Raw genomic sequence first — 54,751 nt, forward strand, 5'->3', positions numbered from 1 at the left:
GTCGTCCGTGGCATTCCGCCAGGCCTGCCTGAGCGCAGCGTCCCACGGTACGAGAAGCTCGCCCGCAAGCCAATCTGCTTCCTCTTCCTGCTCAGCGCCAGCTCCGCACGTTCGGTCGAAGGTCACCACAGCGGGATGCTCGTGCTCGAGGATGATGTGGCTCATCTCGTGGCTGACCGTGGATCGACGCCTTGGAAGGCCGTGGAAGTCGTTCTCCACGATTAGCTGCTTGTGCTCGATCTCAGTGACTAGCCCGGAGAAGGACGCACGCGGTCGACGCGCCCGTTCCAGGTCCTTCTCGTCAAGCGCCAGCTCACTCACACCGCAGACCTCGATCCCCCATTGATCTGCCAGCCCCCATGGGTTTAGCACCATGAACGCGTCGAGCCCTAGCTCACGCCTGATCTCGAGAGCGAGCCCCTTCGCCTCAGTCTTGAACCCCCGCCGCATCGCTACTTGGACGCTTTCGCCCTCGTCACAGCGGCATTGATCACGTTGGTGATGAACTGCACGTCCTCGTCCTGCAGATCCTTGTCAGCCCTCAGAAGCGGAGCCACCTTCGCCATGAGCTCGACTTCGCCCGGACGGAGCGGCACGCCAGCATCCTCCGCGACGAAAAACTGCTCAGCGTCGACCCCAAGCCACGACACTACGGTCGCGAACCCGTTCGCGTCCGGCCGCTGGCCCTGCCGAAGTCTTGAGAGCAGAGAAGGGCTGACGCCCATCTCCAGGGCGACACCGCGCCAAGACATGCCCTTGGCGCTGCGCGCAGCATCGAGCGCTTCGTAGAGCGCAACGGGATCGACGGTTGTCCTCGGCACGTGACCAGTATGCCTCGTTGCGGCTCTCCATGAACGAAACTCGCCACAGCGCTCGACATCCGATGCGCAGGTGATCTAATATCGACCCACCGAACGAACACCGAACCAAGGAGGTGAACACATGACAGGAAAGCGAGGACGCAGCGCCATCACCGGCCGCTTCGTGAAGCAGTCCACGGTTCGTCGTCACCCGAACACGACGACCAACGAATCGACGTCCAAGTCCAAGAAGTCCAAGTAGCACCCTCGTCAGCGACACCGAACAGGAGCATCGATGAGCACGTACACCGTGACCCGAGTTCGCAAGGAACTCTCCGCAGATGGCGCCCACCGACACCTCGAGGGAGTCATCACCAACACGAACACCCACTGGACCCGAGGTCAGGTGGTCGCAAGCATCAACGCCGGTAACACCTGGCGCACCAGCGCCGGCGGCCACTCCGCAACCATCACCACCGTCCACTACTGCCCGCGAGGAACCTGCCTCGCGAGCCCCTACATCAAGACGAACCCCAACAGCTCCCAACTCGACAACCTCGAGAACCTCCCCGAGGGCTGACCGCATGAGGACCGATCGCCCGGGCGGTCGGTCCTCATGCGGGCCCTCTACAGAAAGGCAGCATGGAACCCACCGATATCGTCTCCGCCTTCCTCGCGGGCTTCACGGCCGGCGTTGTCGCGCTTGTGAACGCACTCGCCCTGACCGCGCAGTCACACCCGGTTGCGGCGCTCGCCATCGCTTGCGTTGGCACCCTCAGCATCGCCACCCGGCGCATTCATCGACGGCGTCGTTAACTCCGTACATCGAGCTCACGGCGTGAGGTCCAGGGGGTCGAGTCCGAATCACTCGAAGTCACTGAGGAGGCTGAGACGGGAACAAGCCGCCGGTCTGCAGACAGGCCCAGTTGCCACGCGACGCTTAGCTCAGTTGATCGTCAGGCGCGTCGCTTCAGATGCTACGACGACGTGGTAAGCGCCGATAACGCTCATTGCGTCCGTTGCGTTAGACCGTTGTCAGGCGTGGAAGGTCAGCCCGGCGGCAGCGAAGTCGGGGCGGACGCCGGCTTGGTGGAAGATGTGCAGCGCGCGGTCGTTAAGCGTTCTGCTGCCGGCTCGGTCAAATCGTGCACATCGGTCCATCGCTGCCATCATCGCCGCGCCGTCCCTCTCGAGGTAGCGGATGAAGCCTCTGTAGGCGGGCGCTGTTGCTGAGTCGGCAGCTCGTGCCTGGCCGCCGTTCTCGTGCTCGTCGATCGCCGCGAGCCAGAACGCCAGCCCGTCGGGATGCGTGCCGAGCTTCCCGAGCGCGGCCTCGGGCGCTTCTCGCATGGGTCGTTCGTGCCGTACCCACGCCTGCGCTGCGCTGCGAGCGGCGTCGCCGAGCGGGGTGTGCGCGTGCCACTCACCCGATCGGTCCAGCGTGTGATGGGTCCAGGCAGATCCGTCGAAGTATCGCCGCCCGGAAGCGTTGAGCGGGTCGGTCCGCCAGCCAGGGGCACCGGTCGGTCCTTCGGGTACCGGCGTGAGTGGCTCGGCAGTGGGAGCGGGTGAGACAGGCGTCGCTGTCGGTGCCCAGCGCGCTGGCCGTCGGGCTAGCCGGAGTGCGAGCGTGTCCCAGTCGCCGAGCGTTCGCGGTGTGATTTCGAAGATGTCGAGACCTGCTCGTTTGGCTGCCCTGCGTTTCGCGGCGAAGCGAGCGTCGTAGTCGGGGTCGCCGTGTAGCCCCAGATACTCGATGATGAGGTCGCCGACGAGGAAGTCACCGCGGTAGTTCGTGCCGGGGTAGGAGGGTTCGCGGGTGTGGGCGATGCCTTGTTTGTGGAGCCAGTCGTCGATTGTTCGTTCCCCGTAGGACAGGCAGAGATGTCCGTCGTTGGCGATGGATCGCACGCCGCGGCTCATGCGTTCTGTGCCGTCGCCGAGTACGCCAGATGCTGCGAGCGCTCCATGCCAGCTGCCGAACACCTCGTTGACTGTCGAGCGATCTGGCCAGTCCCAGATGAGGCGAAGGAAGGCAAGGAGCTCCTCCGGCGATGCGCTTCTCGGGTACTTATCAAGGAACGCGTAGCCCGAGCCCCCCTGCCGAGGGATGGCGCCGGTGACCGCGTGGTATTGCTTCATGCTCGCGACGATCTGGTCTGGCGTCAGTTCGACGCCTCTGGGTCGTTCGCCGGGGCCGATTTCGATGAAGCACTCTGGGCAGATCATTCGGGCGGCGGTCTTGTTCCGAGTTGCGTTCACTCTTCGTGCTGTCGTCTGATCCATCGGATTGAGGCACAGCGGGCAGGTGGAGACGGCCCCCGGACTGTCCGCCGTCGTGCCGCCCGAACGGCGCCCGCCCGTTATTGGCCACCAAACGGATGGCGGCAGCGAGTAGTCCCCTACGGGCGCAGGGTAGCGACGCATGTCATGACCTGCACGAGGGCCGGCGGCGATCGATACTGGCGCCGGCAAGGGAACGAACGTTGACGGATCGGCGGTTCGGAGGAGCTTCTTGAGTGCGCGAGGTGCCGGTGCCTCGACTCGAAGCTCGAGCCCGTCCTCCGTTTGCACCGCGTTGACCAGGAGATTGCAACCGACATGCGTGAGCGCCGCCGTGTACCGCTCTGCATCGTCTCCATAGATGTAGGCAACTTGTTCGTCGTCGAGCCATACCCCTACTGCCGTCGCGTCTGCAGGGTTGCCTTCTTCGGGTACCAGACGGAATTGCCCGTCCGCAAACCCCTGTTGGCGTCGCCGCCAGCTCGTGAACCAGCTCTCCCCTGTGGTCCGCAGCTTCTTGGTTGCGAGGCCCTGCACGAGGAGATCTGCTCTGAAGCGTGGTGTCCCTCCCCGCGAGTTCCGACCAGAATCCGGAGAAGGGGCCCGGTCGACATGATCCCGGCAGCTGATCACGGGCACGTCGTCGGTCACGATGAGATTTTCCTTCTCGTTATGGGGCGAGTCTTCCTCACCTGGCCATCGCATGAGGTTAGCGTCCGCGTGTGACAACGACTCGTCGAGATGACCCGACACATCTGTCGACCAGTGTCGTAGCCCGGCTGCTCGGCGTGAAACCAGACGGAGTGCGAGCCATGATCGCTGCCGGCACACTCCCGGAGCCGCAGTGGCTCAACCTCGGGCGTCGTGACGAGCGCATTTACTCGTTGGAGTGGCTTGCTTTGGCGAACGAGCACCTCAACGTGCGTCGACTCGATGGACTCGAGATCGATCACTGGCTTCGACCCGTAGATGGCTTGCAGATCGCCGTTCGCATCGATCGCCCAGAGTGGACCGCGCGGGATGCGGGGCTGACCATCCTCGCTCTCTCGAGCCTCTGGGACGCCTGCATCCGAGCCGTCGAGCCAGGCTCAAACGATGACCTGCCTGGTCTTGCGGTGCGCCGGATGTCCGCCGGCTCCCCGTTGGACCTGCTCGCATGGGTGCACGTCGGCGCAGGCGTGGCCAGCGCTGGCGGTGCGGCCTCGCTGTTCATGTATGTCCTCAAGCATCCCGAGCGCGTGAGCAGCGCGATCCCGCGGCTCGTCGCGGGGTGGCGACAGGGATGGGCGGAGGCGAGCGACGCCAAGCTTCGACTGCTGCAAAGCCGCCAGAACGTCAACCGATTCACCGAGGAAGCGCAGCACGCACTCACGGAATTGGGTTCTCACCCGCGGCAGATCACCATCGACGGTGAGGCCACCGGCAACCTCGAGATACTGGGCGCCGAGTCCGAGGCGCCACACGACTCCGACAGCGAGACCAGCGAAGAGGGCTGATGATGCCATCCTTCCGCGCGTGCCCTCCTAAGTGTGCGACGCGGACATAGCCGGGCCCGAAGTTTGAATCGCCGACCCAGTACGGGGGGCATCGGGCGAGTCGGCTTTCGATCAGCAACGCGGGTTCGGAAGAGTCGCTGCATGCGAAACGAACGACCCCGGAATCGCGATGAAATCCCCCGAGAGGATTGGGACGGCCCTGAGGAGTTCGGACACACCTGGTTCGAGCATGCGGAGGAAGTCCGCGACTACGTCGAGAAGAAGAAGCTTCTCCCACCGCATACCACCGTCTCGCGGGGGTTGAAGATCGGCGCGTGGCTCGACAAGCAGCGGCGGCTCGGCAAGGCCAGGACCGGCGAAACCTTGCATCCAGCTCGGCAGTACTACCTCGAGACATGGGTGCCCGAGTGGGAACTGTCCCCGAGCGAGCAGCTGTGGAATCGACAGGCCGAAACGCTACAGAAGTTCGTTCGCACGAACGACCGTTTTCCGCATACCCGTGAGGTAGTGGACGGATATTCCCTCGGCACGTGGCTCGTCTTCCAACGGGAGATTGATCAGAAGCGGGGCGAAGGAGCCATGCAGGTGAAGCGGGGCCAATGGCTCGACGAGCACGTGCCCGGATGGAACGTCGCGGCAACGAGAGCTACATGGTCTGAGATCGCTGACGCAGTCGCGACCTGGATGGACAGGCATGACGGACGCCGCCCGGATCGCACCGTCGTTATCTGCGGCGTCAACGCACTGCAGTGGCTGCGGTTCCAAAAGGACCGACCACGAACCACCGACCAAAGGCGATGGCTTGACGCCAACATCCCCGGCTGGAACGACAGCCACCGACGCTCCAAGAGCGTCTCTGACGGCGATCGCTGACGCGAGCGCCTCGCCCGCTGCCTTCTGAAGCGCCTCCGATACGACGAAAGCGCCGCCCACCTGTGGTGGACGGCGCTTTCGATGACCTGATGAAGCGTGCTGCTTGTTGGCGTTCCCTTCTTCCGGCGGTGACTCGCGTTCGGGAAAAGCGATTCAGCGGACAGAGCCGAGGAAACTCGACTCGGAGGTGTGGCGGGTCATGACGGCGTACTCGACCTCCCACGCGGACTGCCGACGGACCGGCGACGGGGTCTTCTCGTCCCAGCCAGCGTCGTCGTTCGACTGCTGCGGGCTGTACCGGGCTGCGGTGAGGCGGATGTTCGTCGCGTCGAAGGCCACTCGCTGGCCGGCGCGTCGCGGAACCGTCTGCACGGTGGGAGCGAAGGCTGCGTCGAACCACCGCTCGGCGGCGCGCTGGAGGGCGGTGGCGCGGTCGGAACGGTGCTTGTCGTACCCCTGGTAGTCGTACTGGCGGGTCGGTGGGAGCTGGGTGGCGTCGAGGCGGTGCGCGTATCCGCCGCAGATGGGGTCGTTCGGTGCGGGCGCCGGTGCCGGGATCGGCGCTTCGCCGTCGAGGTCGGTCTCCCCGCAGGTGCGGATGGTCACCACAGGCCACTCGGTGCAGTGCCAGCGGAGGAGCACGCTGCTGACCTGCACGTCGGCCTCCACCCGTCGACTGACGCGCAGGTCGGCCTCGCTCGTGCGCGACACCTCGACCGGTTCCGGCTCGGTCCGCACCTCGTACATGTCCTCGAACTCGCCTCGCCACTGACGGATCATCGGGCAGGTGATCTTCTGCTGGCCGCGCTGGCCGGCCCGGTGCCGTGCGATGCGGAGCTGCTGCAGCTCCAGCATGCTATGGCGGTGCGGGGTCGTGCGCGTGCAGAAGGCGATCGAGGTGACGGTGTTGTACTTGTTGGAGTTCATGGCTGGGGTCTTCCGAGTTGGGGCGGAGTGGTTCTCCGCCGATGTCAGCCCTATGCCAGAGCGCGTCCGGGAGCGGGGCTGAAATCCTGTTCGCGAGCACCAGCAGAGCCGAAAATCGGCGAAAGACCCTCGTTCGCGGGACAAAATGGCGCCGACGGGACCCGTCATGCCCCGCGAAGTGGGGTCAACGCGGCTCGCCACCGACGACGCGCCAGAAGCCATGGCGCAGCACCGCGACTCCCGCTGAAGCTCGTCAGCTTTCCTGCTGCCGGACTCAGAGCGGCCGAAACGGCTGCGAAGAACGGAGCGCTCTCGTAGCGTCCTCGACATGCTTCACGTCGCACCCCCCACCGTCTGCGTCCTGACGACGCTCCGGTACCGTCGCCGCCCGGCTGCCACCGCTGGCAAGAGCGCCGGCCGATGAGCGGAAACTCCCCCGACATGGGCTCGGGTCCCGGGAAGCGGCCAGGCCGTGCAGCCGTTCGCACCGTAGCGCGTATCCCGCTGTCGAGCATGCGCGACCAAAGTCCCCCGAACCTGCAGGAGCTCTACGCCGACGTCCGCGACGACCAAGCCCTCGTCCCTGGACTCGAGATGGGCATCGGTGCCCTCATCGTGCAGCGTTGGGACCCGACTTACGCCGCCGCGGGGTGGACGTTGTACGGAGCGGACCTCACCCTCGACATGGGCCACCCGTTCGGGTCCATGTTCTACCGCAGCGACGCCGACGGCCGCGTGCTCCGCGTCGGCGTGAAGTGGCACCCACCGGTACAGCAGCTCGAGTTCCCAGCCCTGCACCCGTCGAAGCCGGAATTCACCTCCGACTGCAGCGACGAGGAAGTTGCCGCAGTGGTGCTGGATGCCCGGAGCCGTATCGAGGTTCTTGTCGCCGCTAACGCGCAGATCGGGTCCTTCGTCGCGACGGAAGAGTCTGAGGACGCGATTCTCGAAGCGTCTGGGCTTGGCTTGGAACGGCTGGCGGAGGACGATCCGCGGCTGGCCCGCGATGTCTGACCGTCGAGCACCGCAGCCGGCGCCCTTGCGGCAGCTGCTGCTTCCGCGCAGACGCCACTTATGACCTCCGCTGGTTGCACGTCCAATGACCGACGAAGCAAACGAGAGCCGTCCGTGAGGTTGCAGTTGGTGTCTCTGACGTTGGCGTTCGACGACGTCCGGTTTTTCGGCGCCGCCATCTTCACTGACTCGAACGATCCGGATGGGCCGTGGGCGACGGTTCTGGTCGACCACTCGGACGAGGAGCCCTGGTTCCGCCTCACCACCACCGACCCGACCGGGAGCGACGTGTCGGTCGCGGCGATGGCGGAAACGGAGCGCCTGATGCGGTTCATCCTCACCGAGCAGCCGGAACGCATCGGCCGAACCCGACCCAACCCACCGGCCAGCTGACCTGCCCCGGTCCCGCTCGCCTGTTGACGATTTCTTGGAGGTACTGCTGATGATGCGTCTGGTTTCCCTACACCTCTCGAACGACCGGATCCTCTGGGGGCATGTCCTCCTCGAGGACACCGACGACCCGGCAGCGTCGATGGCGCGGATCATGATTGAACACAGCGACAAAGAGCCCGGTTACGAGCTCGTTGACCGGAACCGGCGGCATCTCACCGACCTGACCATCCCCGCAACACGCGAAGCGAACCGCATCGTCCAAACCCTGCTCATCCCCGCCTCCGAGATCGCGAAGCGGGAAAAAGCGGTCCGGGAAGTCATCCACTCCGGCTACCTCGAAGGGTTCCCGGACGACATGCCCTGGCAAGGCCAGTTGTGGATGTACGCCCGCGGTGAGATCAGCATCGACCAGCTCCAGGCCTACACCGACCAAGGCCGACAGATCGCAGGCGCACCCGGTGCCGCTCCTGCTGATGGTGCTGACGTGCCCGAGGAGTGGTGGCGGGCGACGCAGGCGCGCATCCGTCGGCACCTGCTGGAAGCGACTCTCACGGAAGCGGAAGCCGCCGCCGCGCTGCAGATCAGCGTTGATGAGGTCGGTGAATTGTTCGGGTCGAACCTGCTGACCAGCTTCGACCTCGACGGCGAAGAACGAATCCCCACCTGGCAGATCGTCCAACCCGCCCTCCCCGAGTTCGGCGACCCGGCCAGTCTCCTGCCGGGGCTTGACGTCCTCTTCGCGGCAGCGCCGCAGCGGCTACTCGACGCGGCCGCGATGACCGAGTTCATGACCACACCCCGGCAGTTCCTCAGCGTCGACGACGTGCCCCTGACACCGTTGGCCTGGATGCAGCAAGGACGGCCCGTCGCCACCGTCATCGCCTTGTTCCGCGGACGGCGGTGGCGGTGGTGACCACCCGACCGGAGCTGTTCCTGCTCACCGTCGCGTTCGACATGGCCGGCACCCACGGACACATGTACTTCCGGGACCCACCGGACTCCGAGCTCCGGCAGGTCCTCGTCAGTAGCACCGACAGCGACGGCGGCTACCGCTGTGAACCCGCACACGGTGACACCCGCGACGGGTGGGAGCCGTTCCTCACCGAAGCCCGCTGGCTCATCGCCCTCATCCGACCCGACACCCCAGAAGAGCGCCGCTGATGGGCCCAGCACTGCAATGGGTCGCCGACGCCTGGGCCGGACGACCGCAGATCACCCTCCCGTACGGGCTCGGCGAGACCGCGGACCTCACCGACGCCCTCGGAGTCCTCGCCCTCGCCCGCCTGCACGCGGTCGTGGAGTCGTACGACATGCTCCGCCTCGCCGACGGACGCCGAGCGCGCCTTCACACCGCCACTAAGAACCCCCGCACCGAACAGCACGACGACTCTGAACTGATCCTGCTGGTGCCGCGGGTGCTGTCACCGTCGCTGATCGCGCTCGCGGAACAGAACGCGAACGTCCTCCTCGTTGACGTCGAGCGACGGCGCGTTTGGGCAGACGGGAAGCAGCGGTTGGGTAGCAGGGATCGGTGGAAGGACGCCGCCCCGATCTACATCACGTTCGCTGTGGCACGGATGCTCGCCGTGAACGGGGCCACCTTCGACGAACTTGTCGAACGTGGAGGATTCATGCCGGGGCAGGTGGATGACGCACTCGCACGACTTGGCAAACGCGTGCACAGGACCAGCATCGGATGGGAATCCCGTCAGGTCGGCGGCCTCGTGGACTTTTCGATCGCGTGCTATCCCGGGGTGGGTGGAATCCGCGCGAGGTGGCGGTCAGCGTTGCCGATTCAGCATCAAGCAGAAGTTCTGATCGGTGCGGGCTGCCTGATGTCGGGCAGGTGGGCGACCGAACGCGACGCATCCCGGTTCCGGCCCGACCACGTTCCGCCGCCGTTCCGCCTCGTCGCCTACGCCCCGGCCGAGATCGACATGCCCGGACTCGGCTTCGAACCCGAAGACCACGACTACGCCGGCACCGAACTCATCATCCCCGCCGACCCCACCATCTTCCCCACCGCGAAAGCAGCCGGGTACAGCAACCACACGGACGACTTCATCACCGCCAACACACTCCTCCGCGCCGACACCCGCAACGACGACGACAACAAAGCCCTCCACGACATCCGCAACCGGCTCCAGTTCCTCGCCGACACTGTCTACGACCTCCGCTGGAATCTTCCATCGTGACCAACACCAAACCGAGATGAGGATCGACAACACGCTGGCAGCGTCAGGAGCCCTCGAGCTCCTGCCCTCCCTACTGCTGGCCCCGGACGCGGAGGCCGAGGAGGAGTTCTGGTACCGCGACAACGACACCCGCACAGCATGGGAGCCGCTCAACAACCTGCAGCAGGCGAAGGACATCGTCCGTGCACGCACCCCGCAGAACCCGTGGGCGGCGATCATGCGCACCTTCGACCTCGACGACGCCGGCACGTTCGGCAGCGTCAACACCTTCGAAGTCCTCGGCTGGGCCGACCGCGTGTACGTCTGCGGCGATGTCTCCAGAGTCGGTTACCAGTGGCGGTGGTCGTGCTGGCCCGTCACCGCACGACCAGACGGTGGCGCCCGGACCCGAGTCGGGCCGCGCTGGTACCAGGCCGACGTATACGAGGCGCAGGTCGTCACGGTCAACGACGCCATCACTCAGCTCGTTCCAGCACTGCATGCGGTCCCCGAGGCCCCGAATCAGGCGCCCGGGTTCCTGTGGCTGCCGCGAGAACTGGACGCGGCGTTGAATCAACACTTGCGGACACCGATCGACGGGTAGCCGATTGGGGCAACCGGGGAGACGTGCCCTCGAGTGGGGCATTGCAGCCGAGTCGAAAGCGTCCGTACGCTTCGATCGTGGCTGCCTTGCTCGTCGTCCTATGCGCATTGGTGATCGCGTACTTCGCCGTCCGCGCGCTCCGGCACCAATCGAAACGGGCTCCGCTTTCATCCACCCCGCCGGACACGACCTCGCAGCCAGCGAAGCCGAAGGTAGCGACCGGGGCGCCCGCTGCAACGCTGCAAGCGGCAGCACAAGAACGTCGGGAGCGTCACCCCGACTTCAGCGACGCCGAGGACCTCACGTCGCTGGCCGCTTCCCGGTTCCGAGTCAAGGGCACCTTCGCCTACGTGCCGGACCGGCACCGCCACTCCGTCGGCGGGCACGAGTACTGGCTCGTGCGCGAACCACGGAACCGACATGACAACAACGCCGTCGCCGTCTGGGACGCCACACGAAAAGTCGGCCACATCTCCGCAGCCAAGGCACGCCTGTTCGCACCAGAGCTTGACCGCATCGGCGCGGCAGCGTTCCGCGTTCGCGGCGAACCACCAACCGACCGGATCTCGCTCTTCGTTCACCTGCCGAACATCGCCGGCGTCCGCGGCCACCCACCCGTCAAACGGGAATCCCCCTGACCAGGGGCGCCCTGCGAACGCGATCCGCCACACTCCGTAAGGGGCCGCTTGACGGGCATCGGACTTCGCCGCATAGCTCCCCATGTGACTGACAACTCGCTTGAGAACTCGCGCTTCAACGCGGAGACCGCAGCCAAGCCCCTCACGCTGACCGGCGCCGCAGAACTCCTCGCACAGATGACCGTCGGTAGCGTCCTCGTGGTCAGCGAGACTCGCGACAACGCTCGCTTCGTCCTCCTCCGCACGGAGCACCATGGACGTCCGCACTGGTGGAGTGCCTTTCTAAACCGCCCCCTTCGTCAGCGACGCACTGTTCGACATCGCCGATCTCCTCGGACGCTCCGCCGCCCACGCGGTGCTCGTGGGGACAGGCTCTGACCGCTTGTTCGATCTACCCGACAACGCACCCGACGGTCCATACAGCTACACCGCCCGAGTACCCACCTGGCGCGGTGAGCTGCTTCTCGATCTCGGCCGCACAGCGCCAGATAGAACGGTCCTCGCCATCTACGCCGACGCGCAACCCTTCGCCGTCGTTGAACCGGGGCGAAACACGTGGAGCGTCGCCTCGGAGGGTTCGACCTCCCTGCTCACCGACGAGGCGCGGCAAGTACTTGTGGGACGTCGCTGCACGCTATTCAGCGTTTGACAGTGCGGATCAGCTCGACCGCTCCTCGGCTCGATGCCGCACCGCACTCCGCAACACCCATGCCGTCAGCTTCGTCTCGCCGCGACCCGCTTCCACCCAGACCGCATCACGAGTCATGCTTCGAGCGACCGCATCATCTCGGCGAATAAGCCTGTCCGGCAGCTGGAACCAGGCGTACACCGGCATCGGCTGCTCAAGCTCCCGCACGTCCTCGCCTCGCGCCTCTTCCTCAAGCGAGAACGGCTGCGGCGGCACCCAACGATTCGAACGACGACGACCCACGACACGGATCGTACGAACAGGCACCGACGCTTGGAATGCGACCGTATGACGCGCCCTTACTGAGATTCGTTCCGGACCACCTATGTGCGACGGAGCTGCCCGGCGCCACGTAGGACGGAACGGCTCACCGCCCCGAGTCAGCGAAGTGCCCAGCCAACGACCGGCTGTCGGGACGGAGTGAACGTCACCGCACCTCGTCAGTCTGCAAACGTGGATGACCTATGGTGTGAGCAGCTTTGCTCCGTGTCGTGAGTCGGACTTCGCTCCGTGTCGGGTTGGCCGGTTGCTACGGCTGCAGGAGCTCTCGCTCGATGCGTTCCGCGACGGCGTCCCGCATCGGTCGCACGTCGTCTGGCGACCAGGAGGTCGGGTCAGGGAACGACCACTCCAGGACCGTGCCGCGTGGTTCTGCAGGCAGCTCAAGGCCGGGCTTCATAAGGACGACGATGTCCGCCTGTTCGAGTAGGTCGGGCGTCACGCGCCGGGATATGCGTCCGGTGATGTCGAGGCCGAGCTCGTCCACGGTCGCGGCGATCGAGGGGTTCAACTCGTCGGCTGGGCTGATGCCGGCGGAGGTGGCCGTGTACCGGTCGGGTGCGGCGAGTTCGAGGAGTGCTGCGCCGAGCTGGGAGCGGCCGGCGTTGTGCTTGCAGATGAACAGGACAGTGGGCTTCGTGGTCATGGACGCAGGTTCGGTCAGTTGGTGCAGCACGAGGTGTTGCCGGTAGCCGAGTCAGGCGGAGTGCAGCAGGCAGCGTCCTCAGCTGCGGGAGTGGCAGTGGCGGCCGGGGTGGTGCAGCAGGAGCTTCCACCGATGTCGGTGGAGCAGACACCCGTTTCGGGGAGGACGAGTTCGAGCTGTCGGGCTCCGGTGTGGTCTCCGGCGAGTTCGGCGGCGATGGAGCGGACCTGCTCGTAGCCGGTGAGGAGCAGGAACGTGGGTGCGCGGCCGTAGGACTTCATGCCGGCGATGAAGAAGTTCGGCTCAGGGTGCGCAAGCTCCGCGACACCGTGCGGGGGAACAGAGCCGCAGGAGTGCAGGTTCGGGTCGATCAGTGGTGCGAGGGCTCGTGGTGCTTCGACGATGTCGTCGAGGCCGAGGCGGATCTCGCGGAGCATGTCGAGGTCGGGTCGGAACCCGGTCGCGTTCACGATCACGTCGACCCTCACCTCGAACGGCTCTCCGGCACGTCGGCCGGTGACGGTGACCTGGTCGCCATCGGGTCGGACGTCGTCGATCTCGAACGACGCGATCTGCTGCACCTGACCGGACTCGACGAGCCCGTGGACGGTGGAGCCGAGCTGCCCGCGGGCAGCGAGCCCGTCGGCGGCGTCCGCTCCGAGCCGGGCGGTGCCCGGGTTACGAATCGCCCAGAGCACGTCGGTACCCGGCGCGGTCTTGGCGAGGCTGGCGAGCTTGATGAGTGTGTTTGCCGCGGAGTGGCCGGCACCGACGACGAGGACCCGACGACCGGCGAACCGGTCCCGGTCTGCGCCGAGGACGTCAGGCAGCGCGTGGACGACCCGGTCGCCGAGGTCCGCGGCAGGTGCAAGCCCAGCGGCGGTGAGGGGGTTCGGGGACGTGTAGGTGCCGGAGGTGTCGACGACCGCACGCGCGGTGACGTCGTGTGTCCCGTGGGCGGTGTGGAGGCGGAGCAGGAATGGGGTGTCGGCGCGGCCGGTGGAGCGGGTTCGGTCCATGCCGTGCCGTGACACGGCTTCCACGCGGGTGCCGTACTGGATCACCGGTGCGAGCTGCGGGGTCGCAGCTAGGGGTGCCAGGTACGTGTCGACAAGGTCGTGACCTGTGGGCAGCGATGACGCCCGGGGCGTTTCCCAGCCGGTGGCTTCCAGGAGACGCTGAGCGGCAGGGTCGATGACGTATTGCCACGGGGAGAACAGGCGAGTGTGCCCCCAGGCGCGGACGCTGGTCCCAACCGTCGGGCCAGCTTCGTAGACGACGACGTCGAGCCCCTGCTCGAGGAGGTGCGCGGCGGCAGCGAGGCCGACGGGGCCGGCACCGATGACGGCAACGGGGAGCCCGGCGAGGCGGTCCGCGTCGGTGCGGAGTGGGACGGTGAGGGTGAGCGTCATGGTCTGCGGCTTCCTTGTCGGTTACGCGGTTGCTTCGGTGGGCAGCAGCTCGGCGAGGAGCGTCTGGACGCGGTGCTTGATGTCGTCGCGGATGGGTCGGACGTCGTCGATGCCGCGGCCGGCGGGGTCGGTGAGGTCCCAGTCCTCGTACCGCTTTCCGGGGAAGATCGGGCACGCGTCGCCGCAGCCCATCGTGATGACGGCGTCGGAGTCGCGGACGGCGTCGGTGGTGAGGATCTTCGGCTGGTTGCCGGCGATGTCGATGCCGTCTTCGGCCATCGCTTGGATCGCGATCGGGTTGATCTGGTCCTTCGGCTCACTGCCTGCGGAGAGGACCTCGACGCGGTCGCCGCCGAGGGCCTGGGCGTAGCCGGCGGCCATCTGGGAGCGGCCGGCGTTGTGGACGCAGACGAACAGGATCGTGGGCTTGTCACTCATGGGTGTGTGTCTTTCCGGGTTCAGTGGATGAGGGTGAGCCAGCCGGCGAGGGCGGCGAGGGTGATGGCGAGGACGGGGATGGTGAGGACGATGCCGGTGCGGAAGTACTGCCCCCACCCGATGTGGATGCCCTTCTTCTCCAGCACGTGCAGCCACAGCAGCGTTGCGAGGGAGCCGATGGGGGTGATCTTCGGGCCGAGGTCGGAGCCGATCACGTTGGCGTAGACCATCACGTCGTGCGTCAGCCCGGTCGCTCCGGCACCGCTGATGGCGAGAGCGGCGATGAGGACGGTGGGCATGTTGTTCATCAGGGACGCGAGGATCGCGATGGTGAACCCGACGCCGAGCGCGGTGACGAGGACCCCGTGGTCACCGAACACGTCGAACAGCGTCGCGAGGTGGTCGGTGAGGCCCTGGTTCTGGAGGCCGTAGACGACGAGGTACATGCCGATGGAGAACAGCACGATCTGCCACGGCGCCTCCCGGATCGTCTTCCACACCGGAATCACCCGCCCCGACGGCGCCCCTGCTCCGCCACCAGCGGCACGGACGGTGGCGGTGCCGCCGGTGGTAACGAGGACCGGTGCAGACGCAGTGCGGGCGAAGAGGAATGCAGGCTGCCGGGCGGCAACGAGCACGATCACGACGGCACCGACACCGGCGACGGCTGCGAGGGGGACGCCGAGTGGGTCGGCGGCGAAGTAGCCGACGAGCAGCAGTGCCAGGACGACCCAGCCGGCGCGGAACGTCGCTCGGTCCTTCACCGCGGCGGCGGGGTTAGTGAGGGCGAGGACGTCATACCGCTTCGGGATGCTCCTGCCGAAGTAGGCCAGCAGCATGCCGAGGGACGCCAGGACCGAGACGATGCCGACGGGGATCATGACGGCGGCGTACTCGGCGAAGCCGAGGTGGAAGTAGTCGGCGGAGACGATGTTGACCAGGTTCGACACCACAAACGGCAGACTGCCGGTGTCGGCGATGAACCCGGTGGCGAGGATGAACCCCAGCGCTGCCTTCTGCGGCATGTTCAGGGCTCGGAGCATCCCGACGACGATCGGGGTGAGGATCAACGCGGCACCGTCGTTGGCGAACACCGCGGCGATGACGGCGCCGAGGCCCACGATGAGGACGAACAGCAGCCGTCCGTTGCCGCGGCCCCAACGGGCGACGTGGAGGGCCGCCCACTCGAAGAACCCGGCCTCGTCGAGGATCAACGAGATCAGCACCACCGCGACGAACGTCAGCGTCGCGTTCCACACGATCCCGACCACTGTCGGGACGTCGGAGAGGCCAACGACAGTGGTGGCGAGGGCGACGACGGCGCCGATGAGCGCGGTGTAGCCGATCGGGAAGCCCTTGGGCTGCCAGATCACCACCACGAGCGTCGCGACGAAGATCGCCGCCGCGACCACAGCCATCACCATCAGGCGGTCACCCCGGCCTGGTTCGCCGCTGCGGCGGCGCGTTCCCAGCCCTGCGCGGCGACCTGCACGGCGTCCCACGGGGATCCGAGCGGCGGCGTGTAGGAGAGGTCGAGATCGATGACGTCGTCCACGGTGAGCTCCGCGTAAAGGGCAGTGGCGAACGTGTCGATCCGCTTGCTGATCTCCGCAGTCCGCTGACCGACGATCTGCGCACCGAGGAGCCGGCCCGTGGACTGGTCGCCGGTGACGCTGATCGTCAGCGGCACCGCACCCGGGTAGTACCGCTTGTGGTCATCCGCCACCGTCACCCGCGTCAGCGGCGACACGTCCAGTGGGCCGGTCTCGTGCTGGCGGAGGCCGGTGCGGGCGGCGACGAGGTCGAACACCTTCACCACCTGCGTCCCCACGGAACCTGCGAAGACCTTGCTACCACCGAGCATGTTCTCCCCGGCGACGCGACCCTGCTTGTGCGCCGTCGTACCGAGCGGCAACCAGGTCGTGCCGAGGAGGCGGTGGTGCGTCACGACGCAGTCACCCGCAGCCCACACATGCGGCACCCCAGTCCGCATGGACGCGTCGACGACGATCGCGCCGGCCTGACCCAGCTGCACGCCGGCAGCGACAGCGAGGTCCGTGACCGGGCGGACACCGACACAGACCACGACGAGCGCAAACGTGCCCTCCGCATCACCGGACGTCGAGCTGGTGGCGACGCGCCACTCACCGCCGGCGGTTGGTGTGATCCCGGTGACGGTGGAACCAGTCAGGACGGTCGCGCCGTGGCGGCGGACCTCGGCGGTGACAAGGGAGCCGAGTTCTGGGTCGAGGGTGGAGAGCACTTCCGGGCCGCGCTGGATCAGCGTGGTGTCGAACCCACGGGCGACGAGCCCTTCGGTCATCTCCAGGCCGATGTAGCCGGCACCGACGACCGCGACCCGGCTCCCCGCCGGCAGCAGCTCGAGGGCAGCGACGACCTGCTCGGCATCAGTCATGGAGTGCAGCAGGTGAATGCCCGGCTCCCCGAACGGGACCCCAGCCGGACGCACCGGCTCGGCGCCGGTGCCGATCAGCAGCTCGTCGTAGGAGATCTCATCCTCGCCGGCGGGACCGATGACGGTCAGCAAGCGACGGTCGACGTCGACGGCGGAAGCCCACGTGGAGGAGCGGACGGTCATACCGGCGGCCTCGAGGTCGGCGCGGGAGCGGTGCGCGAGCGACGCTTCCGTGGCGACATCCCCGGACACCCAGTACGGGATACCGCAGATCGAGAAGTTCGGGAACTCATCCGCGAGCACCACCGTCACATCCGTCGACGGGTCGAGTTCACGGGCGCGGAGCGCCGCGGCAATGCCGGCGTCACTGCCACCGACGGCGAGGAGGTGAGTCATCAGGCTGGTCCTTCAAGGATCGAGCGGGAGCCGAAAGACGGCGCGTACATCGAAGCACGTCGATATCGATGAACGCAAATATAGACGCGTGTCGAAGTCCGTGGGAGGATGAGCCCATGACGATCGAGCTGCTTCCCATCCAGGACGTCACCGCGTGCTGCTCGCCAGTCACCACCGAGCCGATGGACCAGGCGTCCGCTGAGGTCCTGGCGAAGTCGCTCAAGGCGATCGCCGACCCGGCGCGGCTCCGGCTGATCTCGATGGTCGCCGCGCACGACGGCGCCGAGGCGTGCGTGTGCGACCTGCAGGAACCGCTCGGCCTGTCCCAGCCGACCGTGTCACACCATCTCAAGGTCCTCGTCGACGCCGGGATCCTCCACCGCGAGAAGCGCGGCACCTGGGCGTACTTCTCCCTAGTCCCCGGCGCCTTGGACACCCTCGCCGGGCTGATCACCGCCCCGACGAAGTAGCCCGACATGGCATCGCCACGGGTGCCGTCAGTGGTGCCCGTGAATGACGGCGCGGTCGACGCCGGCGCGTAGGACTGGAACCCCCCGTGCTCCCAGACGACGAAGAGTGGTGGACCAAGGAACGCGCTTGCCGCCACATCGGCATCACCGCGCGCACGTTCAACCGCTACATCGACGCAGGGGTGCTCGCCGTCAAGGTGAACGGAACCGTGTACGTGCAGAGAGGCCCGTTCCTGGCCGAGTACCGACGACGACTTGTCGCCCGCCGAGACTCGCGCTTCAAGAGCCAGCCGCCCGAAGAGCCCGACGATAGCCAGCCGCTCGGATCCGCGTAGTTGCAGGCCTGTCCGTTTCGGCAGTACGCTGAACCCGCGTCGAGCGTGTGCGCCCAAAAGCCGATCCCCACTGGGTCGGCTTTCTTCATGCCAGCTTCTGGCCGTACCATCGAGACGCTCGGGTGAAGTGCATCTCCTTCCGGAGTTGCGGTCACCCGCGACGCGCGCTACCACGCAGCAGAACTGCCTCATCAGCCGGACCCACTTGGGGCCGGCTTTTTTCATGCCCAGAATGAGGGTGAATCGCCCCTCGGTCTGGCGCAGCTTCTCCGCTCCTACGCACGGATGCCGTGAGCCGCCAAGTCCACCAGCGGCATTAGCGGCGCTGTCGGTCCTCATCGGCACCTCGAACCCCGCGCACCTCGCGCGGGCCTGGCGGACTTGGCCACGCCCTCAGGGAGGAAAGCCTGTGGCCGGTTTGTTCTGTGTCGTAGCTCTAGCTGTCAGATTCGTCGCGTAGCTCGCGACGTCGACGGGACTTACCGTTCGGTGCGCACGATTGCGGGCGGGGTCCAGCGCCCGTCGAGGACCTCGTCACCTGGCTCGTACATGCGCAGGACCGGACGGAATCGTCCCGCGGGGCTCGGCAACCAGTTCGCATCGGGCGACTCGGGCTGCTGGTGCGCGATGGTGACCGTGAGTGCACCGTCGGCGTCTTGGGCGACGTCCGGCGTGCGGTCGCCGATCGAGTAGCGGTTGATGGGGTTCGCGACGAGGAAGAAGTCCGGCACTCCGTACATCGTGAGTGACCAGAACGCACCCACCGGCGGCGGTGGTGCGAGGCGGAAGGTGTACTCGTGCGTGCCGTCGAGCTGGTCGCCGTGATCGTCGACGAACGTCATCACGTAGGCCGCTTCGTAGGCGTGGTTACCCCACAACCCGCCGAGCGCCGCACCGGCACGCTCGGCGTAGCGAACGGTCGGATCCTCGATGCGGAACCGCTCGTCGTCGAGCGCGCCGACCTCGAAGAAGTCGAGGTTGTAGTCGAACACGTGCAGCGTCATCTTCCAGCCGTTCACCTGCGGGCTGGAGCCGGACTCGAGGATCTGCCGCAGTCGGGCTGAGGCCCCCTCGAGTGCGGACGTCAGGGCCGCCACGGCGTCGTCGGGCAAACCAACGTACGGCGACGCCGGCGAATTCACGCCGAGCCCCGCGAAGGACCGTTGCACTGCGGCGTCACGCGGCGCCGGCGGGAACTGCTGCGACCAGACGCGGAAGCGCTCGAGGAACGCCAGCGCGTCCGGCACTTCCGGGTCGGGAACGGCCAGCCCGTGTGGTGCAGCATCAGGCGTGCGGGGAGTCAACGTCGTCGCGTCTTGGAGCGCGTGCACCGTCGGGAGGTCGGTGTCGCCGTCGACTGCCCACCGTCCGACGATGGAGGCAACCGTGGTCGGGAACCTGATGACCGTGTCGTCATCGTCAGGTTCGCCGTCCCAGTCCGGTGGCACGAGCAGGTAGTCGCCTGCGGCGGTGCCGGTGGCGCGGTGTCCGACGTAGGCGAAGTTGTTCGTCCAGGCATCGACGAACTGCAGCACGTAGTACCGCCCTGCCGTGTCGGGCACGTGCAACGTCACCGGCCCGCTGCTGAGGTCGACTTGAGCCATCGAGTAGAGCGTGTCGTTGTTGATCGTCACGAAGGTGTCATCGGGGCCGGCAAGGGTGCGTCCGTGACTGAAGGTGTTGAACGCAGCGGCCGGTACTGCGCCGATGCCGTCCGTCGTGAACCGCAGCACCTGGAGCAGGTTGAACACCAAGGGGAACCCGTAGATGTACGCGTTCGTGACGAGCTGCACGTCGATGTCGCCTGTCAGGGGATCGTTCGATTCGGCCATGCCGCTGAGTCCATCCGCCGAGCCCGCCGAGGTCGCCACCCGAAACAGGTGGTCTTCCGTGCGGCGGCCGCCCAGCTGGTCGCAGGGAGTGCGGTGCAGATCACCACTCTCCTGGGGCGCCGGCCAGCGCAGAAGGCGGGGGCGAAGCTCGCCTTTAGAAGCCCCCCCCCCCTCGGCGCGGCACCTGACCGCCACCGTGACAGCGACAGTAGGCGGAGACCGCGGTAAGCGCGGCGACTGTCCACGAAGTTCTTGCCGAATGCCCGTCAGATGTGTCAGCATCGTCGTGCGTTCATAGTGCGCGCCCACAGCCGGTCCTCTGGATCGGCTTTTTTCATGCCCGGCCGCTCCGCTACTGTGAGACCCGCTCGGCACGCGTCTGCCCGGAATCTCCCGGGTGTCGCATCCGCTCTGTACGCTGACACTGAAGACAGCACGACCCTGCCTCTGGCCGGCCCTCTCGGGACCGGCTTTTTTCATGCCCTGATCTGAGTAGGGCATCCGTGGGAAGCGCTCGACGCTCCTGCTATCCGCCGCCGCACCTCGCTGCGCGTCGGCGCCCTCATGCCCCCACCCGAAGCCGGGTGGGTTCTGGCCACATCTGGCCAACCCCGAAGGAGGCATCATGCCCATCACCGACACGGTGGACATGCTGACGGCCTCCGGTGGTACCGCTGCCCTGACCGGCGTCATCGCCGTCGTCGGTGGCGTGCTCAGTGTCGTCCTGCCCAAGCAGGTCGTCGCACTGATCCAGCACGTCATCGATGTCATCGACGACCGCACGCTGGCCAAGGATCCCGAGCGCGCTCGCATCGTCGCAGACCTGCGTCGAGCACGCCGAGGGCAGAAGTAACCGCCGGCTCAAAAAGCCGTCCCTCATTCGGTCAGGAGAGCTCTGTCTGCCGGACGTATCAAAAACCTCCGATTCCGCTACAGCGGGCCGAGGTCGCGGTGAGACATCGGCGACAGCGGCGTGTCTTGTAGCGAAACCCAGTCCCGGAATCTACGTCCCGCTACTACCCCGTCCAACGAGTTTCGCTACGTTCTCTTCATGGGTCCTCGTTGTGAGCGGCAGCGCCTCATGGCCCGGTTCGGGCATCGTTCTTTGGCTTGTTAGCTGACGCCAATGACAAGAGTGCTGCGGGCGGCTTCGATGACGTCGTTGGTGATGACGTCGAGTTCGTTGATGCGGAGCACGCGTTGGATCTGCGGGAGGAGTCGTTCAAGGAGGCGGAAGTTACCGCGGGTGATCCGTTCGATGGCGGCGACGGCTTGGGCGTCGGTGAAGTCGTCAGGGTCGAGGGTGTGGCCGAGCTTTCGCCACTGGCGTTCGAGGACGAACAGCAGCTCGTCGTGGCCGAGTGGGCGGTACTGGTGTGCGAAGCCGAGACGGCTGTAGAGCTGCGGGTAGTGCGCGAATTGCTTCTCGATGCCGGGCATCCCGATCAAGATCAGCGCTGTGCCTGTGCGGTCGTACTGATCGCGGAGCCACTCGATCGCGGTGGCGGTAAGCCGTTCCGCTTCGTCGACGATGACGAGCTCGAGCTGGGACGGTGGTTGACCGTGGCGGTAGCTGACGGTGTGACCGATGAGTCGGAGGTGTTCCTCGACGAGGATGTTCGTGTGGCGTAGGTCGTAGTCGAGCTGGTCGCGAAGGGACCGCAGGGAAGCAGCGACCTGCGGCGTGTAGAAGACGGTGCGCGCTCGGTGGGCAGCGGCGTAGACCTTGAGGTCGCTTTCGGATCGAGGACCCCATTGCTTGATGAAGGGTCCGATGAGGTCCCAGTGTGCGTAGCGGCGGGCCGAGAGCGTCTTGCCGACGCCGGCGGCGCCGAAACAGATTCCGATGGTCTGTTGCTTGCGAACGGCGTCGGCGAACTCCGTGAATCGACGGTGTTCCTTGGTGACGACGAACTGGTTGGGCATCACTGGTCCTCCTCGTAGGTACGGAGCCTCCGTCGGCGCTGCTGAGATACGGGCTCGGACGGTGGCTCCTGCGCTGGCGGATGTTCGACGACAGCGATGCGTTCTTGGATCTGTCCGCGGAGCGCTCGGCGGTGCGCGTTTCTCGCGGCCTGGATCTGTTTGAGGGAGACGGTTTCGCTCTGGTGTTCCGGGTTGACTGCGGTGCAGAGGTAGATGTTGCGGTGGAACACGCGGATCTCGGTGATGTCTCGTGGGTCGTAGCGGATCGTCACTGTCGCCCCGACGAACGGTGCCAGTGTTGGTGACGTGGAGCGAAGGCCCTGGAAGCGGATGCCGTCGCGTTGCACGATCCGGGACGCCGGCACGGTCAGGAGAAATCCGTCGAGCTGTTCGAGGGAGTCGGGCATGCGGGCCAGCCAGCCGCCAGCGATCCATGCGTCCACCGGGGACTGTTTCGTTTCCCGGTGAATGCGAGTGTTGTAGCGGCCGATGAACGCCACGACAGCCGCATCGAGGCCAGCGAGGTCGAGGACTGGTGACGGAGCGGGCGTCTTCGTCGTCAGGTGGCCGGGCAGGCCGGTGAGCAGTTCCGTGTTGACGGTGCCAAAGAACCGCTCAATCTTTCCGCGGCCTTGCGGTCGACCGACTGCGGAGTGCACGATCCGAAGGTGCAGTGATCCGGCGGTTGCACTGAGTCGGTGGCTGGTGAAGTCGGACCCGTGGTCGACGTAGAGCACGTTGGGGATGCCGCAGATGGGCCAATCGGGTTGGACCTTGTGCCAGATCGCCTGCCGGAGAGCGAGCGCGGTGTTCGCCGCCGATGGCGCACCGAGGAACACCAGATACCCGCACACCGCTCGGGAGTAGTCGTCGAGGATGACGGTCAGCCAAGGACGAGCCGGCCTCCCGTCCGGGCCGACAATCAGGATGTCGAGCATCGTGTGATCGGCCTGCCAGACCGCGTTCGGCTGGTCCGCTCGACGCCGGAGGAGCAGCTCGTGTTTATCCCGGTACGATGCAGGCCCGTCGAGCGCCAGGGTCACCATCCCTGGGTCGAGAGCGCGCACGATGTTCTGCACGGTCGAGTACGACGGTGCATCGGCGTCGCGGCCAGCGCAGCGCTCGACCAGGCGCCGGTGGATGGTGGCGATCGAAGGTCGTGGCCGGGTCAGGGCCAGTGCCTCAACCAGAGCCACGAGATCCGGCGATGTGCGCCTGACCCCACGATCCAGGCGAACACTGTCGGAGAGCGCGTCGTAGCCGCCTGTTCGGTAGCGGGCGAGCCACCGCGTCAGGGTCCGACGCGGCACACCCGTTGTGCGGACGAGCTCGGCAAGCGGAATCGCGTCATCGACATGCAGTCGAAGGATTCGCCACCGCTCGTCCGCGTCCACGGTCGCTACATCGACGGGGAGGGCTTGGTGCGTCGAGCGGTCATGACCTCGGTGTGCTTCGCGAGCGTGCGGTAAATGGTCGTCCTGCTGACTCCGAGGACGTCTCCGATCTGCGCGACGGTCATGTCCTGCTGCTCGTACAACCGGCGCGCCGTTCGGACTTGGTCAGAGGACAGCCGCGGTGGACGCCCGCCGGTGCGGCCACGGGCGCGAGCCGCAGCAAGGCCGGCATTGGTGCGCTCCTTGATGAGGTCCCGTTCGAACTCCGCCAGGGCCGCGAACACGTGGAAGACGAGGCGGCCGCCGGGCGAGGTGGTGTCAATGGTCTCCTGCAGCGACCGGAATCCGACACCACGGTCCGCGAGGCCGTGCAGCTGGTCGATGAGGTGCCGGATCGAGCGCCCGAGTCGGTCGAGACGCCAGACGACGAGTGTGTCGCCGGGGCGGATCTGGTCGAGGAGCTTGTCGAGTTCTGGTCGGTGCTCGAGTGACCCAGACATGGTGTCGACGAATACGCGGAAGCAGCCGGCAGCGTTCAGCGCATCGACCTGCAATGACGCGTCCTGGTCGGTGGTGGATACACGCGCGTACCCGAGGAGGTGCCCCATGAAGAGAACGTAGCGAAACTCGACCAGGAGGGGTAGAGGCGACACGTAGATTCCGGGACTGAGTTCCGCTACAAGACACGCCGTCTCGCATATTGCCGGAGCGTCGGTTCGGACAGTTGTAGCGGAATGGTTCGTTATCGGCACATAGCTAGATCCGGGCTTTGCAGGGAGCCGCTGCGGGTGGTGCTCTCAACGATGGCGTCCGTTTGCCGGTGACGGGTGTGGCGTTGCCAGGACGGGGATGACGCGGGCGCAAGCGTGGAGGGTGAGGTGTCGCATGACGCTGTCGATGGCCATACCGCCGCTGGCGACCACGGCGCGGAGTTCGGGGAGCATCTCGAGCAGTCCGGCAAGTGAGCGACGGCCGCGCCCGATGTCGTCGGGTCGGACGGGAATCGGTGGTTCCCGCGAGGTGAGGGTTAGGCGCAGGATCTGGCGTCCCAGGAGTCCGGTTTCGGGCGGCCCGCTCGGAGCGGGGGTCGACGTGGTCGCGGGGAGGTCTTCGGTAGGTGCTGGCTGAGGCGAGGGGCAATATCGTGCACATGTGAGGTGGACACAGCAGCGGTGGGAACGGGTAATGCGGTGGCCGCTTGCGATCGCGGCGGGAGCGTTTCTTGCTGCGTATGCGGTGGAGGTGCTCGCCGATCATCACGGCCGCAGCGCGTTCGTGTCGGATGTTGTGATCAACGTCACGTGGGCGATGTTCGTGGTGGACTACCTCGTGACGCTCCTGTTGGCGCGTCATCGTGGTCGGTGGTTCGTGCACCATCTGGTGGACCTGGCCGCTCTTGCGTTGCCGTTCCTGAGGCCTTTACGGCTGTTGCGGCTCGCGCAGCTGTTCCGAGTCCTGCAGCGGAGCACCGGGGCTGCCGTTCGCGGGCGAGTGATCGTGTACGTGATTGTGACGACAGCTTTGCTGGTGTTCGTGTCCGCGTTAGCGATCCTCGATGTGGAACGGCATGCCGACGGCGCGACGATTGTGTCATTCGGGGATGCGCTGTGGTGGGCGTTGGTCACGATCACGACCGTTGGGTACGGTGATCTGACCCCGGTGACCGAGACAGGTCGGTTGATCGCCGCGGGAGTGATGATCAGTGGCATCGCGCTGCTGGGTGTAGTTACCGCGACAATCGCGAGCTGGATCATTGATCAGGTCGGTCGACGTGACGACGAAGCACAGATCGCGACCCGGCGTGAACTACGTGAACTGTCTGCCGAGATCCGGTCGCTGCCGGAGGAGCTGCAGCAACGTCGACCGCCGTCGGGTGAATGATTCCCTGCCACGGTGTCCAGATCGTTCCGTGGCGTCATAGTAAGAGTGAGATCGGGTCTTCAAGGAGGCTGGTGAGCGTCTGTAGGTATTGAGCGGCGAGGGCGCCGTCGATGACGCGATGGTCTGCGGAGAGCGTGAGGCGGATCCTGTGGCGGACGACGAGGTTGCCGTCGTGTACGGCAGCGTCCGCCGTCGCTGCTCCAACGGCGAGGATTGCGCTTTCGGGCGGGTTGATGATGGCGGTGAAGGACTCCGCGCCGAACATGCCGAGGTTACTGACGGTGAACGTGCCGCCGGTCATGTCGGCGGGTTGCAGTTTCCGATCCGCCGCACGGGCGCTGAAGGATCGGCTGGCGGCGCTGATGCTGCTGACGCTTCTGGTGTCGGCATGTGTCATGACCGGGACAACGAGGCCGGCCGGCGCGGCCATCGCGATCCCGATGTTCACTGCAGTGTGCTGCGTGATCGCAGGATCCGGGTCGTCTTGGTAGGAGACGTTGATGGCCGGGTGCGCGGCCAGGGCGAGGGCTGCGGCCTTGACGATGAAGTCGTTGAGGCTGACTTTCGCGGTGTCTTGTCTGATCCGTGATGCGTTCACCATGGTGCGCAGATCAATGAGGGCGTCAGCGTCGGCGACGGCGGTGACGGTGAAGTGCGGGATGGTGCGGGCGCTCTCGGTGAGTCGGCGAGCGATCACCTTCCGCGTCCCGGTCATCGGCGTCGTCACGTCCGCGTCGGTGTCTTGCTGATGGTGTGTGGAGGCGCTGCCAGGCACGGGGAGCGTTGCCGTCGACGGGACATCGTGCTCTAAAGCTGCAGCACTCTGGTCCGCGTCGATGATGGCTTCGACATCAGCCCTGACAAGGCGGCCGCCGGGGCCCGATCCGTGAACGGTGGCGATGTCGACGTGGTGTTCGCGAGCGAGTTTGCGTGCCAGTGGGGACGCGAACGCGATGTGCTCTGCCGGCGCGGGTATGCCTTCGGAGCGTTCACGCTGTTGCGGCTCCACGGGGGGATCTTCCGATGTGCGTGCGGGGTGGTCGTGCTCGGATGATGTGTCGAACGCGGGAGCGGGGACGAACGTTGGAGTGGTCGGCGATGTGTGCTCATCGGCGGGCGAGTCCGCGCGTTGGCCATCCGCCGGGCTGAGCGCGGGGCCGGAACCGTCGTCGAGCGTCGCGATGGGAGTCCCTATCGCAACGTTCTCTCCTTCGGGAACGAGGATCTCCGTCAAGGTGCCAGCGTCGTAGGCTTCGTATTCCATGGTGGCTTTGTCGGTTTCGATCTCGACGAGGATGTCGCCGACTTCGACGATGTCGCCGGGGTGCTTGTGCCAGGCGGAGATGGCGCCTTCTTCCATCGTGTCCGACAGCCGCGGCATGGTGATCTGGATCATCGGGACGTTCCGTTCCGGTCGGAGGCGCGCCAGCCGACCGCGTGGAGGGTTTCGTGGACGGCGGTAATCGCGTCCTCGAGCGCGGGAAGGGCCACCGTTTCGAGGGGCTTGGCGTATGGCAGGGGAACTTCGGCCATCGCGACGCGGCGGACTGGTGCGTCGAGGTCGTCGAAGGCGCCGTCGGAGATCGACGCGGCAAGCTCCGCGCCGATGCCGTAAGTGAGCCAGTCGTCTTCAAGGACGACCGCGGCGTGGGTCTTCCGCACGGAACGGATCACGGTCTCGCGATCGAGTGGGCGGAGGCTTCGCAGGTCGATGACTTCGGCGTCGATGCCGTCCTCGGCGAGCCGTGTTGCTGCTTGCCGCGCCAGGTGCGCGGTGCGTGAGTAGCCGATGAGCGTGACGTCAGACCCGACGCGGCTGACAGCGGCGCGACCAATTTCGACGTCGTCGACGTCATCGGGTACGTCGTCCTTGATGTTGTAGAGGGCGAGGTTCTCGAGGAACAGCACCGGGTCGTCGTCCCGGATCGACGCACGCAGGAGCGTACGTGCGTCCGCTGGGGTGGACGGTGCGACGACTTTCATACCGGGTACGAACGCGTAGTACAGCTCCACGTTCTGCGAGTGCGTTGCACCGAGCTGTTGACCGCCGCCACCTGGTGTGCGGATCACTAGCGGTACGCGGCTCTGCCCGCCGAACATGCCGTAGATCTTCGCGGCGTGGTTGACGATCTGATCGAGTGCGAGGAGGGAGAAGTTGATGGTCATGATCTCCACCACCGGTCGCAGTCCGAGCATCGCGGCACCGATCGCGGCACCGGTGAACCCTTCTTCCGCGATTGGGGTGTCGCGGACACGGCGTGGCCCGAACTCCTCGAGCAGCCCCTGAGTGATTTTGTACGACCCTTCGAATATCCCGATCTCTTCGCCGAGCAGGAGCACGTTCTCGTCCGCGAGGAGTTCCTCGCGGAGCGTCATCCGGAGCGCGTCCCGGTAGCTCATCACAGTCATCGGGTCTGCTCCTGACTTGTCGTGGCGGGATAGTTCGTGTCAGTGGGCGGTGGGAACAGCGGCTGTGCAGGGAGCCGGCGCGTGTCGTTCGGGACCGGTGTGGCGTAGGTGTAGTCGAACAGGGTGCTGGGGTCCGGGTGGGCGCTGTTCGCGGCGTAGTCCGCTGCCGCGGTGGCTGCAGCGATGGCGGCGGCGTCCATGGCGGCGGCGGCATCGTCGTCGATGATCTCTGCGGCGATCAGCGCCGCCCGGTAGGCGGCGACCGGGTCGTGCTCGCGGAGCGCTTCCGTTTCGCTGTCGGTGCGGTACTTCGCCGGGTCCACCACCGAATGGCCTTTCAAGCGTTCGGTGGTGAGTTCCAGCAGGAACGGCTCATTTCGACGCGCTGACGCGAGTGCGCGGGTCATCGCTTGCTGCACGGTGACCGGGTGCAGCCCGTCGGCGCGTTCGGCGGCCATCCGGTAGGAGGCAGCGCGCTTGTACAGTTTCGGTTCCGCGGAGGCGTGTTCGACGGTCGTGCCCATCCCGAGCTGGTTGTTGATGATGACGTACACGATCGGCAGATGCCACAGCGCGGCGAGGTTCAACGACTCGTGGAACGCGCCGATGTTCGTCGTCCCGTCTCCGAGCGTGCACACCACGACCTCGTCGCCGCCGCGGTAGTCGATCGCGAGGGCTGCCCCGGTGGCGAGCGGGATTTGCCCGCCGACGATCCCATAGCCGCCGAGGAGCCTCGCGGTGAGGTCGAACATGTGCATGGAGCCGCCCCAACCACTGGAAACCCCGTCGACGCGGCCGTACAACTCCGCCATCACCCGGTTCGGGTCGATTCCGCGGCCGATCGCGTACCCGTGCTCCCGGTAGTTGGTGAACAGGTAATCCATCGGCTGCATCGCGGTCGTGATCCCGGCGACCGCAGCCTCCTCGCCGAGATTCAGGTGGCAGTATCCACCGATCAGGGCTTGCGTGTAGGCGCGGGCGGCGCGTTCCTCGAACCGCCGCACTCGGAGCATCAAGGACAGCAGCTCAGCTTGTTGCTCTTCGGGGATGTTGTCGGGCTCTTGCGTCGGCGTTGTGCGGGAGGTCATAACGGTCTGCTGCTCCTTTGCGCAATTGCCCATCCGACCCGTAACGCATTCACGGCGCGGAGGTGTTGTTCGGCCCGGTGCCGACCGTTGGCCGGTGAGGGGTGTGGCGCGGCGATCACCGGTAGCACAGTCGGGGCGTCTGTCATGGTGAGGTACCGCATGACGCCGTCCAGCGCCGTGGCTCCGAAGGTGACGATCGCGGCCAGTTGCGGAAGCGAGGCAAGGAGCGTCGACAGCGCGGGGATGCTTTCCACCAGATCTGCTCGCGTGGGTCTTCTCGCGAGTTCCCACGGCACGATATTCCACCGCAGGTACGCCGTACGCGGCAGCCCAGATTCCGCACGCGCGCGCCTGAACGCAGCCACTGTCGGGCCGGGATTGTCCTCGCTGCAGATCGCACCCGCGCCGACCGCGATCGTGGCGGGACCGGGCGATTCCATCAGCACCAGGACCTGGGATTCGACCCCACCGGAGTGAGCGTCGAAGCCCGGCACGAATCGCCTGGTCCCATCCGGTGCGAGCCGCCACATCTCCGCCAACCCGTTCAGCGACCGAACATCCGCCGGTGCGAACGTCCGACCGGTGTCGCGCACAGCGGCGGCAGCATCACGTGGTGATCGCCGCATCAAGCTGGCTTCGGGGGCGCGAGGAGGGTGCCGCGGATGACGGAGCCGTGGAAGGTGCGGACGGCAACAGTGATCCACGCGGCGACGAGGCCGGCGTAGTACAGGACGGCGAGGCCAGCGACGACGGTGAGTCCGGAGTGCAGGGCCAGGCCGTTCAGGCCGGTGACGCAGGTGCCGACGGGGAACGTGAACGACCACCAGGTCAGGCTGAACGGGAGGTGCTGCTTCGCGGTGCGGATGGTGATGGCGAGGGCGATGACGGTCCACAGCAGCGCGAAGCCGAGCATCGCGAACCCGTACACCAGCGCCACGACCAGCAGGGCATGCGCGGTACTCGCATCGACAACGGTGGGGGCGTTCGAGGCGAGGAGGTTCACGGCGGTGATCGACTGCCCGACCGGCCCGAGGACGATCCACAGAGTCGGGACCATGCCGGCGGCGCCGACCTTGTGCTGCGCGAGACGGTTCCAGATCAGGGTGATCACGACCAGGGACGTGATGAGGCTGAGGCCGAAGAAGCCGTAGCAGGCCCACAGCAGCGTCTCCCGTGCCTGTCCGGCGGGGGCGTAGGACAGGAGGAGCGCTCCGGTGGAGGCGGACACCATCGGCGGGACGATCGGCATCAGCCAACCGCCGAACGCGGAGTCGGGTTTGTTCTCGTGGCGGGTGAACGCCAGGTACGGCACGAGCACTGCCGTGAGCAGTCCTCCGATGGTGCCGATGGTCCAGAGGACCCAGTCGATGGTGACGGCGGCGGGGAGGCCGATCCAGTCCTTGCCGAGCAGGATCGTGCCTGCACCGACGGTGAGAAACGCCATTGGCGGGGCGCCGTAGAAGTGCGAGATGACCGGGTGCAGGTGGTGCTTCGCCGCGGTGTCCCGGTAGCGCACCCAATGCAGGACCGTCGCGATGGTGAGGGCGATGAGCAGGATCGCAGCGATTGCCCACACCACCGTCGCGCCAGTGCGCAGCCCTGGGAACTGCAGCGGGAGTGATGCAGCGGCGACGGCGACGATGCCGGTGCCCATGATGGATGCGAACCAGTTCGGAGTCAGGTTCGACACGATATGCCCTGGCCGATCGAGCTCTCGGAACACCGTGCGCCGCTTTGGGGCACCGTGCCGCTTGGTCGTGCTGGGTGCCGGTGCGGTCTGGGTGGTCATGCAGGCAGTCTGACCCCGACCTCGGGCGGGGTGGAACCACGAACTGTTTCGGGGTGGCACAATCATGGTTTGTGAAACGTCGTGTGACGGACCGGAAGCTGGATCTCGACACGTTGGACGTGCTGCAGCGTGTCTCGGAGTCGGGCTCGTTGTCGATGGCTGCGAGCCAGTTGGGCATCACTCAACAGGCGGTGTCAGCGCGGATTGCGGCGGCGGAGCGGATGGTCGGGGTGCAGCTGGTGGTGCGTTCCTCGTCGGGTTCGTGGCTCACCGATGCTGGGGCGACGGTGATGGAGCTTGCCGCACCGGTGTTGGATGCGGCAGCACGATTGGAGGCAGGTGTGCATGCACTGCGGCTGCCATCGGGCACGATCACGGTTGCCGCGTCGCAAACGATCGCGGAGTTGATGTTGCCGGAGTGGTTGTTGCGCTCCCGTCGTGCGGCGCCGGAGATCAGTGTGCGCATGTTGGCGGGGAACAGCACCGACGTGATCGGGTACGTCCGCACCGGCGCCGCTGACATCGGGTTCGTTGAGGGGCCACACACGCCGGTGGATCTTCATGCGATGCCGGTTGCGGACGATGAGCTCACGGTGGTCGTTGCGGCAGAGCATCCATGGGCGTCAGCGGCGTCTGTGACGGCGGCGGATGTCGCCGCGACACCGCTGCTGGTGCGCGAGCAGGGATCGGGCACGCGCGCTGTCGTGGAAGGGTGGTTGCGTGACCAGGGGTTGACGATGGTGGAACCGGCGGCGCAGCTTGATACCACCGCGGTGATTCGCGCGAACGTTCGCTCAGGCGTGGCGCCGGCGGTGATGAGTGTCCGTTCGGTACGTGCGGATGTCGACGCTGGGGTCCTCGTGCGGGTCCCGGTCGATGGCCCATCACCGCTTCGGCGGTTTACCGCGATCTGGTCGACGCCGCCATCAGCCGCGACCGCGGCGTTCCTGCACACCGCAACCCACCCGGTGTAGTCGTCTGCTGGCGAACCGGAGCTGGCGGCCACGGCTTCGCGGGGTTGTCATATTGCGCACGCGTCGTTCCATTCACGGAATGGTGTGTTGGGGTTGGAAACGTCGATGATGGCGTTCGCTGCGGATCGCGGTTCGTCTCGTTGCGTGAACGCCTGCGCGGCTCCGACATCACGGATGGGCGCGCGGACAATGCCGGTACTGGCCCAGATCGTCCAGTCCCAGAGCCCTCGAGCGGGCACTTGCAACAGTCCCCATCCGGTCACGATGAGCACGTCCGCTCCTACCGGGTCGCTGCGGAAGGGAATCGCCACATCCGCTCGTGCTCCCATCGCGGTGATGACCGAAGTGATCGTCTCGTGTTGCACGGCGTAGCCAGCTGCAGTGACCGCGTCACCGAGCGCCGTCGCAACCGCGTGCACGGCGTCGACGGAATCACCATCGACCGCGATGATCGATCGCCGGCCGGCGTACTGCGTGCTCCACTGATGCACCACGTCGCGGTACACGCTGGCGATGGTGTGGGGGGTCATTGGTGCTCCCTTATGTGGCGGCGGGTGTCGGGGACGGATCAAACGGCATGCAGCAGCGGAACGAACAGTGCTGCGGCAGCGATCAAGACGACGAGGGAGACGCCGGTGAGCAGCAGCCGCTTCTGCCGGCGGGGTTGCCCATCTGGTGCGTCGCCCCACACGCTCGCCCGGACGGTGATCTGGTGCGCATCGCCGACCAGACGGCGGATCGTCGGATCGGACAGGTCCAACAGTCCGTTGCGGGCATTGGCCGAGATCTGCGCAGCTTCCCGCATGCTCATCGACATCCGCGACACGCTCCGATCACGTTCCGCGTCGTTGGCACTGAATCGTCTGCGAGACCGACTCGTCCGTTGCATCAGAACGTCTGCCCGTTCTCGTCGCCAACCTGCTTGACAGAATTGCCATGCACCACGGGGCCATCCGGAGCATCTGTGAATGGGCCGCGCCCGATCGGGATGCCAGCCTCAGGGTGATTCAGGTCGAACGCCGGGGACTCCGACCGGATCCTGGGGATCGAGGTGAAGTTGTGTCGCGGCACCGGACACTGGGTTGCCCACTCGAGGGAGCGACCGTACCCCCATGGGTCATTGACCTGCACCTTGGGTGCCTTCCGAGCCGTGATGTAGATATTGAACAGGAATGGCAGGAATGAGATCCCGAGCAGTATCGACCCGATCGTGGAGACCTGGTTCAGCCAGGTGAACCCGTCCTGCGGCAAGTAGGTCGCGTAACGGCGGGGCATGCCGATCACGCCGAGCCAGTGCTGCACGAGGAACGTGGTGTGGAACCCGAGGAACAGTAACCAGAAGTGGATCTTGCCGAGCCGTTCGTTGAGCATCTTCCCGGTCCACTTCGGCCACCAGAAGTAGAAACCGCCGAACATTGCAAACACGACGGTGCCGAACACGACGTAGTGGAAGTGGGCGACGACGAAGTAGCTGTCGGAGAGGTGGAAGTCCAACGGCGGAGACGACAGGATCACGCCGGTAAGGCCACCAAAGGTGAAGGTAATGAGAAACCCGACAGCCCAGAGCATCGGTGTTTCGAATGTCACCGAGCCGCGCCACATGGTGCCGATCCAGTTGAAGATCTTCACCCCGGTCGGGACTGCGATCAGCATCGTCATCAGTGAGAAGAACGGCAGCAGGACGCTGCCGGTGACGTACATGTGGTGTGCCCACACGGTCACCGACAAGGCTCCGATAGAGATGGTGGCGTAAATCAGTGTCTTGTAGCCGAAAATCGGCTTTCGGCTGAACACGGGCATGATCTCGGAGATGATGCCGAAGAACGGCAACGCGATGATGTACACCTCGGGGTGCCCGAAGAACCAGAACATGTGCTGCCACAGCAGCGCTCCACCGTTGGCGGGATTGAAGATCTGCGCGTCGAAGACACGGTCGAGGCCGAGGCCGAAGAGGGCAGCGGCCAATACCGGGAACGCGATCAGTACCAGCAGCGCAGTTACCAGGACGGTCCAGGAGAAGATCGACATGCGGAACATCGTCATGCCGGGGGCACGCATGCAGATGATGGTGGTGATGAAGTTGACCGACCCGAGGATTGATGCGAATCCGACGAGGATGAGCCCGAACACCCACAGGGTGCCACCGAGGCCTGGCGTGAAGGTCGTGTCCGACAGTGGCGCGTACGCGGTCCACCCGAACGATGCTGCACCCTGCGGAGTCAGGAAACCGCCCACAGTGATGAGGCCGCCGAACAGGTAGATCCAGTACGAAAAGGCGTTCAGTCGGGGAAACGCGACATCCGGCGCGCCGAGGTGCAGCGGCATGATCGCGTTCGCAAAACCCGAGAACAACGGTGTCGCGAACAGCAGCAGCATGATCGTGCCGTGCATGGTGAACAGTTGGTTGTACTGCTCCTTTGTCGCCACGATTTGGAGGCCCGGTTCGAACAGTTGCGCGCGGATCACGAGGGCCATGACGCCGGCGAGGAGGAAGAACATGAATGAGGTCATCATGTATAGGTAGCCGATGACTTTGTGGTCGGTGGAGGTGATCCACCGGACAATGATGTTTCCTTTTGCGCCGGTCCGGGGCGCATCGAACACGGGCACCCCGGTGTCGGTGGTGCGCGGGGTTGTGGCGGTCATGAGCTGCCTTTCGACATGCAGTGCAGAGACTGGTTGGGCGAATTCTGCCGGCTCGCTGGGGTCACACGAATAGGACGGCAGCGATCAGGCACGCACTGGGGCTGGCATGAGCCCAGCAGCGCTAGCAGGCTGGCGGTGACGCACCCGGGTCGTGGCATGTGACTGCACCACCTGCTCAGCTTCGGTGACGACGTCGGCGACTGCCTGGTCGTGCATGTCGAATGCATCCGTCGCGACGTAACACCGGCTGCGAGCCGTTCCGTTGAGCGGTCCACCCGAACGTTGATTGGGGCGCATCAGCATGGCTCTCCTGTTCGTGGAAGCGTTCCTGCCGATCTTCCTCGCCGCTCGGGCGGTCGGCAACGGAGATTCGGTTGTGACCACACAACGGCGTGTTGTGTGCGGCGGCGGTTGCGACGCGCAGCGGGCGACTTCCATGCCACCGAGCATCATCGGCACGGTGCACTGGTCGGCACGGTGCACTGGTCCGTGTCGTGGTGTCAGCTCGGCGGAACCGGGCCGGGGTTCACTCGAGCGAACCTGCGTCGGGAGGAAGGGGCGGCGGCGGACTGAGTTTCCTCTGTGCCGGCTGCCGGTGCCGCGCGGGATTTCCGGGTGTCAGCGTGGTCGCGTGGGGCGGGTTGCAACGGGAGCGAGCCAGGCGGTGAGTGCGGTGGCCACGATGCTGCCAGCGCCGATGATGACGGCGAGGACGACGATCTGGAATCGTCCGGCCTCGATGGGCGAAACCCCACCGAAGACCGCGCCGACGAACGCTCCGGGAAGCGTGACCAGCCCGGTCGTTTTCGTCTGGTCCACTGTTGGCACCAATGCTGCGCCGATCGCTCGGCGGACCTGGTCGACGGTGGCCTGCCGTGGCTGCGCTCCAAGGGCGAGCCACCCTTCGACTTCGTCCCATCGGTCATCGACGAGTTCGACGAATCGCCTTCCGGATAAGGTCGAGATCGTCATTGTGTTCCCGATCACGATGCCTCCGATCGCGAGAACGTATCGCGGGGTGAGCGCGATGGCCCCGGTTCCGAAGACGAGTACGCCGGCGACCATGATTCCTGCAGCCATGCACGTCGCGACTGGGACAATGCGAGCGCGGAGCGTGCCGAGCCGTCGAGCTGAGGTAATGGCCGCGACCGTGAACATCACCAAGAGCGCGATGGTGATCAGCGCCGGCGAGCGGATGATCCCTGTCAGCAGCACGCTGATCGCAGCCAACTGCAACACCCCCCGCCCAACTGCGAATGCTGGAGCCCACGGTGAGGGTGCGCGCACTGCCAGCAACACCGCCGCCGTAACACCGACGAGAGTGACCACGCCGACGAGAGTGCGGACGGCTTCATCGGAATTGATCAACTCGCTCCTTCCACCGGCGGCCGCCACGCGCTCAGGTTGCAGGCGTACCCAGATCGGGAAGAAAAGAAGGTGTGTCCGGCCAAGGCGCGCGTCCCCTTGCCCTCGGGCAGGACCGCCCGCCTGAGCATCGTTGATTCGGTCCGCCGGATCGCCGGGAGCATGCCGACTATTGGTCACCGCCCTGTCTGCCAAAGTCGACGAGAAAGATGAAGATGCGTTGCCCATCACGCATCTCGTGCGTCATCTCCCGGATCGTACCGATCTGACCATCGCGCGTGAGCGCCTGCTGCAGCGCCGGGACCTGCACAAGATGGTTCACGTCTACGTCGAACCACTCCACATGGTGCGCGTCAACATCGGATGCCATCCAGTCATCTGCTGGTGCGCTTCGGTCCCACCCGTACTGATGCGTCTCCACTGGAGACCATTTCACGATGCGCTGCATTGTCGCTCACCGCTGCCCGATCAAGCCGTAGGGCAGTCCCGGGTGCTGCTCGGCGATTTCGGTGAGCCGGTTGTACTTTGCGACCCGTTCCCCGCGGGCGGGTGCGCCCGACTTGATCTGCCCAGTACCGGTTCCGACGACGAGGTCGGCGATGAACGTGTCCGTGGTCTCCCCGGAACGGTGGGAGACCATGCTGGCCATCCCGATGCTGGTGGCGGTGGCGATCGCACCGAGGGTCTGGGAGACCGTACCGATCTGGTTCGGCTTGATCAGTGCCGCGTTCGTCAGGTGTTGCTCGCCGCCGTCGCGGATGCGCTGGGGGTCGGTGACGTAGAGGTCGTCGCCGACGGTCTGGATCCGGTCACCGAGCGCCGCTTGCATGCGGCGGAACCCCTCATGGTCGTCCTCAGCGAACCCGTCTTCGATGCTGCGGATCGGGTACGTGTCGATGAGCTGCCGGTAGTAGTCGACCAGCCCGTCCCGGTCGAGGCTGTCGTCGAGCATCCGGTACGAGCCGTCTCCGAGGGAGAACTCGTTCGCGGCCGGATCGAGGGCGATCGCCACCTGGTCGACGCCCGGCTCGTAGCCTGCGGCGCGGATCGCGGTGACCAGCAGGTCGAGCGCTTCCTCGGGTGCAGCGATCGATGGTGCGAAGCCGCCCTCGTCGCCGAGGCCGAGGCTACCGAACCGGTCCCGTACCAGGCCCGCGAGGGCGTGGTAGACGTCCGCGCCGATGCGGACAGCGTCGGCCATCGTTGAGGCGTTGACGGGGGCGATCATGAACTCCTGGAAGTCCAGCTTGTTCGCTGCGTGCGCGCCGCCGTTGAGGACGTTGAAGTGCGGGACCGGCATCCGCGGCGTCGAGCCGGTGATCTCGGCGATCCACTGCCAGAGTGGGAGGTCCGCGGCGTGTGCGAGGGCCCGGGAGGCGGCGATGGAGGTTGCGACGACGCTGTTCGCGCCGAGCCGGCGGTACCCGGTGGTGCCGTCGAGTTCGGCGAGGGCGGCGTCGACCTGTCCGATCGCGGACCAGGACCGGCCGGTGAGCAGGCCCGCGATGTCGGTGTTGATCAGGTGGAGCGCCTGGGTGATGTCGCGGCCACCGAACGCTGTTCCGCCGTCGCGGAGCTCGACGGCTTCGTGGGCGCCGGTGGATGCGCCCGCGGGGGCGTCGCCGGTGACGGTGCGGCCGTCGTCGAGTTCGAGCAGGACGCGGACGGTCGGGTAGCCGCGGGAGTCGAGGATGCGGGTGCCGTGGACGGCGTCGATGGTGACGGGGTGGTCGCGGTGGGTGACGTACTCGCCCTGGTGGGCTCCGTGGTGGTGGATGCCGCTGATGTAGTCGTTCATGGTGACGCTCCTTCTGGTCGGGTCATGCGTCGTGGTCGTGCGGATGGAAGGGAAAGCCGCGGGGAGGCGGAGGGGACGACCTGCTGGCGATCACTCAGCGCCAGTGCCTCCCCGCGGCGGTCAAGGGGCCCGTGGATCACGGGTGTCGGGTGTGGGCTTCCTGTGCGGTGCGGATGACGGCTTCGGCAGCAGGACGGTTGGCCCACCCGTTGGTGGTGACGTGCTTGCCGTGTTCGATCTCCTTGTAGTGGGAGAAGAAGTGCTCGATCTCGATGAGGGTGTGCTCCGGGACGTCGCTGATGTCCTGCAGGTCTTCGAACCGGTCGTCGCCGGCGGGGACGGCGAGGATCTTGTCGTCGCCGCCGTTCTCGTCGACCATGCGGAGCATCCCGATCGGCCGGACCGTGATGACGACGCCCGGGAACGTCGGTCGGGGCAGCAGCACGAGCGCGTCGAGGGGGTCGCCGTCATCGCCGAGCGTGTCATCGATGGAGCCGTAGTCCTGGGGGAACACCATGCTGGTGAACACGGCCCGGTCGAGCCGGATCCGGCCGGTGGTGTGGTCGACTTCGTACTTGTTGCCGCTGCCGCGGGGAACCTCGATCGTGACGTCGAACAGCATGGGAAGGCCCGTTCCAGGATGTGGGGTGGCGGTCACAGCAGACCGCCAAGGAGGATGCCGGCGATGGCTGCCGCGACCGAGAGGACGAGCATCCCGAGACCGTTGACGGCTGCGGCGGTGATCCGGCCGCTGCGGGCGAGGCGGACCGTTTCGAAGTTGGCGGTACTGAACGTGGTGTAGCCGCCCATCACCCCGGTGCCGAGCACCGCCACGGGGGCTGCGCCGAGGTGACTGGCGGCGCCGACGATGAGCCCGAGCAGCAGCGACCCGGTGATGTTGATCGTCAACGTGCCGACGGGGAGCCGGAACTCCCGGCCGGTGTTGATCAGCCCGTCGAGGAGGAACCGGCCGGCAGCGCCCACGCCGCCACCGGCCGCGACCGCGAGGAGGATGCCGGCGTTCATGCGGACACCGTCCGGGGGCGGAACCAGCCGGCGACCACCAGTCCGACCGCGGTCGCGATCGCACCGGCTATGACGGTCAGTAGCGCGTACCCGGTGCCGGCGAGACCGTGGCCGGTGAGGAACAGTGCGGCGGTGGACTCAGCGAGGGTGCTGTAGGTGGTGAAGCCGCCGAGCACTCCCGTGCCGAGCAGCAGACGCAGGACACGGCGGCGGCCCGCGTCGGGACCGCGATGCGCCAACGCTTCCAGGAGCACCCCGAGCAGCAGCGCTCCGCTGATGTTGATCCAGAAGATCGACCAGCTCACCCCGCCGTCTGCTGGGAGCAGCGCACTGATCACGTCGCGCAGGAGTGTGCCGACCGTGCCACCGACCGCGACGAGGCCGACGTACCGCCACCGCAGGTGCACGGGCCGCATGGCCGTTGCGGGGTCGGAGACGTCCACATCCGGGTCGGAGGGGAGCTGATCATCGGGCATCGGGGTGTCCGTTCGGGTGGTCATGTTCCGCCTTCTGCCGCGACCAGCGCCGCGGCGTGGTGCGCTGCTACCGGATCCAGGAACGCCCCACCACGCGGGACGAGAGCACCCGTCGGCGTAAGCTCATACTGCAGCGGCTGCCCCGTGGGCAGGTTCAGTGCGTGCAGTTCCGGCTCCGTGAGGTCGTCGATGCACGCGCACATGGCGCGGAGCGAGTTGCCGTGCGCGACGACGAGGACGCTCCGACCCGACCGCACCATCGGTAGAAGTCGGTCCTGCAGCACGGGTCGGACCCGATCGATGACATCGGAGAGGGCCTCGGTGCGTCGGAGGGCAGCGTCTGACAGGTCGCGCAGCGCGGAACTTGACCGCAGCGCCGTCCACACTTGCAGGGACATCGCCGGTGGTGCGCCGTTCCGGGACCTGCGGATTCGGGTGTATTCGTCGTCGCCGAGCGTTCGGCGGGCATCGGTCTTGGTCATCCCGGTGAGTGCGCCGTAGTTGCGTTCGTTGAGCTGCCAGACCTTCTCCGTCGGGATGGCGATGCCGAGGGTGTCGAGGACCAGTTCCGCAGTGTGCACGGTGCGTTGCAGCGTCGACGTGAGCACCTGGTCCGGCAAGATGCCTGCTGCCTGCAGGAGCCGCCCCGCGGTCACGGCTTGCTGGACACCCTCGACGGTCAACGGTTCGTCGCGGAGGCCGGTGAAGGTGCCGGCCCGGTTCGCGGTGCTTTCCCCGTGGCGCAGCAGCACCAGCCGGCCCGTCACGACGCATCCCACGGCAGGGCGCTCTCGAACCCGACCGGAGCGTGTGGGACGACCACGACGGGACGGTGCTGCTGGTGCGTCAGGCGGGCGGCGACGGAACCGTTCAAGAACTCCGCAACCCGGCGTCGGCCCGTCTGCGACCCGACGACGATCATTACCGCGTCACGTTGCTCCGCCACCGCCGCCAACGCCCGGCTTGGATCTCCAACCCGAGTGAGGATCTCCACCCGGACCGACCGTGCTGCAGCGAGATCGTGGATGACGGCGACGTCGCGGTCGGGCAGCTGCTGCGGTTCGGTGTCCGCCGTGTCCGGATCGATCGGTTCGATGATCTCCGAACCGTCCCGACGAGTTCCTGCGTTCAGCAGCGCCGGATCCACCGCAACACACACTACCGACGCACCGAAATGCTTCGCGATCAGCGTGGCAACGCCGACAACGCTCTCTACCTGCCCGGACTGTACGCCGGCAACGATCGTGCGGGCGGAGTCTGCCTCGACCATGTCTTCTCCCTATCTCGGGCACGCTGACGCGCGCCGTGCTGAGATAGGGACTGTTGTCGACAGGTGTCGAGGTTGGGTCCGGCAAGCCCCACTACCGGGTCCGAAGACACCACCAGTATGCACCCACCACCACGCACCACGCACCACGACAGGAAAGTCCCTCCGGCTTCTGCGGAAGGGGTACGGCCTCTGAACGGTACGGCCACGCGACGCATACCCCTGTGCTGATCAATCACCCAGCCGCCACAGACAGCACATACCCCCAGGGGGTACAGTGCCATTAAATCTACCTTGCACTGTGACGTGCTCAACGCTGCAGCTCGACACTCCGACACTCACCGACCTGATCGAAAGACTGATGCTCACCACCACCGCCTCCCCGCGTCGCCGGCTGCTGTTGCAGGCCGTAGCGACGTTGGCGCTGCTGCTGCTGGTCGGGTTCACGGTCCTGATGCACACGATGGCCGGCCACGAGCACCCGATGGCAGCTCCCGCCGCCACCACCGAGCACGTCCATGCCGTCGCAAACCGCCACGGGGAGCATGCCGCTCCCGCGGCCGCGGTGCTGACGGTCCTCACCGTCGCCGGCTGTGACAGCGGCCTGTGCGCGCTGATGTGCTCGCTGATGGGGATGGCGTGCGCGCTGACGATCGCCCTGTTCGCATGGGCGCTAGTGCGCGCACGGACCGGCGGCGTCCTCGCGCTGCTGTCGCGACTGCTTGCGCTGGCTGACCGGCTGCCGCGCCACATCGCAGCACCGAAACCACCGTCACTGACGGCACTGCAGATCATCCGCATCTGATCCTCCCCCTGCGGGACCACACCGCCGCAGGGCGGCTCCCGCATGCCCAGAACCGGGAGGCATCCGCCTGCCCGGACCAATTGACGCATACACGGGAACGGACCTTCCATGCACACCACCACGACCACGCGCATCCTCGCGATCGCCGCCTCGCTCACCCTCGGCCTGACCCTCGCGAGCTGCTCCACCAACAACAGCAGCTCCGACGCGGGCTCGTCCGCCTCGTCGAGATCGGCCGCGTCGGCGCACAACGACCAGGACGTGATGTTCGCGCAGATGATGCTGCCGCACCACGAGCAGGCCGTCGAGATGAGCGACGTGCTCCTCGCCAAGGGCGACGGTGTTGACCCCAACGTCGCCACCCTGGCGAAGCAGATCAAGGCCGAGCAGGGTCCGGAGATCACTCAGCTCACCAGCTGGCTGCAGGGCTGGGGTGAGCCCACGGAGTCGGAGCACCCTGGGTCGGGGCACTCCATGTCCGGGATGATGTCCGATTCCGACATGACCGACCTTGACCAGGCATCCGCGAAGGACGCCGGGAAGCTGTTCCTGCAGCAGATGGTCCAGCACCACGAGGGCGCCGTCGATATGGCCAGGAGCGAAGTCGACAAGGGCAAGAACACCGACGCGGTCGCGATGGCGAAGTCAATCGTGTCGAGCCAGACCGAGCAGATCACGCAGATGAAGGACATGCTCGCGTCCAAGTGACCGGTTCTTCCCCGTTCGTGACCACCCTGTCGCGGCAGAATATGCCCGCGACGTGAAGAAGCAGGTGTATATGTTCGTGATCAACGCAGTCGGTGACGCCCTAGTAGCAGCCGGCTCGATGGGGTGGGAGATCCTCTGGCCCCTCATCCTCGGCTTCACCCTCTCCGGCATCATCCAAGCCGTCGTCCGCACCGACCAGATCACCAAGCTCATGCGCGACGACTCCCCCCGAGCGATCAGCGTCGCAACCGGCCTGGGCGCACTGTCCTCGTCCTGCTCCTACGCCGCCGTCGCCCTCGCACGGGCGCTCTTCCGCAAGGGCGCGAGCCTGTCGTCGGCCATGGCGTTCGAGGTCGCCTCCACGAACCTCGTCGTCGAGCTCGGTCTGATCCTCGCGTTCGTCATGGGCTGGCAGTTCACCGCAGCGGAGTTCGTCGGCGGACCGCTGATGATCATCCTCATCGCCCTCGGGTTCCGGCTCTGGATGCGCGGGAAGATCGTCGACGCCGCCCGCGAACAGGCCGACAAGGGCCTCGCCGGCGCGATGGAGGGCCACGCAGCCATGGACATGTCCGTGCAGGGCGACCAGGGCTTCTGGCGGCGACTGTTCTCGAGGCCCGGGCTCACGAGCGTGTCGCAGTACTTCGTCATGGACTGGGCATCCGTCATCCGCGACATCGTCATCGGCCTACTCATCGCCGGCGCCTTCGACGCCTGGGTCCCGAAGGCGTGGCTGCAAGCACTGTTCCTCGAGGGACACCCGACGCTCGCGTTCCTGATCGACCCGCTCATCGGACCGATCCTGGCGATGGTGAGCTTCGTCTGCTCCGTCGGCAACGTCCCCCTCGCAGCGGTCCTCTGGAACGGTGGGATCAGCTTCGGCGGTGTGATCAGCTTCATCTTCGCCGACCTGATCATCATCCCGATCATCATCATCTACCGGAAGTACTACGGCTGGAAAGCAGCCCTCCGCATCACCGGGATCTTCTACGGCGCCATGGTCCTCGCCGGCTACGCCGTCGAACTGCTCTTCACCCCGCTGCACCTTATCCCCACGAACCGGCACCTCACCATCGTGACGACCTCGATCAGCTGGAACTACACCACCTGGCTCAACATCGTGTTCCTGCTCGTCGCGGCGTTCCTGCTCGTCGTCTTCACCCGCAGCGGCTCATGGCCCATGCTCCGCATGATGAGTGACCACCCCGATACCCACGACCAGGCAAACGCCAAGCACAGCCAGCCCTGACCCGACCGGCCACGCCGACAGGGCAAGCTAGGCCACACAGCATTGTCGGAATCACGCCACAAAGCGTTCCCAGCCACATGCGAACCCCCGCGGCGTCCTGTCCTTCATGCCCTTCTCCGCCAAGGAGCAGGAGATCATGCGTTCGCGAGGGGTACAGTTCATCGCATCTTCCCCGATCAACACGGACAGCGGAGCCAATCAAGAGATCGGCAGGCTTCAGGTGCGTCACCTTGTCGAGAGAGGGCATCGCACCATCGCCTTCGCCCGCCTCCGCGACGCACGCCAGGACGTCTTCGGCGACGAGCGCGAGTCGGGGATTCGCGACGAGTGTCGAGACCAGGGCTTGCCTGAACCGACGATCGTGCGCCTCGGCGTGGACCGAGATGAGGCGTTGGTCGCCCTGGACGCTCTCCCGTCGGCTCCCGTCGGGATCGCCTGTTACAACGATGACGTTGCGACCGCACTTCTGTCGGCGGCAACCACTCGGGGCCGCCAGGTTCCGCAGGATATCGCTCTGATCGGCATGGATAACACGCCGATCTCGCAAGTCATCGTGCCCCGCCTGACGACGATCGACTACCCAGCATCCGAGGCCGCCCACCTCACGGTCGCCGGGTTCCTAGCCGCGCTGACGGGCGAGCCGATGCAGGAATCGGATCTCCACCTCGACATCAGGGTCGTAGAGGGCGCAACCACATAGCTGCGGCATCGGCGGTGACCTCGCCCCGCGGCACGTCGCACGCTGCCCGACGCTCGGACCCTTGACGCATCATCATCGGCCCGTCAACGTCGGTCTCGCCGACGCTTCAGTTCGGCTGCTACTTCCGATCCTCGAACGACTCGGTCCCCTCCGCCGAGACGAACGGCCTCCGCCGATCAGACCGACCCCTAGGCGGGCAGACCAACTGGGGAGGACGCCGACGAAAGTCCCACCCTCAAACGAGGCGGTTGCGCGCAGAGCCTGTCGCCGAACGGTCCTCGCGACATCCTCGGTGAGCAGGCGACCGTTTCCGCGAACAATCACGGTTGCTCGGCGGACGACAATCAAGACCATCGCGGCTGGAGTATTAAACACTGTCACGAAGCTCGTCGCCGGGGCAAGAAACGACATGATCTGGTGCAGGGAGACACGATCTGGACTCGACCGACAACACGATCGAGTAACGAGGTAGCGGCGAACCGCGAGAACATCCCGTGGAACGCCACCGTGATGGTGTTGAGCTCCACGAAGCTCCCGTGCTCACTCAAGGTGGAAGTGGCTCCGGCCGAGAACGGACTAGCGCGTCAGTGGTGCAACAAGTCGGATGCACGCCGTTGACCTACTTCCGCTTCGTCTTCGAACGGCCTGCCCTTCGGGCAAGGCGATGGCAGTCTTTGCAGCCGACCGAGCCCTCCGCCACATGATTGTCGGGGCGTTCCTGGAAGTCCCCATGGAGCGGGCAGATCACCGTGACGTAAGTCTTCTGGTCGATGAAGACGACCTTCGCGTAGTCGTACTTGTCGCCGTGCCGGTTGGTTGCACATTGGATGAAACGCTGCGTGCGCAACTCCTGGTTGGCGTTGCGGAAGCCCTTGCAGTCCCGGCATCCCTGGCCACGCTGCGGGCCCCAGGGCGTTTCGCGGACTCGGCGGTGCTCGCGCGGGGTTTGCTCGAAGGGCCCGTGGTCGGGGCAGATGATGGTGACCTTGGTATCGCCGTTGACGTAGCTGCGTTCGACGTGCGCGTAGTCGTATCGGCCTTTGTGCAGCTTCGTCGCGAAGTCGATGAACTCGGCGGCTCGTTCTTCACGGGTGGCGGTGCGGTAGTCCAAGGGGCCCTCCAGGAGTCGTAGTCCTGGAGCTATGCCGGCACGCCCGAACCAGCCGGGAAAGGCGCCGAGCACCCGTCCCTCGAGACCTGGTCGATCTTCTTCTCGGCGTTCCTTACGTCAGGGTGAGGCCGTCAGGCATAGCCGTGGCATGCCTTCGCTCCCTGCCGCCGTTCGAGCGGCGCTCCGCTCACCGAGTTCAACCGAGCACCTTGTCATGCCGAACCAGGAGTCTGTCGCGTCCGCGACCGCCCTGGGGCGACCGATGGGCGCCGCCTTCGGTCGTCCGTTCCCACGTCAAGGTCCCGTCGAGCACTGCTCGCACATCCAATGTTGGGAACGCGAGCCGCTCAGCCTCGGGGACTCAACGCTCGGGGCCAGAAGCTCGAACGCAGACAAGGGGACTCTTGTCGCGCAGCTTCGCCCGGAGCCCCTTCACGCGATGCGGAAGTATCGGAGCCAGTCGGTTCCCGCCGACAGGTGGGCCAGCATCGAGCCGTTCGTACTGGACGCTGTCGCACTCGTCGCGCCCGCGTGCGCGTACCTTGCTGAACGGCTCATGGTCGCGGTGACTCCATACGTCGACTGGGTCGTGCACGTCAACGGGATGCAGAAGGTCGCCAACGTGTTCCACCCGGTGCTGATCCGCCGGTACATCTCCCGCGACGACCTCAACCTCAAGGACAAGACACGCCGCGATTACCGGTCCTTCCTGCTCCGGATCTCGGAGGTCGTCCTCCCCCACGAAGGTCCGATCGAGTTTGCGCCGTTGAACGGGCAGTCCGTCACAGCCCCGTACACCGACCTCGAACTGAACCTGCTCGAGTCCTGGGCGCGGGGGCAGTCAACGGCACTGCGACGTCGAGGTGCTGGCGCGGTCCTTGCCCTAGGTGCAGGTGCTGGGCTGGACCCGTGGGAGATGCAGCACCTTCGACGCAGCGACGTGCACGTTGACCGTGACGGAGCGCTCGTCAACGTACAGGGCGGAACGCCGAGGTTGGTGCCCGTGCTCGAACGATGGGAGCAGCTCCTCATCGACTCCCTCACGGACGTGCCGGACAACGCATGGGTACTCGGCGGGTCGAACAAGAAAACGACCTACAACTTCGTCACACCGTTCATCAACCACACCGACTTCGGCAACGAACCGAAGCCAGTCCCGACGCGAATGCGCGCTACCTGGATCACCACGCACCTTGCTGCCGGCACGCACGCCGCCGAACTCATGGCTGCCGGCGGACTGCGCAAGCCCGAGCACTTGGTCACGTCCCTCCGGCACATTCCGACGATGAACGCTTCCGAGCACCGTCGACGGATCCTCGCCGAGGCCCGCGAAGTTCGGTAACGCCTTCAGAGGACACGGAACCGAGCCGCCCGGAGCTGCTGCTCGCGTTCCGGCAGCAGGCGGCCGCGGGCGTGCTGGGCTCGTTGCTGGGCGACCCACCGTCCGATCGTCACCTCCGTCTGGTCGGCCGCGCGACGACGCGGCGGTCGCTGATGATCAGCCCAGAACTGCTGGTGCGCGGCGAGCATCGCGGACCACTGCGCGTCCCGGGGGTTCCAGGCGAACCCCGGCACCGCTTCAAGTCGTCGAACCTGGTACGAGCAGTAGCCACCCGCAGCGCCGACCTGCCGGAAGTAGGTGAGGGCGTCGACGAGGCTCTGCTCGGCGGTGGCAGGGCGCGGACGGGTCGAGTCGGCGCGGGGCATCCGTCCGCGCCTGCCGACGAAGTCGTCAAGGTCGTGCACTCGGTCGATCCAGCGTCGCACGAAAGGTTCGACCTCGACGGCGTCATCGGTGTCGGCCAGGTAGAACGCAACGCCGCGCCGCTGGTCGAGGGTGAGCGTCAGGGCTGGCTGCGCTGCGTGGTCGGCATACTCGCCGTGGAGCGCTGCGAGCGCCGTGGTCGGGGTGGGCATGTGGTCCTCTCCGAGGCCGGCGGTCGGCCTCGGAGGGGGTATGCGCGGAACGGGCGTGATCTTGGAGGACGCGCGGGTCGCAGACGAGCGGGGTCCGCAAACAGGACCAATCCGGCCGCGAAGATCACTACGTTTTCTGAGTCCCCGAAGCAGAGAGCCGCCCGGATCGCATGCACATGGCCAGCGTCACGCGTACGACGCCGACGCTGACGCCGCATGCGCTGGCAAGCGGCGACACGCCCGGGGTGACGCGACCGTTCGCATGCGCGGCAACCCCGGCAGATCCGCGCGGGCATGCGGATCGGACGGCAGCGAGATCAAAATCTGGGACGCGTTCCCACAGCTCATCCCACTTCGCCTGCATAGGCCGGGCATGCCTAGCCAGATCCCCCGGTCACCGCGTCAGTACATCACCGCGATGCTGCGCGCCCTCCTGTCGTTCCTCACGCGCGGAGGAACACCGGTGAAGTACGTTCCGACGTTCGCGGAGGACCGATGGGACGTTGTCCGGGAATTCGTGGTCAGCGCAGTCGCCGAGGCGGCAGCGTCCATTGCTCAGCCCGCCGACCGACTCATCGTCATTGCGGCACCGTTCGTCGACTGGGTCGTTAACGTCAACGGATACCCGGCGAAGACCGCCGTCGTGTTCCACCCCGTCATCATCCGGCGCTACATCACCCGCACCGACGTCACCTGGTCGGACACCACGCGTCGCACATACCGGTCCTCTCTGATGCGCATGTCCGAGGTCCTCGTCGGCGAGGTGCCGCTGAAGTTCGCACCGACGACTCCGCAGAACACCGCAGCACCCTACGACGACCTAGACCTGCACCTCCTCGAGAGCTGGGCGACGGGCCAGTCGACCGCGGCGCGGCGCCGCAGCGCCGGCGTCGTCCTCGCACTCTGCACTGGAGCGGGGCTCAAAGCGAACGAGCTCCTCCAGACCCGCCGCCGCGACATCCTCGCTGACGCCGGCGGTGTCCTCGTCACTGTCAACCCGGGAGCCCGGACCGTTCCGCTCCTGGCCCGCTTCGAAACGCTCCTGCTCAACTCCATCGCCGAGGTCGAGCCGGAGCACTGGGTGTTCGGATCCCCGAAGCGCGTCAAGCACGGCATCAGCACGCTCACCACGTTTCTCTACGACACCGATCGTGGCAACGAGCCAGACCCCGTCACCACCCGCATGCGGAACACGTGGCTCATCACCCACCTCATCGCCGGCACCAACATGCGTGCCCTGATGACCGCCGCCGGTGTCACGAAGTTCGAGCACCTCGACCAGCTCGTCGCCCACGTTCCCGCGCCCGACACTGCTTCCTACCGTCGTCAGCTCCGTGCGGAGGTCGCACGATGACCGCGCCGAAGCCGAAGCATCACGACTTCGACGACGCCGAACGGTGGATGCAGGACGACTTCGGCATGAAGATGTCGACATACATCCGCATCGGTCAGGCCTTCCCCCTTGAGCTGGCGACGTTCGAGACCGTCCGCCTGTTCGACAGAGCGTGCATTCGAGCGCGCATCGAGCGCTGGAAAGCGGAAGACCGGACATCCGACCGAGGCCGGAAGGCGTTGATGTCGGAGACCTCCGTGCTCATGCTGATGTTCATCACGATGCGAGCTCGGCGGAGCGTCAGCATCCAGCAGATGACGGAAGTCGCGATGTCCCTGACGACGTCACAGCGTGAAGCAATCGGCATCCTGAAGTTCACCCCACACCAGGACACCCTCTACCGCCGCATCTGGGAGGCAATCAAGCGGCTCCGGAAGCTCATCGACCGACACCCCGGCCCTCGCCGCAACACTATGACCGACGCAGAACGCGCGGCGGCCATTGCGGAGCTGCGCGACCCGGTGGAGATGGCGAAGCGCGCAGCCCGCATGCTCGAACTCACGAACCAGCTGATCGAAGGATCTGTCCAGTTCCTCAACCGTGAAGTTCGCCGGCGATTCAAGGGCGCGATTGCCATCGATGCCACATTCGCGGAAGTCTCGGGCAAGCAGAAGAGTGCCAAAAACATCAAGCCGGGCGACAAGGTCTCCACGAACTACGACTGCGGTTGGTACGGCCGCCAGGGCAGCCACGACCCTGACCATGACGGTGGCGATAAGTACGCGTTCGGATGGGAGCTCGAGTACGCGGTCATGACCCGCGACCCGAACGAGACTGAGGCGAGCTATCCCCTGCTCTTTCTCTCGACCAGCGGTCACAAGCCTGGCGCTCTCACAGGGCACGGCTTGTTCCTCTACCAGTCTGCCGTCGAACGCGGTCACCCCATCAAGACCGTTGTCGGCGACCGCGCCTACTTCCCAGGAGCGAAGCCCGAGGACTTGCAGCGCCCTCTCGCGCAAGCAGGCGTCAAGGTCGTCATGGACTACAAGAACGAGGAAGAAGAGCTCGGTCAGCAAGCGTTCTACGCAAGCGCCGATGGCCGGCACAACCTGGTCATGGTCACGGGTAGCTGGCACCTGCGGTTCATGCCAGCCGCCCTCATCGACGCCGAGAAGACCTACCTCGACTACCTCAAGACCATCACGAGCAAGCCCGAGGCCGAGCGTTCCATACTTCGAGACGAAGCCCATGCGCTTCTCCGTCAGCGCCGCAAGGAGCGCTCCCGCTACCGGCTCATCCCCCGTAGCGGTTACGACGCCACCGGCGCGCGCCAGTACTCCTACCCGGAGTTCACCGACCCGAAGGTCTACGACGCAGAGTCCGACACCTGGATCGACGTTGTCATCCCGGGCAAGACCGTGAAAGTCCCTGGGGTTCTCAGCGACAAGAACGGCGACAAGAACCAGAACCACCTCAAGTACGGTCAGGAGTACGAGTACAAGTCCGATGTGTGGCGCGCCTGGTTCGGCAAGCGTAACAACGTCGAGAACGGCAATTCGTGTCTCAAGGACGCGGACCGCGAGGCGCTCGGGGTTCCGATGAAGCGACGCATGCGTGGCCCCTGGATCGTCGAGATGGCCGGCGCCATGGCAGCAGCGAGCGCCAACATCTCCCGCATCATCGACTGGCTCAAGGCCCGCCTCGCTCTCCGTGGGATGAACCGCATGAACCGCTCGAGCGCCGCGCTCTTCGAGCCCGGCCTCGAAAGCCTCACGGTCGAAGAGCACGATCGTCGCAACCCGTTCAACCGACTTGCAGAGATAGAGCAACTCAGACTCATCGCGTAGCGCACTGCTCGCTCCGAACTGAACATCGACCCTCCTGACGGCCGCCCCGGCCGCGGTACCCCCTGCCCGTTTGTCGGGCAGGGGGTGCTGTCGTTGGCACAGAGCACCTTGGGCCAAGGGGTGCAGTCGCATTCGACGTCTCGCAGTTCGTCCCCGGGGTGCTCAATCCGGTTTTCACGGCACCAAGCTCCCCCAGCCGCGAAAAGTCTCAAACCGAACGCCGAAAACTCGGATCACCCCGTGGCTCCGCCTCCAGGATTCGAACCCGGACCTAACGGCACCAAAGGCCGTCGTGCTGCCATTACACCAAGGCGGAACACCCCACGAAGGGGCCAGACCATCCTCCCATGACCCGCACGGTGGCCGTGCGCGCGGGGTTCGGCCAAGATGGTGGGATGCCGCACGAGGACGAAGTCGACCGGATCGTCGCGGCGTGGGGACGGCAGCGCGACGACCTCGACTTCGCGCCGCTGCAGGTGCTGTCCCGGGTGGACCGGCTCGCCCGGCACCTCGACCGGGCACGGCGTGCAGCGTTCGATGCGAGCGGGACGGAGCCGTGGGAGTTCGACGTCCTGTCGGCCCTCCGGCGCGCGGGTGAGCCGTTCGAGCTGAGCCCGAAGACCCTGCTGCAGCAGACCCTGGTGTCGAGCGGCACGATGACGAACCGGGTGGACCGGCTGACCGCTCGGGGTCTGGTCGCGCGGCGGACGGACCCGAAGGACGGCCGGGGCATCCTGGTGTCGCTCACGGATGCCGGCCGGACCGCGGTCGACTCGGCGATCGCAGATCTCCTGGGAGCGGAGCGGGACATCCTCGCGGGGGTGTCCGACGACGAGCAGGACCAGCTCGCGGGGCTGCTGCGCCGGCTGATCCTCGGCCTGGGCGACTGACCGAGGAGCAGGCCGAGGCGCAGGCCGACGAGTGGGCCGAGGCACAGGCCGAGGCGTAGTCTCCGCCGCATGCACGCCACCACCCTCGCCGTCGCCGACATCGAGCGATCGGCCGCGTTCTACACCGCGCTCTTCGGCATCGAGGGCAGCGGCATCATCGGCACCGAGTACGTCGCCACCGACACCGCGGCGGGCGGGACCACCGCCATGTTCACCCTGGACGACGGGCTGATCGTCTCCGTCTACGGCCGTGACGACATGCGGAAGGACGCGAGCGTCGCGCTGGCGACCGACCCGAGCACCACGATCGGGCACTTCGAGGAGTCCCGGGAGGCCGCCGATGCGTTCCTCGAACGGGCGCGGGCCGCGGGTGCGACCATGCTCGAGCCGCCGTACACACGGCCGTGGGGCATGTACTCCGGCTTCTTCCAGGACCCGGACGGCCATCTCTGGGAGGTCGTCGCGAACCCCGGCCTCGGCGACCCCGCCGCTGGCGCCTGACGTCCGACCAACCGGACGACGGACCCGCTCAGACCCCGAGCTGCTCCGCGACCTCGAGCCACCGCTCCTCGAGCTGCTCGATCTCGGCCTCGAGCGTCCCGAGCTTCGTCTGCAGGTCCCCGAGCCCGGCGTAGTCGGACTGGTCGTGCGTGGCGAAGGCGTCGAGCAGCTTCTTCCGGTCGTCCCCGACGCGGGCGATCCGCCGGTCGAGCGCTGACATCTCCTTCTCCGCGGCGCGACGATCCGCACCGGACAAGCCGGACGCGCCCCCGGCACCGGACGCGACCGCAGGAGAAGGTGACGAGCCCGCCCCAGCCGTGTCGGGCCTCCCGGCCGAAGCGGCGGCAGCCGCAGAAGCGGTGGACCCACCGGTGCCGGCCGCCCGGAGTCGCATGTACTCGTCGACCCCGCCCGGCAGGTGCCGCAGGTGCCCGCCGAGCACGGCGTACTGCTGGTCGGTGACCCGCTCGAGCAGGTACCGGTCGTGCGAGACGACCAGGAGGGTGCCCGGCCAGGTGTCGAGGAGGTCCTCCATCGCGGCGAGCATGTCCGTGTCGAGGTCGTTCGTGGGCTCGTCGAGGATGAGCAGGTTCGGTTCGTCGAGCAGGATGAGCATGAGCTGCAGGCGACGCTTCTGCCCGCCGGACAGGTCGCGGACGGGAGTCGAGAGCTGCTCGGCCGTGAAGCCCAGGCGCTCCAGCAGCTGCGACGGCGTCATCTCCTTGCCGTCGGCGACGTAGCTGGTCTTCTTGCGGGCGACGACCTCGCGGACGCGGTCGTCGGCGTACTGCGCCAGGTCCGCGAGCTGCTGGTCGAGGACCGCGACCTGCACGGTCTTGCCCGTCTTCACGCGGCCACTCGTCGGCTGGAGGCGTCCCGCGATGAGCGAGAGCAGCGTCGACTTGCCGGCACCGTTCGGCCCGAGGATGCCGGTCCGCTCCCCCGGCGCGATCCGCCACTCGATGCTGCGGATGGTCGGCTCGTCGGTGCCGGGATAGGTGACGCCGACGTCGAGCAGGTCCACGACGTCCTTGCCGAGGCGGGCCGTGGCGGTCTTCGACAGTGCGACGGTGTCGCGGAGCGGGGGCACGTCGTCGATGAGCGCGTTGGCCGCGTCGATGCGGAACTTCGGCTTGCTGGTGCGGGCCGGGGCGCCGCGACGGAGCCACGCCAGCTCCTTGCGCGCCAGGTTCTGGCGGCGCTGTTCCGAGGCCGCCGCCTGCCGGTCGCGCTCCACGCGCTGCAGGATGTAGGCCGCGTAACCACCCTCGAAGGGTTCGACGATGCCGTCGTGGACCTCCCACGTGTCGGTCGACACGGCGTCGAGGAACCACCGGTCGTGGGTCACGACGACCATGCCGCCCTGGTTCGCCGGCCAGCGCCGGTTGATGTGCTCGGCGAGCCACTGGATGCCCTCGACGTCGAGGTGGTTCGTGGGCTCGTCGAGGAACAGCACGTCCCAGTCGCCGACGAGCAGGCGCGCGAGGGCGACGCGGCGACGCTGGCCTCCGGAGAGGTCGTCGACGAGTTCGTCCCAGGGGATGTCCGACACGAGTCCGCCGATGACGTCGCGGATCTTCGGGTCGCCGGCCCACTCGTGCTCCTCGCGGTCGCCGACGACGACGGCGCCGACGGTCTGCCCCTCGGGCAGGGCGTCACGCTGGTCGAGGACGCCGACGGTCACGCCGCGGCGGTGGGTGACGCGGCCGGTGTCCGGTTCGAGGCGCTTCGCGAGGAGGCTGAGGAGCGTCGACTTGCCGTCGCCGTTCCGACCGACCACGCCGATGCGGTCACCCTCGTCGATGCCGATGGTGACGCTGTCGAAGACCGTGCGGGTGGGGAACTCGAGATGCAGGTTCTCGGCGCCGAGGAGATGTGCCACCCGTCAAGGGTAGGTGCTGCGCGGCGCGCCCTGCGCTCGCGGCCGCGCGCCGCGGCGGTGCGTGGTGCGAACCGGCGGCGCACAACCGAAACCAGTTCGAACCACGTGCGTCCGTGGTGCGAACTGGTTTCGGTTACGCGGCGGCGGCCCACGCTGGCGATGCACGCGGCGGGCGGGCGGAGCGCGGGCGGGCGCCCGACCGACCGACGGGAGGCTCGGCTCAGCTCCCGAGCGTCGGGTCGGGTTCGCCGGCGGCCTCCTTGGCACGCTGCAGGCGCGCCTTGGCCTCCCAGAACGCGATCTCGCGGTCGAGGTCCGCGAGTTCCTGCTCGGTGGTGGTCACCCTGCGGTCGCCGTGCGCCGCTCGAGCGTGCCCGAGGCTGGCGTACCCGTCCTCGTGGCGGGTCGGCTCGATGTACCGGCCGTGGTTCCGGGGACCAGGAGCCCAGTCGTGCCCGATCGCGAACCACACGATGCTGCCGACGACGGGCACCAGGATCACGAGGATCACCCACGCGATCTTCGGCAGGCCGCGGATCTGGTCGTCCGTCTTGGTGAGGATGTCGATCAGCGCGAACACCAGCAGGACGATCGTCACCCCGGACAACAGCACGCTCATGTCCCGGATTCTATGGACTCCCTTGGAGCTTCCGCTACGCCCGCGTCAGAGGGACGCCACCCACTCGTCGGAGCCGTCGGTGAAGCGCTGGTGCTTCCAGATCGGGACGCGTTCCTTGACCAGGTCGATGAGGGCCGCGCAGGCCGCGAAGGCCTCCGCGCGATGGGCGGAGGACACCGCTGCGGCGAGCGCGACGTCCCCGACGATGAGCTTCCCGACGCGGTGCAGCACAGCGATGCGCACCCCCGGGTGATCGGCAGCGATCGTCGCTGCGACCTCGGTGATGACCTCCCCCGCGCTCGGGTGCCGTTCGTACTCGAGCGCGGTGACGCCCTTGCCGTCGTCGTGGTCACGGACGACTCCCGCGAAGGTCACGACGGCGCCGTCCTGGTCGGTCGCGACGACGTCCGCGGTCTCCGCCACGGTGATGGCGCGGTCGACGACGTCCGACAGCACGACCCGCGCAGCGGCGGCCCCCGACCCGGCGGCGGCCCCGGCGGCGGCGGCGGCCCCAGCCCCGGCCCCGACGTCGGTCACGATGCGCTCCGCGGCGCGTGGCCCTCGCCGTGCAGTTGCGCCAGGACGTGGTCGAGCAGCCCGTCGAGCACTGCGAGCCCGTCCGCGACGCCACCGCGTGATCCGGGCAGCGTGACGACGAACGCCCCGCCGGACGCGATACCGGCGACACCGCGGCTCAGCAGCGCGGTGGGACCGGCACCGGCGAGGCCGCGGCGGCGGATCTCCTCGACGATGCCCGGCAGCTCGAGGTCGAGGAGGGGCCCCACGGCTTCCGGGGTGCGGTCGGTCGGCGTGACCCCGGTGCCTCCGGTGGTGATGACGACCCGGGCGTCGGCGAGGAGCTCGCTCGTGATGGTCTCCGCGACGGGCCCGCCGTCGGCGACGATCACCGGGTCCGGGACGGCGAACCCGTGCTCGCGGAGCCAGGCCGCGATCACGGGCCCGGTCTTGTCGAGCGCCGGGTCTGCGGCGGCCTGCGTGGAGACGACGACGACGGCAGCTCGGCCCCGGGTCGGTT

At 66.6% G+C, this 54,751-nt stretch carries 61 protein-coding genes and 1 tRNA gene (2 of these 62 only partly in view); 25 read left to right on the plus strand and 37 right to left on the minus strand.

What is annotated here, in order from left to right; genetic code table 11:
• Nucleotides 1-450: the 5' portion of an ImmA/IrrE family metallo-endopeptidase gene (locus EDF55_RS07595; protein WP_123654318.1), read on the minus strand. Its footprint begins 129 nt before the window's first position; 450 of the gene's 579 nt are visible here — the first part of the coding sequence; its start codon is at nt 448-450; the stop codon falls past the left edge of the window.
• Between the two features lie 2 nt (nt 451-452).
• Nucleotides 453-821, minus strand: coding sequence for a helix-turn-helix domain-containing protein (locus EDF55_RS07600; protein ID WP_123654319.1), 369 nt, complete (start codon nt 819-821; stop codon nt 453-455).
• A 274-nt stretch (nt 822-1,095) separates the two neighbouring features.
• Here EDF55_RS07600 and EDF55_RS07605 point away from each other — a divergent pair, with 274 nt between their 5' ends.
• On the plus strand, nt 1,096-1,380 hold the full coding sequence (locus tag EDF55_RS07605) for a DUF3892 domain-containing protein (RefSeq protein ID WP_123654320.1): 285 nt from the start codon (nt 1,096-1,098) through the stop codon (nt 1,378-1,380).
• Nucleotides 1,381-1,442: 62 nt separating this feature from the next.
• Entirely contained in the window at nt 1,443-1,616 is a 174-nt protein-coding gene (locus tag EDF55_RS18735) for a hypothetical protein (protein ID WP_159573614.1), read from the plus strand.
• A gap of 219 nt (nt 1,617-1,835) precedes the next feature.
• On the opposite strand, the gene EDF55_RS07610 is transcribed toward EDF55_RS18735, so the two are convergent.
• The gene (locus EDF55_RS07610; protein ID WP_159573613.1) at nt 1,836-3,734 is read right to left on the minus strand and encodes a DUF2510 domain-containing protein; all 1,899 of its coding nucleotides are present in this window, start codon (nt 3,732-3,734) and stop codon (nt 1,836-1,838) included.
• A gap of 161 nt (nt 3,735-3,895) precedes the next feature.
• On the opposite strand from EDF55_RS07610, the gene EDF55_RS07615 reads away from it, so the two are divergent.
• Both EDF55_RS07615 and EDF55_RS07620 read left to right on the plus strand, forming a co-directional pair.
• Complete coding sequence (locus tag EDF55_RS07615) at nt 3,896-4,579, plus strand: hypothetical protein (protein ID WP_123293759.1); 684 nt, start codon at nt 3,896-3,898, stop codon at nt 4,577-4,579.
• 141 nt (nt 4,580-4,720) lie between these two features.
• Nucleotides 4,721-5,452 carry a hypothetical protein gene (locus EDF55_RS07620; RefSeq protein WP_123293758.1) on the plus strand — a complete coding sequence of 244 codons (732 nt, stop codon included), beginning with the start codon at nt 4,721-4,723 and terminating at the stop codon, nt 5,450-5,452.
• Between the two features lie 153 nt (nt 5,453-5,605).
• Here EDF55_RS07620 and EDF55_RS07625 read toward each other — a convergent pair whose 3' ends face one another.
• A complete protein-coding gene (locus EDF55_RS07625; RefSeq protein ID WP_123654322.1) occupies nt 5,606-6,379 on the minus strand; it encodes a hypothetical protein in 774 nt (257 codons plus the stop codon).
• Nucleotides 6,380-6,892: 513 nt separating this feature from the next.
• Here EDF55_RS07625 and EDF55_RS07630 point away from each other — a divergent pair.
• The 7 genes from EDF55_RS07630 (at nt 6,893) to EDF55_RS18745 (ending at nt 11,202) form a co-directional block, all read left to right on the plus strand.
• Nucleotides 6,893-7,393, plus strand: coding sequence for a hypothetical protein (locus EDF55_RS07630; protein WP_123293756.1), 501 nt, complete (start codon nt 6,893-6,895; stop codon nt 7,391-7,393).
• Between the two features lie 129 nt (nt 7,394-7,522).
• Complete coding sequence (locus EDF55_RS07635; RefSeq protein ID WP_123654323.1) at nt 7,523-7,786, plus strand: hypothetical protein; 264 nt, start codon at nt 7,523-7,525, stop codon at nt 7,784-7,786.
• A 34-nt stretch (nt 7,787-7,820) separates the two neighbouring features.
• Nucleotides 7,821-8,699 (plus strand): antitoxin VbhA family protein, encoded by an 879-nt coding sequence (locus tag EDF55_RS07640; RefSeq protein WP_123654324.1) that lies wholly within the window; start codon nt 7,821-7,823, stop codon nt 8,697-8,699.
• Nucleotides 8,696-8,947 (plus strand): hypothetical protein, encoded by a 252-nt coding sequence (locus tag EDF55_RS07645; protein ID WP_123654325.1) that lies wholly within the window; start codon nt 8,696-8,698, stop codon nt 8,945-8,947. Before EDF55_RS07640 ends, EDF55_RS07645 begins: the two co-directional genes overlap by 4 nt.
• Before the next feature lie 149 nt (nt 8,948-9,096).
• Nucleotides 9,097-9,981 (plus strand): hypothetical protein, encoded by an 885-nt coding sequence (locus EDF55_RS07650; RefSeq protein ID WP_123654326.1) that lies wholly within the window; start codon nt 9,097-9,099, stop codon nt 9,979-9,981.
• Nucleotides 9,982-9,997: 16 nt separating this feature from the next.
• Nucleotides 9,998-10,564, plus strand: coding sequence for a hypothetical protein (locus EDF55_RS18740; protein ID WP_159573339.1), 567 nt, complete (start codon nt 9,998-10,000; stop codon nt 10,562-10,564).
• A 77-nt stretch (nt 10,565-10,641) separates the two neighbouring features.
• Nucleotides 10,642-11,202, plus strand: a complete 561-nt coding sequence (locus EDF55_RS18745; RefSeq protein ID WP_159573340.1) for an HIRAN domain-containing protein — start codon at nt 10,642-10,644, stop codon at nt 11,200-11,202.
• Between the two features lie 658 nt (nt 11,203-11,860).
• Here EDF55_RS18745 and EDF55_RS07660 read toward each other — a convergent pair.
• From EDF55_RS07660 to EDF55_RS07685, 6 genes are all read right to left on the minus strand, one after another.
• On the minus strand, nt 11,861-12,133 hold the full coding sequence (locus EDF55_RS07660) for a hypothetical protein (RefSeq protein WP_123654327.1): 273 nt from the start codon (nt 12,131-12,133) through the stop codon (nt 11,861-11,863).
• Nucleotides 12,134-12,419: 286 nt separating this feature from the next.
• A complete protein-coding gene (locus EDF55_RS07665) occupies nt 12,420-12,815 on the minus strand; it encodes a low molecular weight phosphatase family protein (protein WP_123654328.1) in 396 nt (131 codons plus the stop codon).
• A gap of 14 nt (nt 12,816-12,829) precedes the next feature.
• Nucleotides 12,830-14,227 (minus strand): FAD-dependent oxidoreductase, encoded by a 1,398-nt coding sequence (locus EDF55_RS07670; RefSeq protein WP_123293749.1) that lies wholly within the window; start codon nt 14,225-14,227, stop codon nt 12,830-12,832.
• Between the two features lie 21 nt (nt 14,228-14,248).
• Complete coding sequence (locus EDF55_RS07675) at nt 14,249-14,665, minus strand: arsenate reductase ArsC (protein WP_123293748.1); 417 nt, start codon at nt 14,663-14,665, stop codon at nt 14,249-14,251.
• A 20-nt stretch (nt 14,666-14,685) separates the two neighbouring features.
• Nucleotides 14,686-16,083, minus strand: coding sequence for an arsenic transporter (locus tag EDF55_RS07680; RefSeq protein ID WP_123293747.1), 1,398 nt, complete (start codon nt 16,081-16,083; stop codon nt 14,686-14,688).
• A gap of 5 nt (nt 16,084-16,088) precedes the next feature.
• Nucleotides 16,089-17,477 (minus strand): FAD-dependent oxidoreductase, encoded by a 1,389-nt coding sequence (locus tag EDF55_RS07685; RefSeq protein ID WP_123654329.1) that lies wholly within the window; start codon nt 17,475-17,477, stop codon nt 16,089-16,091.
• A gap of 116 nt (nt 17,478-17,593) precedes the next feature.
• Here EDF55_RS07685 and EDF55_RS07690 point away from each other — a divergent pair, with 116 nt between their 5' ends.
• Both EDF55_RS07690 and EDF55_RS07695 read left to right on the plus strand, forming a co-directional pair.
• Complete coding sequence (locus EDF55_RS07690) at nt 17,594-17,947, plus strand: metalloregulator ArsR/SmtB family transcription factor (protein ID WP_123293745.1); 354 nt, start codon at nt 17,594-17,596, stop codon at nt 17,945-17,947.
• 86 nt (nt 17,948-18,033) lie between these two features.
• A complete protein-coding gene (locus EDF55_RS07695) occupies nt 18,034-18,282 on the plus strand; it encodes a hypothetical protein (protein ID WP_123293744.1) in 249 nt (82 codons plus the stop codon).
• Nucleotides 18,283-18,761: 479 nt separating this feature from the next.
• Here EDF55_RS07695 and EDF55_RS07700 read toward each other — a convergent pair whose 3' ends face one another.
• Nucleotides 18,762-20,423: a DUF1254 domain-containing protein gene (locus EDF55_RS07700; protein WP_260235856.1), complete on the minus strand. Its 1,662-nt coding sequence runs from the start codon at nt 20,421-20,423 to the stop codon at nt 18,762-18,764.
• Nucleotides 20,424-20,739: 316 nt separating this feature from the next.
• On the opposite strand from EDF55_RS07700, the gene EDF55_RS07705 reads away from it, so the two are divergent.
• On the plus strand, nt 20,740-20,967 hold the full coding sequence (locus tag EDF55_RS07705; protein ID WP_123293742.1) for a hypothetical protein: 228 nt from the start codon (nt 20,740-20,742) through the stop codon (nt 20,965-20,967).
• Nucleotides 20,968-21,227: 260 nt separating this feature from the next.
• Here the strand turns inward: EDF55_RS07705 and EDF55_RS07710 are convergent, their stop codons facing one another.
• Genes EDF55_RS07710 through EDF55_RS07720 form a run of 3 tightly spaced genes read right to left on the minus strand, consistent with a single transcriptional unit; the run spans nt 21,228 to nt 24,042 of the window.
• The gene (locus EDF55_RS07710) at nt 21,228-22,040 is read right to left on the minus strand and encodes an AAA family ATPase (RefSeq protein WP_123293741.1); all 813 of its coding nucleotides are present in this window, start codon (nt 22,038-22,040) and stop codon (nt 21,228-21,230) included.
• Nucleotides 22,040-23,434 carry a Mu transposase C-terminal domain-containing protein gene (locus EDF55_RS07715; RefSeq protein WP_123654330.1) on the minus strand — a complete coding sequence of 465 codons (1,395 nt, stop codon included), beginning with the start codon at nt 23,432-23,434 and terminating at the stop codon, nt 22,040-22,042. Before EDF55_RS07715 ends, EDF55_RS07710 begins: the two co-directional genes overlap by 1 nt.
• A gap of 5 nt (nt 23,435-23,439) precedes the next feature.
• A complete protein-coding gene (locus EDF55_RS07720; RefSeq protein ID WP_123293853.1) occupies nt 23,440-24,042 on the minus strand; it encodes a recombinase family protein in 603 nt (200 codons plus the stop codon).
• A 577-nt stretch (nt 24,043-24,619) separates the two neighbouring features.
• On the opposite strand from EDF55_RS07720, the gene EDF55_RS07725 reads away from it, so the two are divergent.
• The gene (locus tag EDF55_RS07725; protein WP_123293739.1) at nt 24,620-25,315 is read left to right on the plus strand and encodes a potassium channel family protein; all 696 of its coding nucleotides are present in this window, start codon (nt 24,620-24,622) and stop codon (nt 25,313-25,315) included.
• 34 nt (nt 25,316-25,349) lie between these two features.
• Here EDF55_RS07725 and EDF55_RS07730 read toward each other — a convergent pair whose 3' ends face one another.
• From EDF55_RS07730 to EDF55_RS07750, 5 genes are all read right to left on the minus strand, one after another.
• A complete protein-coding gene (locus EDF55_RS07730) occupies nt 25,350-26,711 on the minus strand; it encodes a dihydrolipoamide acetyltransferase family protein (RefSeq protein ID WP_123293738.1) in 1,362 nt (453 codons plus the stop codon).
• Nucleotides 26,708-27,724 (minus strand): alpha-ketoacid dehydrogenase subunit beta, encoded by a 1,017-nt coding sequence (locus tag EDF55_RS07735; protein ID WP_123293737.1) that lies wholly within the window; start codon nt 27,722-27,724, stop codon nt 26,708-26,710. Before EDF55_RS07735 ends, EDF55_RS07730 begins: the two co-directional genes overlap by 4 nt.
• On the minus strand, nt 27,721-28,812 hold the full coding sequence (locus tag EDF55_RS07740; protein ID WP_200849223.1) for a thiamine pyrophosphate-dependent enzyme: 1,092 nt from the start codon (nt 28,810-28,812) through the stop codon (nt 27,721-27,723). The genes EDF55_RS07735 and EDF55_RS07740 overlap by 4 nt, the downstream gene beginning before the upstream one ends.
• Nucleotides 28,809-29,306 carry a uracil-DNA glycosylase family protein gene (locus EDF55_RS07745; RefSeq protein ID WP_260235857.1) on the minus strand — a complete coding sequence of 166 codons (498 nt, stop codon included), beginning with the start codon at nt 29,304-29,306 and terminating at the stop codon, nt 28,809-28,811. The genes EDF55_RS07740 and EDF55_RS07745 overlap by 4 nt, the downstream gene beginning before the upstream one ends.
• A 131-nt stretch (nt 29,307-29,437) precedes the next feature.
• Nucleotides 29,438-30,502: a TDT family transporter gene (locus EDF55_RS07750; protein WP_235035965.1), complete on the minus strand. Its 1,065-nt coding sequence runs from the start codon at nt 30,500-30,502 to the stop codon at nt 29,438-29,440.
• Nucleotides 30,503-30,654: 152 nt separating this feature from the next.
• Between EDF55_RS07750 and EDF55_RS07755 the strand changes: the two genes are divergently transcribed.
• On the plus strand, nt 30,655-31,575 hold the full coding sequence (locus tag EDF55_RS07755; RefSeq protein WP_235035966.1) for a LysR family transcriptional regulator: 921 nt from the start codon (nt 30,655-30,657) through the stop codon (nt 31,573-31,575).
• 47 nt (nt 31,576-31,622) lie between these two features.
• Here EDF55_RS07755 and EDF55_RS07760 read toward each other — a convergent pair whose 3' ends face one another.
• From EDF55_RS07760 to EDF55_RS07805, 11 genes are all read right to left on the minus strand, one after another.
• Nucleotides 31,623-32,105 (minus strand): hypothetical protein, encoded by a 483-nt coding sequence (locus EDF55_RS07760; RefSeq protein ID WP_123293733.1) that lies wholly within the window; start codon nt 32,103-32,105, stop codon nt 31,623-31,625.
• 38 nt (nt 32,106-32,143) lie between these two features.
• A complete protein-coding gene (locus EDF55_RS07765; protein ID WP_123293732.1) occupies nt 32,144-32,392 on the minus strand; it encodes a hypothetical protein in 249 nt (82 codons plus the stop codon).
• 71 nt (nt 32,393-32,463) lie between these two features.
• On the minus strand, nt 32,464-34,221 hold the full coding sequence (gene ctaD, locus EDF55_RS07770; RefSeq protein WP_123293731.1) for a cytochrome c oxidase subunit I: 1,758 nt from the start codon (nt 34,219-34,221) through the stop codon (nt 32,464-32,466).
• 618 nt (nt 34,222-34,839) lie between these two features.
• Nucleotides 34,840-35,589: an ABC transporter permease gene (locus EDF55_RS07775; protein WP_235035967.1), complete on the minus strand. Its 750-nt coding sequence runs from the start codon at nt 35,587-35,589 to the stop codon at nt 34,840-34,842.
• Nucleotides 35,590-35,755: 166 nt separating this feature from the next.
• On the minus strand, nt 35,756-36,034 hold the full coding sequence (locus EDF55_RS18750) for a hypothetical protein (protein WP_131845087.1): 279 nt from the start codon (nt 36,032-36,034) through the stop codon (nt 35,756-35,758).
• A 6-nt stretch (nt 36,035-36,040) separates the two neighbouring features.
• Nucleotides 36,041-37,384 carry a phosphopyruvate hydratase gene (gene eno / locus EDF55_RS07780; RefSeq protein WP_123340877.1) on the minus strand — a complete coding sequence of 448 codons (1,344 nt, stop codon included), beginning with the start codon at nt 37,382-37,384 and terminating at the stop codon, nt 36,041-36,043.
• A 136-nt stretch (nt 37,385-37,520) separates the two neighbouring features.
• Nucleotides 37,521-38,006 (minus strand): inorganic diphosphatase, encoded by a 486-nt coding sequence (locus EDF55_RS07785; protein ID WP_123293728.1) that lies wholly within the window; start codon nt 38,004-38,006, stop codon nt 37,521-37,523.
• A gap of 32 nt (nt 38,007-38,038) precedes the next feature.
• Nucleotides 38,039-38,410, minus strand: coding sequence for a CrcB family protein (locus tag EDF55_RS07790; protein ID WP_123293727.1), 372 nt, complete (start codon nt 38,408-38,410; stop codon nt 38,039-38,041).
• Nucleotides 38,407-38,910 (minus strand): CrcB family protein, encoded by a 504-nt coding sequence (locus tag EDF55_RS07795; RefSeq protein ID WP_235035968.1) that lies wholly within the window; start codon nt 38,908-38,910, stop codon nt 38,407-38,409. The genes EDF55_RS07790 and EDF55_RS07795 overlap by 4 nt, the downstream gene beginning before the upstream one ends.
• Nucleotides 38,907-39,653, minus strand: a complete 747-nt coding sequence (locus EDF55_RS07800) for a 2,3-diphosphoglycerate-dependent phosphoglycerate mutase (protein ID WP_123293726.1) — start codon at nt 39,651-39,653, stop codon at nt 38,907-38,909. The genes EDF55_RS07795 and EDF55_RS07800 overlap by 4 nt, the downstream gene beginning before the upstream one ends.
• Complete coding sequence (locus tag EDF55_RS07805) at nt 39,650-40,156, minus strand: universal stress protein (RefSeq protein ID WP_123293725.1); 507 nt, start codon at nt 40,154-40,156, stop codon at nt 39,650-39,652. Before EDF55_RS07805 ends, EDF55_RS07800 begins: the two co-directional genes overlap by 4 nt.
• 358 nt (nt 40,157-40,514) lie before the next feature.
• Here EDF55_RS07805 and EDF55_RS07810 point away from each other — a divergent pair, with 358 nt between their 5' ends.
• The 4 genes from EDF55_RS07810 to EDF55_RS07825 all read left to right on the plus strand — a co-directional run bounded on the left by EDF55_RS07810 (nt 40,515) and on the right by EDF55_RS07825 (nt 43,615).
• Complete coding sequence (locus EDF55_RS07810; RefSeq protein ID WP_123654331.1) at nt 40,515-40,958, plus strand: hypothetical protein; 444 nt, start codon at nt 40,515-40,517, stop codon at nt 40,956-40,958.
• A 108-nt stretch (nt 40,959-41,066) separates the two neighbouring features.
• The gene (locus EDF55_RS07815) at nt 41,067-41,666 is read left to right on the plus strand and encodes a DUF305 domain-containing protein (RefSeq protein ID WP_123293723.1); all 600 of its coding nucleotides are present in this window, start codon (nt 41,067-41,069) and stop codon (nt 41,664-41,666) included.
• A gap of 52 nt (nt 41,667-41,718) precedes the next feature.
• The gene (locus tag EDF55_RS07820; protein WP_200849224.1) at nt 41,719-42,915 is read left to right on the plus strand and encodes a permease; all 1,197 of its coding nucleotides are present in this window, start codon (nt 41,719-41,721) and stop codon (nt 42,913-42,915) included.
• Nucleotides 42,916-43,021: 106 nt separating this feature from the next.
• The gene (locus tag EDF55_RS07825) at nt 43,022-43,615 is read left to right on the plus strand and encodes a substrate-binding domain-containing protein (protein ID WP_123293721.1); all 594 of its coding nucleotides are present in this window, start codon (nt 43,022-43,024) and stop codon (nt 43,613-43,615) included.
• Nucleotides 43,616-44,234: 619 nt separating this feature from the next.
• Here EDF55_RS07825 and EDF55_RS07830 read toward each other — a convergent pair.
• Nucleotides 44,235-44,726, minus strand: a complete 492-nt coding sequence (locus EDF55_RS07830) for a hypothetical protein (protein WP_123654332.1) — start codon at nt 44,724-44,726, stop codon at nt 44,235-44,237.
• Between the two features lie 214 nt (nt 44,727-44,940).
• Here EDF55_RS07830 and EDF55_RS07835 point away from each other — a divergent pair, with 214 nt between their 5' ends.
• Nucleotides 44,941-46,068, plus strand: coding sequence for a hypothetical protein (locus EDF55_RS07835; RefSeq protein ID WP_123654333.1), 1,128 nt, complete (start codon nt 44,941-44,943; stop codon nt 46,066-46,068).
• A 5-nt stretch (nt 46,069-46,073) separates the two neighbouring features.
• On the opposite strand, the gene EDF55_RS07840 is transcribed toward EDF55_RS07835, so the two are convergent.
• Nucleotides 46,074-46,643, minus strand: coding sequence for a helicase associated domain-containing protein (locus EDF55_RS07840; protein WP_123293718.1), 570 nt, complete (start codon nt 46,641-46,643; stop codon nt 46,074-46,076).
• Nucleotides 46,644-47,106: 463 nt separating this feature from the next.
• Between EDF55_RS07840 and EDF55_RS07845 the strand changes: the two genes are divergently transcribed.
• Both EDF55_RS07845 and EDF55_RS07850 read left to right on the plus strand, forming a co-directional pair.
• On the plus strand, nt 47,107-47,997 hold the full coding sequence (locus EDF55_RS07845; RefSeq protein ID WP_123654334.1) for a hypothetical protein: 891 nt from the start codon (nt 47,107-47,109) through the stop codon (nt 47,995-47,997).
• The gene (locus tag EDF55_RS07850; RefSeq protein WP_123293716.1) at nt 47,994-49,823 is read left to right on the plus strand and encodes a hypothetical protein; all 1,830 of its coding nucleotides are present in this window, start codon (nt 47,994-47,996) and stop codon (nt 49,821-49,823) included. Before EDF55_RS07845 ends, EDF55_RS07850 begins: the two co-directional genes overlap by 4 nt.
• A 241-nt stretch (nt 49,824-50,064) precedes the next feature.
• Here EDF55_RS07850 and EDF55_RS07855 read toward each other — a convergent pair.
• Nucleotides 50,065-50,139: transfer RNA gene (locus EDF55_RS07855), tRNA-Gln, on the minus strand.
• 79 nt (nt 50,140-50,218) lie between these two features.
• On the opposite strand from EDF55_RS07855, the gene EDF55_RS07860 reads away from it, so the two are divergent.
• Nucleotides 50,219-50,713 (plus strand): MarR family winged helix-turn-helix transcriptional regulator, encoded by a 495-nt coding sequence (locus EDF55_RS07860; RefSeq protein WP_123654726.1) that lies wholly within the window; start codon nt 50,219-50,221, stop codon nt 50,711-50,713.
• 69 nt (nt 50,714-50,782) lie between these two features.
• Nucleotides 50,783-51,214, plus strand: coding sequence for a VOC family protein (locus EDF55_RS07865; protein WP_123654335.1), 432 nt, complete (start codon nt 50,783-50,785; stop codon nt 51,212-51,214).
• A 28-nt stretch (nt 51,215-51,242) separates the two neighbouring features.
• Here the strand turns inward: EDF55_RS07865 and EDF55_RS07870 are convergent, their stop codons facing one another.
• The 4 genes from EDF55_RS07870 to EDF55_RS07885 form a co-directional block, all read right to left on the minus strand.
• A complete protein-coding gene (locus EDF55_RS07870) occupies nt 51,243-53,096 on the minus strand; it encodes an ABC-F family ATP-binding cassette domain-containing protein (protein ID WP_123654336.1) in 1,854 nt (617 codons plus the stop codon).
• 220 nt (nt 53,097-53,316) lie between these two features.
• Nucleotides 53,317-53,715 carry a PLDc N-terminal domain-containing protein gene (locus EDF55_RS07875; RefSeq protein ID WP_123654337.1) on the minus strand — a complete coding sequence of 133 codons (399 nt, stop codon included), beginning with the start codon at nt 53,713-53,715 and terminating at the stop codon, nt 53,317-53,319.
• Between the two features lie 45 nt (nt 53,716-53,760).
• A complete protein-coding gene (locus tag EDF55_RS07880; RefSeq protein ID WP_123654338.1) occupies nt 53,761-54,252 on the minus strand; it encodes a molybdenum cofactor biosynthesis protein MoaE in 492 nt (163 codons plus the stop codon).
• Nucleotides 54,249-54,751, minus strand: the 3' portion of a protein-coding gene (locus tag EDF55_RS07885) for a molybdenum cofactor biosynthesis protein B (protein ID WP_123654339.1). The gene runs 10 nt beyond the window's last position; the window shows 503 of its 513 coding nt (coding positions 11-513); its start codon lies off the right edge, out of view; its stop codon occupies nt 54,249-54,251. Before EDF55_RS07885 ends, EDF55_RS07880 begins: the two co-directional genes overlap by 4 nt.

The organism is Curtobacterium sp. ZW137 (assembly GCF_003762905.1).
Taxonomy (GTDB): domain Bacteria; phylum Actinomycetota; class Actinomycetes; order Actinomycetales; family Microbacteriaceae; genus Curtobacterium.

What these genes read in the sequence shown, in the direction of transcription:
- EDF55_RS07605 (WP_123654320.1), top strand. Translation starts at nt 1,096, where the DNA reads ATGAGCACGTACACCGTGACCCGAGTTCGCAAGGAACTCTCCGCAGAT.
- EDF55_RS18735 (WP_159573614.1), top strand. Translation starts at nt 1,443, where the DNA reads ATGGAACCCACCGATATCGTCTCCGCCTTCCTCGCGGGCTTCACGGCC.
- EDF55_RS07615 (WP_123293759.1), top strand. Translation starts at nt 3,896, where the DNA reads ATGATCGCTGCCGGCACACTCCCGGAGCCGCAGTGGCTCAACCTCGGG.
- EDF55_RS07620 (WP_123293758.1), top strand. Translation starts at nt 4,721, where the DNA reads ATGCGAAACGAACGACCCCGGAATCGCGATGAAATCCCCCGAGAGGAT.
- EDF55_RS07625 (WP_123654322.1), bottom strand. Translation starts at nt 6,379, where the DNA reads ATGAACTCCAACAAGTACAACACCGTCACCTCGATCGCCTTCTGCACG.
- EDF55_RS07630 (WP_123293756.1), top strand. Translation starts at nt 6,893, where the DNA reads ATGCGCGACCAAAGTCCCCCGAACCTGCAGGAGCTCTACGCCGACGTC.
- EDF55_RS07650 (WP_123654326.1), top strand. Translation starts at nt 9,097, where the DNA reads ATGCTCCGCCTCGCCGACGGACGCCGAGCGCGCCTTCACACCGCCACT.
- EDF55_RS18740 (WP_159573339.1), top strand. Translation starts at nt 9,998, where the DNA reads ATGAGGATCGACAACACGCTGGCAGCGTCAGGAGCCCTCGAGCTCCTG.
- EDF55_RS07665 (WP_123654328.1), bottom strand. Translation starts at nt 12,815, where the DNA reads ATGACCACGAAGCCCACTGTCCTGTTCATCTGCAAGCACAACGCCGGC.
- EDF55_RS07670 (WP_123293749.1), bottom strand. Translation starts at nt 14,227, where the DNA reads ATGACGCTCACCCTCACCGTCCCACTCCGCACCGACGCGGACCGCCTC.
- EDF55_RS07675 (WP_123293748.1), bottom strand. Translation starts at nt 14,665, where the DNA reads ATGAGTGACAAGCCCACGATCCTGTTCGTCTGCGTCCACAACGCCGGC.
- EDF55_RS07680 (WP_123293747.1), bottom strand. Translation starts at nt 16,083, where the DNA reads ATGGCTGTGGTCGCGGCGGCGATCTTCGTCGCGACGCTCGTGGTGGTG.
- EDF55_RS07685 (WP_123654329.1), bottom strand. Translation starts at nt 17,477, where the DNA reads ATGACTCACCTCCTCGCCGTCGGTGGCAGTGACGCCGGCATTGCCGCG.
- EDF55_RS07690 (WP_123293745.1), top strand. Translation starts at nt 17,594, where the DNA reads ATGACGATCGAGCTGCTTCCCATCCAGGACGTCACCGCGTGCTGCTCG.
- EDF55_RS07705 (WP_123293742.1), top strand. Translation starts at nt 20,740, where the DNA reads ATGCCCATCACCGACACGGTGGACATGCTGACGGCCTCCGGTGGTACC.
- EDF55_RS07710 (WP_123293741.1), bottom strand. Translation starts at nt 22,040, where the DNA reads ATGCCCAACCAGTTCGTCGTCACCAAGGAACACCGTCGATTCACGGAG.
- EDF55_RS07720 (WP_123293853.1), bottom strand. Translation starts at nt 24,042, where the DNA reads ATGGGGCACCTCCTCGGGTACGCGCGTGTATCCACCACCGACCAGGAC.
- EDF55_RS07725 (WP_123293739.1), top strand. Translation starts at nt 24,620, where the DNA reads ATGCGGTGGCCGCTTGCGATCGCGGCGGGAGCGTTTCTTGCTGCGTAT.
- EDF55_RS07730 (WP_123293738.1), bottom strand. Translation starts at nt 26,711, where the DNA reads ATGATCCAGATCACCATGCCGCGGCTGTCGGACACGATGGAAGAAGGC.
- EDF55_RS07735 (WP_123293737.1), bottom strand. Translation starts at nt 27,724, where the DNA reads ATGACTGTGATGAGCTACCGGGACGCGCTCCGGATGACGCTCCGCGAG.
- EDF55_RS07740 (WP_200849223.1), bottom strand. Translation starts at nt 28,812, where the DNA reads ATGACCTCCCGCACAACGCCGACGCAAGAGCCCGACAACATCCCCGAA.
- EDF55_RS07760 (WP_123293733.1), bottom strand. Translation starts at nt 32,105, where the DNA reads ATGACCCCCCACACCATCGCCAGCGTGTACCGCGACGTGGTGCATCAG.
- EDF55_RS07765 (WP_123293732.1), bottom strand. Translation starts at nt 32,392, where the DNA reads ATGTCGATGAGCATGCGGGAAGCTGCGCAGATCTCGGCCAATGCCCGC.
- ctaD (WP_123293731.1), bottom strand. Translation starts at nt 34,221, where the DNA reads ATGACCGCCACAACCCCGCGCACCACCGACACCGGGGTGCCCGTGTTC.
- EDF55_RS18750 (WP_131845087.1), bottom strand. Translation starts at nt 36,034, where the DNA reads ATGCAGCGCATCGTGAAATGGTCTCCAGTGGAGACGCATCAGTACGGG.
- eno (WP_123340877.1), bottom strand. Translation starts at nt 37,384, where the DNA reads ATGAACGACTACATCAGCGGCATCCACCACCACGGAGCCCACCAGGGC.
- EDF55_RS07785 (WP_123293728.1), bottom strand. Translation starts at nt 38,006, where the DNA reads ATGCTGTTCGACGTCACGATCGAGGTTCCCCGCGGCAGCGGCAACAAG.
- EDF55_RS07790 (WP_123293727.1), bottom strand. Translation starts at nt 38,410, where the DNA reads ATGAACGCCGGCATCCTCCTCGCGGTCGCGGCCGGTGGCGGCGTGGGC.
- EDF55_RS07795 (WP_235035968.1), bottom strand. Translation starts at nt 38,910, where the DNA reads ATGACCACCCGAACGGACACCCCGATGCCCGATGATCAGCTCCCCTCC.
- EDF55_RS07805 (WP_123293725.1), bottom strand. Translation starts at nt 40,156, where the DNA reads ATGGTCGAGGCAGACTCCGCCCGCACGATCGTTGCCGGCGTACAGTCC.
- EDF55_RS07810 (WP_123654331.1), top strand. Translation starts at nt 40,515, where the DNA reads ATGCTCACCACCACCGCCTCCCCGCGTCGCCGGCTGCTGTTGCAGGCC.
- EDF55_RS07815 (WP_123293723.1), top strand. Translation starts at nt 41,067, where the DNA reads ATGCACACCACCACGACCACGCGCATCCTCGCGATCGCCGCCTCGCTC.
- EDF55_RS07825 (WP_123293721.1), top strand. Translation starts at nt 43,022, where the DNA reads ATGCCCTTCTCCGCCAAGGAGCAGGAGATCATGCGTTCGCGAGGGGTA.
- EDF55_RS07835 (WP_123654333.1), top strand. Translation starts at nt 44,941, where the DNA reads ATGCCGAACCAGGAGTCTGTCGCGTCCGCGACCGCCCTGGGGCGACCG.
- EDF55_RS07840 (WP_123293718.1), bottom strand. Translation starts at nt 46,643, where the DNA reads ATGCCCACCCCGACCACGGCGCTCGCAGCGCTCCACGGCGAGTATGCC.
- EDF55_RS07850 (WP_123293716.1), top strand. Translation starts at nt 47,994, where the DNA reads ATGACCGCGCCGAAGCCGAAGCATCACGACTTCGACGACGCCGAACGG.
- EDF55_RS07860 (WP_123654726.1), top strand. Translation starts at nt 50,219, where the DNA reads ATGCCGCACGAGGACGAAGTCGACCGGATCGTCGCGGCGTGGGGACGG.
- EDF55_RS07865 (WP_123654335.1), top strand. Translation starts at nt 50,783, where the DNA reads ATGCACGCCACCACCCTCGCCGTCGCCGACATCGAGCGATCGGCCGCG.
- EDF55_RS07875 (WP_123654337.1), bottom strand. Translation starts at nt 53,715, where the DNA reads ATGAGCGTGCTGTTGTCCGGGGTGACGATCGTCCTGCTGGTGTTCGCG.